General features: G+C 68.7%; 62 protein-coding genes, 1 pseudogene and 1 riboswitch (1 of these 64 only partly in view). Of the genes and pseudogenes, 26 read left to right on the top strand and 37 right to left on the bottom strand.

Features of this window, described 5'->3' with window-relative positions:
• On the top strand, positions 1–1,240 hold the 3' portion of the coding sequence (hemN, locus tag H6G99_RS15350) for an oxygen-independent coproporphyrinogen III oxidase (RefSeq protein ID WP_190612417.1). 131 nt of this gene lie to the left of the window's left edge; 1,240 of the gene's 1,371 nt are visible here — the last part of the coding sequence; the start codon falls outside the window, past its left edge; it ends in the stop codon at positions 1,238–1,240.
• Positions 1,241–1,246: 6 nt separating this feature from the next.
• Here the strand turns inward: hemN and H6G99_RS15345 are convergent, their stop codons facing one another.
• From H6G99_RS15345 to cpcB, 4 genes are all read right to left on the bottom strand, one after another.
• Positions 1,247–1,969, bottom strand: coding sequence for an SDR family NAD(P)-dependent oxidoreductase (locus H6G99_RS15345; protein WP_190612415.1), 723 nt, complete (start codon positions 1,967–1,969; stop codon positions 1,247–1,249).
• A 208-nt stretch (positions 1,970–2,177) separates the two neighbouring features.
• Positions 2,178–2,516: a P-II family nitrogen regulator gene (locus H6G99_RS15340; RefSeq protein ID WP_094584039.1), complete on the bottom strand. Its 339-nt coding sequence runs from the start codon at positions 2,514–2,516 to the stop codon at positions 2,178–2,180.
• Between the two features lie 14 nt (positions 2,517–2,530).
• The gene (locus tag H6G99_RS15335; protein ID WP_286191200.1) at positions 2,531–3,940 is read right to left on the bottom strand and encodes an ammonium transporter; all 1,410 of its coding nucleotides are present in this window, start codon (positions 3,938–3,940) and stop codon (positions 2,531–2,533) included.
• Between the two features lie 201 nt (positions 3,941–4,141).
• Complete coding sequence (gene cpcB / locus H6G99_RS15330) at positions 4,142–4,660, bottom strand: C-phycocyanin subunit beta (protein ID WP_094584041.1); 519 nt, start codon at positions 4,658–4,660, stop codon at positions 4,142–4,144.
• Between the two features lie 116 nt (positions 4,661–4,776).
• Between cpcB and H6G99_RS15325 the strand changes: the two genes are divergently transcribed.
• From H6G99_RS15325 to H6G99_RS15315, 3 genes are read left to right on the top strand one after another with little or no spacing between them, the layout of a single operon-like run.
• Complete coding sequence (locus H6G99_RS15325) at positions 4,777–6,057, top strand: glutathione S-transferase family protein (protein ID WP_190612411.1); 1,281 nt, start codon at positions 4,777–4,779, stop codon at positions 6,055–6,057.
• Between the two features lie 26 nt (positions 6,058–6,083).
• Positions 6,084–6,662, top strand: a complete 579-nt coding sequence (locus tag H6G99_RS15320; protein ID WP_233133750.1) for a DUF2808 domain-containing protein — start codon at positions 6,084–6,086, stop codon at positions 6,660–6,662.
• Positions 6,663–6,721: 59 nt separating this feature from the next.
• A complete protein-coding gene (locus H6G99_RS15315) occupies positions 6,722–7,000 on the top strand; it encodes a DUF427 domain-containing protein (protein ID WP_190612409.1) in 279 nt (92 codons plus the stop codon).
• A 22-nt stretch (positions 7,001–7,022) separates the two neighbouring features.
• On the opposite strand, the gene H6G99_RS15310 is transcribed toward H6G99_RS15315, so the two are convergent.
• The 10 genes from H6G99_RS15310 to H6G99_RS15265 all read right to left on the bottom strand — a co-directional run bounded on the left by H6G99_RS15310 (position 7,023) and on the right by H6G99_RS15265 (position 14,861).
• Entirely contained in the window at positions 7,023–7,295 is a 273-nt protein-coding gene (locus H6G99_RS15310; RefSeq protein ID WP_353615196.1) for a hypothetical protein, read from the bottom strand.
• A 60-nt stretch (positions 7,296–7,355) separates the two neighbouring features.
• On the bottom strand, positions 7,356–8,516 hold the full coding sequence (locus tag H6G99_RS15305) for an FAD-dependent oxidoreductase (protein WP_190612407.1): 1,161 nt from the start codon (positions 8,514–8,516) through the stop codon (positions 7,356–7,358).
• On the bottom strand, positions 8,513–8,932 hold the full coding sequence (locus H6G99_RS15300; RefSeq protein ID WP_233133751.1) for a tellurite resistance TerB family protein: 420 nt from the start codon (positions 8,930–8,932) through the stop codon (positions 8,513–8,515). Before H6G99_RS15300 ends, H6G99_RS15305 begins: the two co-directional genes overlap by 4 nt.
• Positions 8,933–9,042: 110 nt before the next feature.
• Complete coding sequence (locus H6G99_RS15295; RefSeq protein ID WP_190612406.1) at positions 9,043–9,279, bottom strand: DUF3136 domain-containing protein; 237 nt, start codon at positions 9,277–9,279, stop codon at positions 9,043–9,045.
• 136 nt (positions 9,280–9,415) lie between these two features.
• Positions 9,416–11,584, bottom strand: a complete 2,169-nt coding sequence (locus H6G99_RS15290) for a glutamine synthetase III family protein (protein WP_190612404.1) — start codon at positions 11,582–11,584, stop codon at positions 9,416–9,418.
• Positions 11,585–11,689: 105 nt separating this feature from the next.
• Entirely contained in the window at positions 11,690–12,118 is a 429-nt protein-coding gene (locus tag H6G99_RS15285; RefSeq protein WP_094584050.1) for a Hepatitis C virus core protein, read from the bottom strand.
• A gap of 13 nt (positions 12,119–12,131) precedes the next feature.
• On the bottom strand, positions 12,132–12,497 hold the full coding sequence (locus H6G99_RS15280) for a hypothetical protein (protein WP_094584051.1): 366 nt from the start codon (positions 12,495–12,497) through the stop codon (positions 12,132–12,134).
• A gap of 72 nt (positions 12,498–12,569) precedes the next feature.
• Positions 12,570–13,262, bottom strand: coding sequence for a pirin family protein (locus H6G99_RS15275; protein WP_190612402.1), 693 nt, complete (start codon positions 13,260–13,262; stop codon positions 12,570–12,572).
• A gap of 11 nt (positions 13,263–13,273) precedes the next feature.
• Complete coding sequence (locus H6G99_RS15270; RefSeq protein WP_094584053.1) at positions 13,274–13,792, bottom strand: NAD(P)H-dependent oxidoreductase; 519 nt, start codon at positions 13,790–13,792, stop codon at positions 13,274–13,276.
• A 1-nt stretch (position 13,793) separates the two neighbouring features.
• Positions 13,794–14,861, bottom strand: coding sequence for an alkene reductase (locus tag H6G99_RS15265; protein WP_190612400.1), 1,068 nt, complete (start codon positions 14,859–14,861; stop codon positions 13,794–13,796).
• 146 nt (positions 14,862–15,007) lie between these two features.
• Here H6G99_RS15265 and H6G99_RS15260 point away from each other — a divergent pair, with 146 nt between their 5' ends.
• Complete coding sequence (locus H6G99_RS15260) at positions 15,008–15,364, top strand: winged helix-turn-helix transcriptional regulator (protein ID WP_233133752.1); 357 nt, start codon at positions 15,008–15,010, stop codon at positions 15,362–15,364.
• Here H6G99_RS15260 and H6G99_RS15255 read toward each other — a convergent pair.
• From H6G99_RS15255 to H6G99_RS15240, 4 genes are all read right to left on the bottom strand, one after another.
• A complete protein-coding gene (locus tag H6G99_RS15255) occupies positions 15,273–17,273 on the bottom strand; it encodes a glycosyltransferase family 2 protein (protein WP_190612399.1) in 2,001 nt (666 codons plus the stop codon). The genes H6G99_RS15260 and H6G99_RS15255 overlap by 92 nt on opposite strands.
• Positions 17,274–17,953: 680 nt before the next feature.
• Positions 17,954–19,201 carry a type III glutamate--ammonia ligase gene (glnT, locus tag H6G99_RS15250; protein WP_094584056.1) on the bottom strand — a complete coding sequence of 416 codons (1,248 nt, stop codon included), beginning with the start codon at positions 19,199–19,201 and terminating at the stop codon, positions 17,954–17,956.
• A 114-nt stretch (positions 19,202–19,315) separates the two neighbouring features.
• Positions 19,316–20,401, bottom strand: a complete 1,086-nt coding sequence (locus H6G99_RS15245; RefSeq protein ID WP_190612397.1) for an alpha/beta fold hydrolase — start codon at positions 20,399–20,401, stop codon at positions 19,316–19,318.
• A gap of 11 nt (positions 20,402–20,412) precedes the next feature.
• The gene (locus H6G99_RS15240; protein WP_190612394.1) at positions 20,413–21,384 is read right to left on the bottom strand and encodes a fatty acid desaturase; all 972 of its coding nucleotides are present in this window, start codon (positions 21,382–21,384) and stop codon (positions 20,413–20,415) included.
• Between the two features lie 171 nt (positions 21,385–21,555).
• Here H6G99_RS15240 and H6G99_RS15235 point away from each other — a divergent pair, with 171 nt between their 5' ends.
• Together H6G99_RS15235 and H6G99_RS15230 are read left to right on the top strand one after the other, a co-directional pair.
• Complete coding sequence (locus H6G99_RS15235) at positions 21,556–22,416, top strand: sugar phosphate isomerase/epimerase family protein (protein WP_353617264.1); 861 nt, start codon at positions 21,556–21,558, stop codon at positions 22,414–22,416.
• A 16-nt stretch (positions 22,417–22,432) separates the two neighbouring features.
• The gene (locus tag H6G99_RS15230) at positions 22,433–22,648 is read left to right on the top strand and encodes a hypothetical protein (RefSeq protein ID WP_190612393.1); all 216 of its coding nucleotides are present in this window, start codon (positions 22,433–22,435) and stop codon (positions 22,646–22,648) included.
• Here the strand turns inward: H6G99_RS15230 and H6G99_RS15225 are convergent.
• The 9 genes from H6G99_RS15225 to H6G99_RS15185 form a co-directional block, all read right to left on the bottom strand.
• Positions 22,597–23,646 (bottom strand): aromatic ring-hydroxylating oxygenase subunit alpha, encoded by a 1,050-nt coding sequence (locus H6G99_RS15225; RefSeq protein ID WP_190612391.1) that lies wholly within the window; start codon positions 23,644–23,646, stop codon positions 22,597–22,599. The two genes, H6G99_RS15230 and H6G99_RS15225, sit on opposite strands and share 52 nt — an antisense overlap.
• Positions 23,647–23,680: 34 nt before the next feature.
• The gene (locus H6G99_RS15220; RefSeq protein WP_094584060.1) at positions 23,681–24,448 is read right to left on the bottom strand and encodes an ABC transporter ATP-binding protein; all 768 of its coding nucleotides are present in this window, start codon (positions 24,446–24,448) and stop codon (positions 23,681–23,683) included.
• 5 nt (positions 24,449–24,453) lie between these two features.
• A complete protein-coding gene (locus H6G99_RS15215; RefSeq protein ID WP_190612384.1) occupies positions 24,454–25,230 on the bottom strand; it encodes an ABC transporter permease in 777 nt (258 codons plus the stop codon).
• A gap of 5 nt (positions 25,231–25,235) precedes the next feature.
• Positions 25,236–26,246: an ABC transporter substrate-binding protein gene (locus H6G99_RS15210; RefSeq protein WP_094584061.1), complete on the bottom strand. Its 1,011-nt coding sequence runs from the start codon at positions 26,244–26,246 to the stop codon at positions 25,236–25,238.
• Positions 26,247–26,374: 128 nt separating this feature from the next.
• The gene (glnT, locus tag H6G99_RS15205) at positions 26,375–27,739 is read right to left on the bottom strand and encodes a type III glutamate--ammonia ligase (protein WP_094584062.1); all 1,365 of its coding nucleotides are present in this window, start codon (positions 27,737–27,739) and stop codon (positions 26,375–26,377) included.
• Positions 27,739–28,440 (bottom strand): hydrogenase nickel incorporation protein HypB, encoded by a 702-nt coding sequence (gene hypB / locus H6G99_RS15200; RefSeq protein WP_094584063.1) that lies wholly within the window; start codon positions 28,438–28,440, stop codon positions 27,739–27,741. The genes glnT (H6G99_RS15205) and hypB overlap by 1 nt, the downstream gene beginning before the upstream one ends.
• A 6-nt stretch (positions 28,441–28,446) precedes the next feature.
• Positions 28,447–28,842, bottom strand: a complete 396-nt coding sequence (locus H6G99_RS15195) for a hydrogenase maturation nickel metallochaperone HypA/HybF (RefSeq protein ID WP_094584064.1) — start codon at positions 28,840–28,842, stop codon at positions 28,447–28,449.
• Between the two features lie 3 nt (positions 28,843–28,845).
• A complete protein-coding gene (gene speB / locus H6G99_RS15190; protein ID WP_094584065.1) occupies positions 28,846–30,060 on the bottom strand; it encodes an agmatinase in 1,215 nt (404 codons plus the stop codon).
• A 31-nt stretch (positions 30,061–30,091) separates the two neighbouring features.
• Positions 30,092–30,251, bottom strand: a riboswitch (guanidine-I (ykkC/yxkD leader).
• A 68-nt stretch (positions 30,252–30,319) separates the two neighbouring features.
• Positions 30,320–30,598 carry a DUF3136 domain-containing protein gene (locus H6G99_RS15185; RefSeq protein WP_094584066.1) on the bottom strand — a complete coding sequence of 93 codons (279 nt, stop codon included), beginning with the start codon at positions 30,596–30,598 and terminating at the stop codon, positions 30,320–30,322.
• A 227-nt stretch (positions 30,599–30,825) separates the two neighbouring features.
• Here H6G99_RS15185 and H6G99_RS15180 point away from each other — a divergent pair, with 227 nt between their 5' ends.
• The 3 genes from H6G99_RS15180 to ppk2 all read left to right on the top strand — a co-directional run bounded on the left by H6G99_RS15180 (position 30,826) and on the right by ppk2 (position 32,339).
• Positions 30,826–30,963: a hypothetical protein gene (locus tag H6G99_RS15180; RefSeq protein ID WP_190612454.1), complete on the top strand. Its 138-nt coding sequence runs from the start codon at positions 30,826–30,828 to the stop codon at positions 30,961–30,963.
• 71 nt (positions 30,964–31,034) lie between these two features.
• A complete protein-coding gene (locus H6G99_RS15175; protein WP_094584067.1) occupies positions 31,035–31,241 on the top strand; it encodes a hypothetical protein in 207 nt (68 codons plus the stop codon).
• A 246-nt stretch (positions 31,242–31,487) separates the two neighbouring features.
• Positions 31,488–32,339, top strand: coding sequence for a polyphosphate kinase 2 (gene ppk2, locus H6G99_RS15170; RefSeq protein ID WP_353617263.1), 852 nt, complete (start codon positions 31,488–31,490; stop codon positions 32,337–32,339).
• Here ppk2 and H6G99_RS15165 read toward each other — a convergent pair.
• The 3 genes from H6G99_RS15165 to H6G99_RS15155 all read right to left on the bottom strand — a co-directional run bounded on the left by H6G99_RS15165 (position 32,330) and on the right by H6G99_RS15155 (position 36,280).
• Positions 32,330–34,648, bottom strand: a complete 2,319-nt coding sequence (locus H6G99_RS15165; protein ID WP_353617262.1) for a CPBP family glutamic-type intramembrane protease — start codon at positions 34,646–34,648, stop codon at positions 32,330–32,332. The two genes, ppk2 and H6G99_RS15165, sit on opposite strands and share 10 nt — an antisense overlap.
• Before the next feature lie 69 nt (positions 34,649–34,717).
• Positions 34,718–35,299 carry a rhomboid family intramembrane serine protease gene (locus H6G99_RS15160; RefSeq protein ID WP_094584070.1) on the bottom strand — a complete coding sequence of 194 codons (582 nt, stop codon included), beginning with the start codon at positions 35,297–35,299 and terminating at the stop codon, positions 34,718–34,720.
• Positions 35,300–35,335: 36 nt separating this feature from the next.
• Complete coding sequence (locus H6G99_RS15155; protein ID WP_190612378.1) at positions 35,336–36,280, bottom strand: AEC family transporter; 945 nt, start codon at positions 36,278–36,280, stop codon at positions 35,336–35,338.
• A 95-nt stretch (positions 36,281–36,375) separates the two neighbouring features.
• On the opposite strand from H6G99_RS15155, the gene H6G99_RS15150 reads away from it, so the two are divergent.
• Positions 36,376–37,182 (top strand): prohibitin family protein, encoded by an 807-nt coding sequence (locus H6G99_RS15150; protein WP_190612377.1) that lies wholly within the window; start codon positions 36,376–36,378, stop codon positions 37,180–37,182.
• Positions 37,183–37,194: 12 nt separating this feature from the next.
• Positions 37,195–38,151 (top strand): isopenicillin N synthase family dioxygenase, encoded by a 957-nt coding sequence (locus H6G99_RS15145; RefSeq protein WP_190612375.1) that lies wholly within the window; start codon positions 37,195–37,197, stop codon positions 38,149–38,151.
• On the opposite strand, the gene H6G99_RS15140 is transcribed toward H6G99_RS15145, so the two are convergent.
• Positions 38,132–38,431, bottom strand: coding sequence for a hypothetical protein (locus H6G99_RS15140; RefSeq protein WP_190612374.1), 300 nt, complete (start codon positions 38,429–38,431; stop codon positions 38,132–38,134). The two genes, H6G99_RS15145 and H6G99_RS15140, sit on opposite strands and share 20 nt — an antisense overlap.
• Positions 38,432–38,577: 146 nt before the next feature.
• Here H6G99_RS15140 and H6G99_RS15135 point away from each other — a divergent pair, with 146 nt between their 5' ends.
• From H6G99_RS15135 to H6G99_RS15105, 7 genes are all read left to right on the top strand, one after another.
• Positions 38,578–38,826, top strand: a complete 249-nt coding sequence (locus H6G99_RS15135; RefSeq protein WP_190612448.1) for a chlorophyll a/b-binding protein — start codon at positions 38,578–38,580, stop codon at positions 38,824–38,826.
• Between the two features lie 73 nt (positions 38,827–38,899).
• A complete protein-coding gene (locus H6G99_RS15130) occupies positions 38,900–41,038 on the top strand; it encodes an HAD family hydrolase (RefSeq protein WP_190612372.1) in 2,139 nt (712 codons plus the stop codon).
• Positions 41,022–41,900, top strand: coding sequence for an HAD-IIB family hydrolase (locus H6G99_RS15125; protein WP_286191202.1), 879 nt, complete (start codon positions 41,022–41,024; stop codon positions 41,898–41,900). Before H6G99_RS15130 ends, H6G99_RS15125 begins: the two co-directional genes overlap by 17 nt.
• Positions 41,901–42,827, top strand: coding sequence for a carbohydrate kinase family protein (locus H6G99_RS15120; protein WP_199297247.1), 927 nt, complete (start codon positions 41,901–41,903; stop codon positions 42,825–42,827). It begins immediately after the preceding gene.
• A 4-nt stretch (positions 42,828–42,831) separates the two neighbouring features.
• Positions 42,832–44,784, top strand: coding sequence for an alpha-amylase family glycosyl hydrolase (locus H6G99_RS15115; protein ID WP_190612368.1), 1,953 nt, complete (start codon positions 42,832–42,834; stop codon positions 44,782–44,784).
• Positions 44,785–44,822: 38 nt separating this feature from the next.
• Positions 44,823–45,791, top strand: a complete 969-nt coding sequence (locus H6G99_RS15110) for a lytic transglycosylase domain-containing protein (RefSeq protein ID WP_190612366.1) — start codon at positions 44,823–44,825, stop codon at positions 45,789–45,791.
• A 65-nt stretch (positions 45,792–45,856) separates the two neighbouring features.
• A complete protein-coding gene (locus H6G99_RS15105; protein ID WP_286191197.1) occupies positions 45,857–46,483 on the top strand; it encodes a methyltransferase family protein in 627 nt (208 codons plus the stop codon).
• 39 nt (positions 46,484–46,522) lie between these two features.
• Here H6G99_RS15105 and H6G99_RS15100 read toward each other — a convergent pair whose 3' ends face one another.
• Both H6G99_RS15100 and H6G99_RS15095 read right to left on the bottom strand, forming a co-directional pair.
• On the bottom strand, positions 46,523–46,927 hold the full coding sequence (locus H6G99_RS15100) for a hypothetical protein (RefSeq protein WP_094584080.1): 405 nt from the start codon (positions 46,925–46,927) through the stop codon (positions 46,523–46,525).
• Positions 46,928–46,988: 61 nt separating this feature from the next.
• Positions 46,989–47,225 (bottom strand): hypothetical protein, encoded by a 237-nt coding sequence (locus H6G99_RS15095; protein ID WP_190612363.1) that lies wholly within the window; start codon positions 47,223–47,225, stop codon positions 46,989–46,991.
• A 44-nt stretch (positions 47,226–47,269) separates the two neighbouring features.
• On the opposite strand from H6G99_RS15095, the gene H6G99_RS15090 reads away from it, so the two are divergent.
• The 3 genes from H6G99_RS15090 (at position 47,270) to H6G99_RS15080 (ending at position 49,274) form a co-directional block, all read left to right on the top strand.
• A complete protein-coding gene (locus H6G99_RS15090) occupies positions 47,270–47,764 on the top strand; it encodes an RDD family protein (protein ID WP_198960042.1) in 495 nt (164 codons plus the stop codon).
• An 18-nt stretch (positions 47,765–47,782) separates the two neighbouring features.
• A complete protein-coding gene (locus tag H6G99_RS15085) occupies positions 47,783–48,490 on the top strand; it encodes a hypothetical protein (protein ID WP_190612362.1) in 708 nt (235 codons plus the stop codon).
• Positions 48,491–48,590: 100 nt separating this feature from the next.
• Positions 48,591–49,274: a M23 family metallopeptidase gene (locus H6G99_RS15080; protein ID WP_190612360.1), complete on the top strand. Its 684-nt coding sequence runs from the start codon at positions 48,591–48,593 to the stop codon at positions 49,272–49,274.
• A gap of 26 nt (positions 49,275–49,300) precedes the next feature.
• Here H6G99_RS15080 and H6G99_RS15075 read toward each other — a convergent pair whose 3' ends face one another.
• Complete coding sequence (locus H6G99_RS15075) at positions 49,301–49,741, bottom strand: DCC1-like thiol-disulfide oxidoreductase family protein (protein WP_190612444.1); 441 nt, start codon at positions 49,739–49,741, stop codon at positions 49,301–49,303.
• A gap of 206 nt (positions 49,742–49,947) precedes the next feature.
• On the opposite strand from H6G99_RS15075, the gene H6G99_RS15070 reads away from it, so the two are divergent.
• The 3 genes from H6G99_RS15070 to H6G99_RS15060 all read left to right on the top strand — a co-directional run bounded on the left by H6G99_RS15070 (position 49,948) and on the right by H6G99_RS15060 (position 51,647).
• Positions 49,948–50,250, top strand: a complete 303-nt coding sequence (locus tag H6G99_RS15070) for a DUF8638 family protein (protein ID WP_094584086.1) — start codon at positions 49,948–49,950, stop codon at positions 50,248–50,250.
• 117 nt (positions 50,251–50,367) lie between these two features.
• Entirely contained in the window at positions 50,368–50,685 is a 318-nt protein-coding gene (locus H6G99_RS15065; protein WP_190612359.1) for a DUF1830 domain-containing protein, read from the top strand.
• Positions 50,610–51,647, top strand: a complete 1,038-nt coding sequence (locus H6G99_RS15060) for a histone deacetylase family protein (RefSeq protein ID WP_286191196.1) — start codon at positions 50,610–50,612, stop codon at positions 51,645–51,647. The genes H6G99_RS15065 and H6G99_RS15060 overlap by 76 nt, the downstream gene beginning before the upstream one ends.
• Here the strand turns inward: H6G99_RS15060 and H6G99_RS15055 are convergent.
• Positions 51,572–52,075, bottom strand: coding sequence for a hypothetical protein (locus tag H6G99_RS15055; protein ID WP_094584087.1), 504 nt, complete (start codon positions 52,073–52,075; stop codon positions 51,572–51,574). The two genes, H6G99_RS15060 and H6G99_RS15055, sit on opposite strands and share 76 nt — an antisense overlap.
• Before the next feature lie 143 nt (positions 52,076–52,218).
• Between H6G99_RS15055 and H6G99_RS15050 the strand changes: the two genes are divergently transcribed.
• On the top strand, positions 52,219–52,800 hold the full coding sequence (locus H6G99_RS15050) for a ferritin (RefSeq protein ID WP_190612358.1): 582 nt from the start codon (positions 52,219–52,221) through the stop codon (positions 52,798–52,800).
• Positions 52,801–52,833: 33 nt separating this feature from the next.
• Here the strand turns inward: H6G99_RS15050 and H6G99_RS15045 are convergent, their stop codons facing one another.
• Together H6G99_RS15045 and H6G99_RS16470 are read right to left on the bottom strand one after the other, a co-directional pair.
• Complete coding sequence (locus H6G99_RS15045) at positions 52,834–53,106, bottom strand: hypothetical protein (protein WP_094584089.1); 273 nt, start codon at positions 53,104–53,106, stop codon at positions 52,834–52,836.
• A 6-nt stretch (positions 53,107–53,112) separates the two neighbouring features.
• Positions 53,113–53,256: pseudogene (locus H6G99_RS16470) on the bottom strand (Crp/Fnr family transcriptional regulator); the annotation flags it as partial.

Below are 53,256 nucleotides of genomic sequence, written 5' to 3'. Positions count from 1 at the left end.
CGATCTGGAGGTCCAGCTGGCCCGCCCCACCGACGCGCCGCTGTCGCTCTACGTGCACGTGCCCTTCTGCCGCAACGCCTGCTGGTTCTGCGGCTGCAACCGCATCACCACCGGCGCCGGCTCCAAGGTGGTGGATCCCTACCTGGAGGCCCTGGCCGCGGAACTGGAGCTGATCAGCCGCCACTCCGGCCAGCGCCGTCGCCTCGCCCAGCTGCACTGGGGCGGGGGTACCCCCAACTATCTGACGATCCCCGAGCGCCGGCGGCTCTGGGAGCTGATCGAGCGCCACTTCGACCTGGAGAGCGATCTGGAGGCCTCCATCGAGGTGAATCCGGAGGCCCTCAGCCGCCAGGACGTGATGGAGCTGCGCCGTCTGGGCTTCACGCGGATCAGCTTCGGCATCCAGGATGCCGACCCCCTGGTGCAGAAGGCGGTGAACCGGGTGGTGCCGGTGGACCAGCTGCGCCGGGCCATGGGCTGGATGCGGGAGGCGGGTTTCGCCAGCGTCAACGTGGATCTGATCTGCGGTCTGCCGCTGCAGACGCCGGAGCGGTTCGACGCCACCCTGGCCCTGGTGCAGGACCTGCGCCCCGACCGGGTGTCCCTGTTCTCCTTCGCCTACCTGCCCGAGCAGCTGCCCCTGCAGCGGAAAATCGCCGCCGAGTATCTGCCCAGCCAGCGCCAGCGACTGCAGATGCTGGACAGTGCCGCCGCGCGCCTGGGCGGCTGCGGCTACGACGCCATCGGCATGGACCACTACGCCCTCTCCGGCGACAGCCTGGCCGTGGCGGCCAGAGAGGGGCGCCTGCACCGCAATTTTCAGGGGTACACCACCGGCGGGGAGCTGGAGCTGCTGGGGGTGGGTCCCACGGCGATCAGCCAGTTCCCCGGGCTCTTCAGCCAGAACCAGCGGGATCTCAAGGCCTATGCCGCCAGCATCGCCGCCGGCCAGCTGCCGGTGGAGCGGGGGCTGGTGGTGAGTGATCCGGAGGTGCTGGAGCGGCGGGAGCTGATCCGCCAGGTGATGTGCCATTTCCGGGTGGCGATCGACCCGGAGCGCTACGCCGCCGAGTGGACCGCCCTCGAGGACCTGGCCGACGACGGCCTGGTGCGGCTCAGCCAGGCCGATGGCCGGGGCCTGGTGGAGGTGACCGCCGCGGGTCGCTGGCTGATCCGCACCGTGGCGGCCGTGTTCGATCCCTCCCAGCGCCAGGCGGCCTCCGGCTCGCGGCTGATCTGAGCCGCCTCAGCAGGGTTCCAGCACGCAGTTGATCTTCAGCTCGAAGGGCACGGCGCTGGCGGGCAGTCGCAGCAGCTGGGCGGTGAGGGCAGCCAGGTCCTCGGGCTGGGTCATGGCGTCGGCGGGCAGGGCCGTCACCTGGGAGGCCATGGCGGTGTTGACCCAGCCCGGGCAGATCGCCGTCACCCGGATCCCGGCGTCCCAGCCCTCGTTGCGCATCGACTGGCAGAGGGCCATCAGGGCGAACTTGCTGCAGGGATAGGCCGCCAGGGAACCCTTCACCCGCTGGCCGCTCATCGATACCAGGGTGATCACCCGGCCGTCGCCGCTGGCCACCAGCGCCGGCCAGGCGGCCCGGGTGAGCCACCAGGGACCCATCAGATTGACGCGCCACAGGTCCTCGATCTCCCCTTCGCCGCCCGGCGCGAACAGCAGGCCCAGCCGGGAGAAAAGACCGGCGCAGTGGATCACCCCGTCGATCGCGCCGAAGTGGGCCAGCGTCGCCGCCACCCAGGCCGTTGCCTGGCCGGGGTCGCGGGCGTCGTAGGGATGCACCATCACCCGGTGGCCCCCCTGGCGGGCGGCCTCCCGCAGCGGGCCCCCCGCCAGGGCGGCGGGATCGCGCAGGCCGAGGCTGAGCCGATGCCCCTCGGCCAGGGCCCGTTCTGCGATCGCCCGGCCGATACCCCGGCTGGCGCCGCTGATCAGCAGGGTGCGGGGCTGCTCCATGGCCGGCGACGGCGGCGGCGGGTCCGGAAATCCTGGCGGATGGCCGGGGCGGGGGCCTGCGGGACGGCTGCGGGAGAGGGACTGGAGCCCCACAGAGGTCCGCCGGAATCCCATCAGGAGTCCGTCAGGTGCCCACAAAAAAGGAGCTGACCGTGATGGCCAGCTCCGGGTGGTGAACGGTGGACGCGCCGGTGTCGGCGGCCGCTGCTCAGAGGGTGGATTCGCCGGATTCGCCGGTGCGGATCCGGATCACCGATTCGACCGGGGTGACGAAGAGCTTGCCGTCGCCGATCTCACCGGTGTGGGCGGCTTGGGTGATGGCGGCGATCGCCGCGTCCAGCTTGGCGGTGGGAACGACGATCTCGATCCTTGCCTTGGGCAGGAACTCGACGGTGAACTCCGTTCCCCTGTAGCGCTCGACTTGGCCTTTCTGGCGACCGAATCCACGGGAGTCGGTGACCGTCATGCCGATGATGTCAAGGGCGACGAGGGCAGTCTTGATGGCATCCACCTTGGAGGGGCGGACCATGGCCGTGATCATTTTCATGGAAGGTTTGGTCGTCAGTTGGTCATTGGATCGTACGCCTCTTCCCCGTGAGCCACGAAGTCGAGACCGCGCTCTTCCTCTTCAGGGCTGACGCGGAGTGGCATCAGGGCCCCGAGAATCCAGAGAATAATAGCCGTGCCGAGAGCGACAAATCCATAGGTGAGGATAACGGCTTTGAACTGGGCGATGAACAGGCCGAAATTTCCTGATTCCTCAAGGATCTTGGCCGACAAGGGGAAGTAATCCGCAGGCACAAGCGCCTTGGAGGCAAGAATTCCGGTCAGCAGAGCGCCCACGGTCCCGCCCACTCCGTGGACCATGAAGGTGTCAAGGGAATCGTCGAACTGGATGGCGGCCTTCACCCTGACGGCAATGAAGCAGACCACCGCCGTGACGATGCCGATCAGGAGCGATTGCTCCATGTACACAAACCCTGCCGCCGGGGTGATGCCCACCAGGCCGGCAACGGCACCGGTGGCTGCTCCAACGGCCGTGGGTTTGCCGTCCTTGAACCATTCGATCAGGCACCAGGTGAGCAGGGCGGCCGAGGCGGAGGTGGTGGTGGTGAGGAAGGGATACCCTGCCGTCTTGGAGGCGAACATGCTGGCTCCGTTGAAACCGAACCAGCCGAACCACAGCAGGCCTGCCCCCAGCAGGATGAAGGGCACGTTGTGGGGCGGGCGTTTGCTGTTGGGCCAGGTGGTGCGGGGGCCGATGATGGCCGCGGCCACGAGAGCCGCCACGCCGGAAGCGATGTGGACCACGGTGCCACCGGCGAAATCGATGGCGCCGATCGATCCGAACGGACCGATGAAACCGCCGCCCCAGACCATCTTGGCCATGGGGGAATAGATCAGCAGGCTCCAGATCAGGCAGAACCAGAACCACGCCTTGAAGCTGACCCTCTCCACCAGGGCGCCTGAGATCAGGGCCGGCGTGATGATCGCGAACATGCCCTGGAACAGGGCGAAGGAGGTGGCACTGATCGGGAAGCCTGCCGCCAGGGGCTGGTCGCCGAGTTCACCGCCGACGCCATGCAGGAACATCGATCCCAGGCCACCGATGAAGGGGCTGCCGAAGCCGACGTCGAAGGCCAGGCTGTAGCCGATCACCACCCAGAGGACGCCGATGAGCCCCATCAGGAAGAAGCTCATCATCATGCAGTTCAGCACGTTCTTGGGACGCGTGAAGCCGCCGTAGAAGAAGGCCAGGCCAGGGGTCATCAGCAGGACCAGGGCCGAACCCACCAGCATCAGCAGTGTGTCGGCCCCATCGGTGGGAGCCATGGCCAGGGCCGCCTTGGCCGAGCCGGCGAGCAGTGGACCGATGCCGGCCCCCACCGCCAGCAGAAAGAAGGCGATTTTCCTTAGCCGTTGATCCTGAAGCCCAGCCAGAAAGCGGACGCGAAGGCGATCGAAGGTCATCAATGCGGATGACGTCGATGCACCAGTCGGTGATCCATGCATCGGGAAAGGGGGGTGAACCTTGGGAAAGGTAAATTTCACCCTCAGCGCTGGGGAAGGATGGTTGTGTAGCCAAACGAACAAACAGGCCCTCCGGCCAGTGAACGGTCACAAAAAAGCCGGGGCAGTGCCCCGGCGGGATGGTCGCGGCGGACGCTCAGATCAGGCGACGGCGGCGGCGGCGCGATCGAAGTAGGTGCCCACTTCCGACATCAGGGCGGAGCAGTCGCCGGGGGTGATGCCGTTGCGATCATTGGCGATCGCGATGGCGGCGTCCTTCATCTTGCGGATGCCTTCGGCCACGGAGGCACCGGGCACGCCGAGGGCCAGGTAGGTCTCGCGCAGGCCGTTGAGGCAGCGATCCTCAAGCACGGAGGCATCGCCGGTGAAGATCGCGTAGGTGACATAGCGCAGAACGATCTCCATGTCGCGCAGGCAGGCGGCCATGCGGCGGTGCGTGTAGGCGTTGCCGCCGGGGGCGATCAGGGCGGGTTGCTGGTCGAAGAGGTCGCGGGCGGCGTTGGTGACGATCTTGGAGGCGTTCGAGGTGATGCGGTTGACCGTGTCCATCCGCTTGTTGCTCTCGGCCACCATGGCGCCCAGGGCATCGATCTGGCCGGGGCTGAGGAATTCGCCGCGGGCGTCGGCCTGGGCGACGAGCTTGGTGAAGGCGTCGAACATGGGGGCTGCTTGGAAGCGTGGATGTGAACTTTAGATTCGCCGGCCGGGGTTGTGCGAGTTCCCGAAGCCAGCTCCCCTGGCAGCTTGACTAGGGTGATTGGCCCCAAAGCCTCTGCATGGCCGGCCCCGCAAGCATGCCTCCCGAGCCGATGGACTGGGGTGCGCTGGCCCTGGCCGCCGGGCCGGCGCCGAGCGATCCGACCGCAGGTCCCACCAGCCCCCAGGCCCGGTTGCGGCTGTTCGGTCGCCCGGAGTCGGAGGTCCGGGTCACGCTGTACCGCGACCACCACGCCTGGTGCCCCTACTGCCAGAAGGTCTGGCTGTGGCTGGAGGAGAAACAGGTTCCCCATCGCACCAGCAAGGTGACGATGTTTTGCTACGGGCGGAAGGAGCCCTGGTACACCGAGCGGGTCCCCAGCGGCATGCTGCCGGCCCTCGAGCTCGATGGTCGTCTGATCACCGAGAGCGACCGCATCCTCGAGGCCCTCGAGGAGAGCTTCGGCCCCCTGGGGCCGGCGATGCACTCGTCCGTGGCCCTGCCGCTGCGCCAGCTTGAGCGTCAGCTGTTCCGGGCCTGGTGCCAATGGCTCTGCGTCCCGGCCCGGGGGCCCGCCGACGAGGCCCGGGGCCGGGAGGGCTTCGATCGCTGGGCCGAACGGTTCGCGAGCGCCCTCGAGGCCGAGCCAGGACCGTTTCTGCTCGGGGAGCTGGGCACGGTGGACCTGATCTTCGTGCCCTACGTCGAGCGCATGAACGCCAGCCTGGCTTACTACAAGGGCTACCTGCTGCGGGAGCGCCATCCCGCCATCGATCGCTGGTTCCGGGCTCTCGAGGAGCGCTCCACCTACCTCGGTACCCAGAGCGACTTCCACACCCACGCCCATGACCTGCCCCCCCAGATGGGAGGGTGTTACGCCAGCGGCAGCGGCGAGCAGCGGAATCTCGCCGACCGCATCGACGCCGGCCCCTGGCCGATCGTGGCCCCACCCGGGTCCGATCCCGAGACCAGCCAGGACGAGCCGGCCGACGCGGCCTCCGTGGCCCTGGCCCGGGTGCTCCGGCACCGTGGGCCCCTGCTGGCGCGCAATCCGCTCGGATCCGATGGCTTCGACCGACCGTTGCGCTGTGCCCTCACCCGGCTGATCACCGGCCAGGATTGCCCGCCTCCCCCCGGGTCGGCCCGTGGCCTGCGCTACCTGAGGGATCGCATCAGCGTGCCCAGGGACATGCCGCTGCACGCGGCCCGCCTGCTGCGCCGCTCCCTGGAGGCCACGGCCCGTCTCGATCCGGCCGCTCCCTCGGCGGCGGGGGAGCCGATCCCGGTGCAGCATCGCCGCGACCAGGATCCGTCCCCCTTTCTTGCCGCCGCGAGCCGGCCCCTCGGCACCGCCCCCTAGCGTTGGCCTCGATGGTGTTGGAGGCCATGGCAGGCATTTCGGGTCGTGCTTCCCTGGCGGGCCTCAGCCGGGTGGTTCCGCCGCTGGCGGTGCTGAGCCTGGCCCTTGCGGCCGGCGCTCCCGCCGTCCAGGCCCTGGAACTGGGCGGTCGCACCCAGTTCGTGCGGGCCCCCTGGAAGGTCACCCTCACCAGCTACACCACCAACGTGGGCCAGTCGCCCGCGGAGTACTTCTTCACCCTCAGCCTCGATGAGGGGGCGGGGGCCTCCCTCGGCGGCATGACCATCCAGCAGACCCGTGGTGCCGACTGGCAGTTCCCGTTTGCCGTCGAGCGGACCCACGCCTTTCTCGGGGTGCCCCGCCGTGAGGGGCGCCGGATCCCGGTGCAGGCCGCGTTCGATCCTGCTGCCCGGCGCTTCGACCTCAGCTTCCCCGAGCCCGTCCCCCCCGGCGCGACGGTGACGGTGTCGCTGCGGCCCTGGTTCAACCCCGTCCAGGCCGACACCTATCTCTTCCAGGTGACGGCGATCCCTGCCGGCCCGGGGCCGGTGCCCAGTCCGGTGGGGGTGGGGACTTTGAGGATCTACCAGCCCAATGATTGGTGAGTGAATCGGCCGGCGTGGCTGGGCACGCGCCAGGATGGGGACCCCTGATGACGCCCACGATGCAGGCCAGCTGGAACGGAAAGGTGATCGCCAGCAGTGACGACATCGTGACGGTGGAAGGCAACGCCTACTTCCCGGCCGATGCGCTCGATGCAGCCTGCATCCGCCCCTCCAGCCACCGCTCCTTCTGCGGCTGGAAGGGAGAAGCGCACTATTACGACCTGATCGTCGACGGCAAGGAGAATGCCAATGCCGTCTGGTACTACCCGGAGCCCAAGGAAGCGGCCAGCAACATCCGGGGGCGGGTGGCGTTCTGGAAGGGCGTGACGGTGGCCTGAGGCCTTCTCAGCTTTCCGGGGATCAGCTGCCTGGATAACGGAGGGTGCGCCACTCGCCGCTCAGGGTGCTCACCTCCACGCCGATGCCGACGGGACCCTGCACGGGGCCGAATTCCTCCTGCCACCAATGCAGCGCCTCGCTCCAGGCGGCATCCAGGGAGTCGTAAAGGTCGTCGAGGATGGGATGGGGATCACCCTGTTGATCCACCAGCCGGTAGGTGCGGCACGTCTGGACGTTGCTACGCGTCTGGGCGCTGCTGCGCGAGCGGGAGGACTGAGGTAAGGAGATCGCCACGTCTTGCCTCGTATACAGGATTGGCATTCTGGCCCCTGTGCCAGATCCGAACTGTCACCTTCACAACATCTTTCGGTGTTGCTCCGCAACCGGCGTCGCTGCGGTATCTCGGGTCGGCGGGCGCTTCCGTCCCGTGCGATGGCTCACCTGGCGGCTGCGCTCCTGGTAGCGGTGGACCACCGGAAGGCGCTCCTCCTGGTAAGCCTGCAGCGCCAGCTGCGGTGTGGCGGCGGCGCCGGGCGCCAGCTGGGCCGCCAGGGCCACCGCATCCTCCAGCCCCGCCGTCATCCCCCGGGCCTGGGAGGAGCTCATGGCGTGGGCGGCATCGCCGATCAGGGCCACCCGCCCGTCGACGAGAGCGGGCAGGGGGTCGATGTCGAACGACCAGTTGGCCACCACCCCCTCCGGAGCCGTGGCGGCGATCACCGCGGCTGCATCGGCGGGAAGCTTGGCGAGGGCGGCGGCGGGCACCCCCTCTTCCAGCAGCCTCTGCCGGGCCTCCCGGTCATCGGGGAGCTCCTCCTCCTGGAAGAAGCCCCAGTGGGTGCGCCCCCGCCCCTCCCCGTCGGGGCCCAGATCGAAGAAGTTGGCGTAGATGCCCCGGCCCCGGGCATAGACGAAGAAATCCCCGTCGGTGCAGAAGGTCGCGTCCGTCACCACCCCCCGCCAGACCCGATCCCCCAGGTACTGCAGACGCCGGTCGGGGCAGAGCAGGGCCGCCACCCGGGAGAAGATCCCATCGGCCCCCACCAGCAGATCGCCCGTCCATTGGCGGCCATCGGCAAAGCGGGCCTCGACGCCGTCCTCGCTCTGGCTCCAGCCGACGAGTGCATGGTCGCCGTGGAAGGCGGCGGGATCGAGATGGCGCCAGAGGGCGTCGAGGATGGCGCGGCGGTGGATCAGCAGGGAGGGCAGCTCCCCCGCCTGCCGTTCCGCCGGGCTGGCCTCGATCAGATCGCCCCTGAGGTTGCGGAACACGAACCGCTGCACGGGATGGCCGCCCGCCAGCAGGTCGTCGAGCAGGCCCGGGACGGCGGCGGCCGCCACCGCCTCCACACCGCTCTTCACCAGCAGGATGCCGCAGCCCTCGGTGCGCAGCCGCCCGGAGCGCTCGAACAGGGAGACGCGGTGGCCCTGGCGCTGCAGCATCAGGGCGAGCAGCAGGCCGGAACTGCCGGCCCCCACCACGGCGATGCGGAGGCCGGCGGGGGCGGAACTCATGCGCTCACGGCGGGCTCCAGGATGCTGGCATGGAGAACGTCCATCACCTCGAGGACCTTGGTGGTCTCCTCCGGGTCGAGGCGCAGGGTGCCGGCCAGGTCGGCGAGGATCGCCTGCTCCTGGTCCTCCAGGGGGCCGTCGGAGCGCATGATCTCCGCCGCCACCGCATAGGCCGTGTGCCGCTGCCGGTCGTCCAGCACCGCGGCCGCCTCCTCCATCAGGCCGATCGCCCCCTTGGCACGCAGGCCCTGGAGCAGCGTGTCCATCAGGCTGATCATCTCCTTGTCGCTCCTCCCCTTGAAGGGGGCGCGGTAGTCGAGGGCGTGGCGAAGGGCCCGTGTGCCCGCCATGGTGAGGGCCCCGTCCCAGGAGACGGCGGCGAGAGCGACCGCGGCGAAGGCCGTAGGTGCGTCCATGGACAACGTCGAAAGCATGGGAACACCCGTCATCGTTCGCTCCAGGGGTGCCTGTCAGTGGCCGATGTGACCGAATCCGGGAAAAGCTCCCCCTCGTCGCCGTCCGGTCCTCAGCGCTTCGGGGCCGCTCCACCGGCGGCACCACCTTCGCGGCAGAGCTTCAGATAGAGGGCATCCGGCTCCTGATACCGGGCCGGGCGGCAGTCGTGCAGACGGGCCAGCTGCTGCCAGCAGACGGTCCGCTGCACGTTCTTGAGACTCTTGCCTTCCCGCACCAGCATCCGCATGGCCCGGCAGTAGGAGCCGTAGTGCTCGTCCAGGTCCGGGAGGTCGGCGGGAACGCTCATGCAACGACTCCAGCACCTCCCCTCGGCCAGCGACTGTGCCGATGGGAACCAAGCGTGCAGATCTTGAGATCTCCCCCCGTGGGGCCAAAAAAAGGAGGGCCCCGAAAGGCCCTCCCCGCAGCGGAACGTGCGCCGTTCAGCGGATGAACAGCATCTCCTGGTAGGAGGGCAGGGGCCACAGGTTGTCGTCCACCAGGGCCTCGAGACCATCGACCGCCTCCCGCAGCTGGTGCATCAGCGGCATCAGGGTGTCGGCCGAGTAGCGCATGTGGGCGATGGTGCCGTGGGGGGCGTTGCTGATGGCGCTCTCGAGGGCACCGCTCAGTTCCATCAGTTTGGCGCTGAGGGACGCGACCTTGTGCTGGGTTTCCGGGGACACCTGGAGGCCCATGGAGGTCTGCAGTTGCAGGGAGCTGGCCAGCTCACCCAGGTAGCGCATGGCGGCCGGGTAGATCTGGGTCTGGGCGATCTGCACCGCCAGCTTGGCCTCGACGTCGATGGCGAGCACGTACTGCTCGGCGTAGACCTCGAAGCGGCTCTCCAGTTCCAGGGGGGTGAGCACACCCTGCTGGGCGAACAGGTCGCGCACTTCAGGCCGCTGCAGCACGGGCAGGGAATCGGCAGTGGTGGGCAGGTTTTCCAGGCCCCGCTCCTCCACGGCGATGCGGTGCCACTCGCTGGAGTAGCCGTCGCCGCCGAAGACCACGTTGCCGTGGTCGGTCATGATCTGCTTGAGCACGGAGAAGACGGCGCCCGGCAGGCTTTCGCCGGCGGCCATCTTCTGCTCCAGCTGGTCGCTGACGTAGGCGAGCGAATCGGCCAGGATCGTGTTCATGGCCACCAGGGGGCCCGCCACCGACTGGTTGGAGCCGACGGCCCGGAACTCGAAGCGGTTGCCGGTGAAGGCGAAGGGGGAGGTGCGGTTGCGGTCGCCGGGATCCTTGGGGAACTCGGGCAGGGTGTCGACACCCAGCTGCATCACGCCGGCATGGGTGGAGCCCGTCACGTCGCCTTCCTTGATCTGGCGGAAGACGTCTTCGAGCTGGCTGCCCAGGTAGACGGAGATGATCGCCGGGGGAGCTTCGTTGGCGCCGAGTCGGTGATCGTTGCCGGCGGTGGCCACCACGGCCCGCATCAGGGGACCGAACTTGTGCACCCCGCGGATGACGGCGCCGCAGAACAGCAGGAACTGCATGTTCTCGTGGGGGGTGCTGCCGGGATCCAGCAGGTTGCCCTGGGTGGGGTTGCCCACCGACCAGTTGACGTGCTTGCCGGAGCCGTTGATGCCTTCGAAGGGCTTCTCATGGAGCAGGCAGTTCATGCCGTGGCGGCGTGCCGTGCTCTTGAGAATGGTCATGATCAGCTGCTGGTGATCCGTGGCCACGTTGGCCGCCTCGAAGAACGGGGCGATCTCGAACTGGCCCGGTGCCACCTCGTTGTGGCGGGTCTTGGCGGGGATCCCCAGCTTGTAGAGCTGGCGCTCCACGTCCTGCATGTACACCTGCACCCGCAGGGGGATGGCGCCGAAGTAGTGGTCGTCGAATTGCTGGCCCTTGGCGGAGGGCTTGCCGAACAGGGTGCGGCCGGCCAGCAGCAGGTCGGGACGCAGGGGCACGTAGGCGCTGTCGACCAGGAAGTATTCCTGTTCGGCGCCGCAGCTGGAGTTGACCGGGGCCACCTCGGTTTCGCCGAGCAGCCGCAGCAGGCGCTGGGCCTGCTTGTTCATGGCGGCGTTGGAGCGCAGCAGGGGGGTCTTCTTGTCGAGGGCCTCACCGGTCCAGGAGATGAAGACGGTGGGGATGCAGAGGGTGAGACCGTTGGGGGTCTCCATCAGGAAGGCCGGGCTGGTGATGTCCCAGGCGGTGTAACCGCGGGCCTCGAAGGTGGTGCGGATGCCGCCGCTGGGGAAGGAGGAGCCGTCGGGTTCGCCCTGCACCAGCACCTTGCCGGTGAACTCGGTGATCACGGAGCCGTCACCCTGCACCGAGATGAAGCCGTCGTGCTTCTCGGCGGTGGCGTTGGTGAGCGGGTAGAAGACGTGGGCGTAGTAGAGGGCGCCGCGGCCGGTGGCCCATTCCTTCATCGCCTGGGCGACCACGTTGGCGACCGAGACGTCGAGCTTGCCGTTCTCCTTGATGGTGCGCTGAACGGACTTGAAGATCTCCTTGGGCAGGGCCGCCTTCATCTTGGCCAGGCTGAACACGTCGCTGGCCCAGAGCTCATCCAGCGACTCGATGGGGGGGGTCACCACCGGAGGGCGCTGGTGAATCTCCTGAATGGCGGCGAAGCGTTGGGGGCTGGGCATGGAAACAGCTTGGGTCGGCTGGAGGGTATCCAATCCTTGTGTCCTGCCCCATGGGTGGAGCCGTTGATACAGAACGGCAGGTTGCCCGCCGGCCCCCGGCGGCCCTCAGCGCAGGTAGGAGCGGATCGCGGGACGGCACCAGAACACCAGGGCCGCCAGGGTCAGGCCCCAGGCCAGGGGGGCGCCCACCGCCAGCAGGAGCCGTTCCTCACCCACCAGCGCCAGCCGCACGATGCCGTAGGCCATCTCGATCGCCAGATCCAGCGACAGGGCCACGATCGCCAGCACCTGACCCCAGAGGCGCCACTTCAGCAGGGCGACGCAGGCCACCACCCCCAGGGCCACCGCCGGCAGCACGGCACTGGTGTAGACGACCACATTGGCCGTGCGCCAGAGGCTGGTGAGCAGGATTGCCGCCAGGCCCAGCGGCAGGGCCAGCAGGTTGGCCACCAGACCGAGCCAGGCGAGCACGCGATAGCCGCGGGGCGGCTGCAGCTCCGCGAGGGCGGCAGGGGTCGGCGAGAGCGTCTGCATTCGGTCGATTCTCTCAGTTGCGGTCAGGCAAAGCGCCGTCCCTGTCGGATCGAAACACCAGGTCAAGGTCGGGCATCACCTCGGCGGCGATCGCCACCAGGGTCTCGAACAGCTGCTTGGTGTGGGGCGCCCCCGCCCCCATGGCCTCCCGGCTCATCAGCACCAGTTCCAGCACGGGCCCATCCGCCTTGGCCTGCACGTCGGCGATCAGTTGCAGTCGCAGCGTCTCGTGCTCACCCCGGACCATGGCGCTGAGATGGGCGGGGGAGCGGTGCTCCACGTCGGCGTGGAACCGCAGCAACAGGGGATCCAGCCGACCGATGAGCTCCGTCGGCGGCAGGGGAGCCCGGGGCCTGAAGAGCAGCAGGAAGCGGGCCATGACGTCAGGCTGTTCCCCCCATCCTGGGGCCGTGCCGGGGGGCGGCGCCCGCCGCGGCCCCCCGGGGTCCGCTCAGCGCAGTTCGAACAGGAGCACGTCCGCTCCGTCGGGGCCGGCCTGGAGGCTGTCCGGAGCGGCCGCCGGGAAGCCGAGACCGTCGCCCCGCTGCAGCGGCTGGCCGAAGGCCGTGCCCTCCCCATCAATCACCTGAAGCCAGCCGGCAGCGTCGGAGGCGATGGCCAGCTCCAGCCGCTCGCCCGCGCCGGCCCGGGCTCGCCAGAGCCGCACCGGCCGGTTGATGGCCAGGGCCCCCTGGCGTCCATCCGGATCCAGCAGCGGCGTCCAGCCCGGCTGGAGCCGGAACGGCTCCTGGCGGTAGGCGGGGGGGTGGCCCGCCCGATCCGGATCGATCCAGATCTGCAGCAGCCGGCAGGGGCTCTCGCCCTGATTCACCTCGCTGTGGACCACGCCGGTGCCGGCGCTCATCGCCTGCACCTCTCCGGCCCGCAGCACCTCGCTGTGGCCCATGGAGTCGTGGTGATTGAGCTGGCCGTCCACCATCACCGTGACGATCTCCATGTCCCGGTGCGGATGCATGCCGAAGCCGCGGCCGGCCGCGATGGTGTCGTCGTTGATCACCCGCAGCGGTCCGAACCCCATCCAGGCCGGATCGTGGTGGTGGGAAAAGGAGAAGCTGTGCCAGCTGTCCAGCCAGTCGAGACGGCTGTGGAAGCGCTCGGCGGCGGGTCGGAAGACAAGGGTCATGGGGCGGGGTCTCAGGGTTGGATCAGTTCCATGCGCTGCAGCCGCTGCACGATGTCGTCGATGCTGCTGTCCTTGGCGGGATTGCTGCGGCTGCTGGAGAGCTGGCGACCCACCACGTGGGCCCCGAGGTGGGCCAGCTGGATGCGCAGCACGGCCAGCACTTCGACGCCGGGACCGCCGGAATGGGTGGCGATCGCGATCGGTCGACCGTTGAACAGGGTGCGGAAGCCGTCCCCCTGCACCGAGAGCCAGGCGATGGCGCTGGTCAGCACCGGCGGCAGGGAGCCGTTGTACTCGGGGGCGCAGATCACCCAGCGGGGGGCGGCCTCAAGCCGGCGGCTCAGCCCCTCCACTTCGGCGGGCAGGCCGGACTCCGCGTGGGTGCGGGGGTTGTAGAGCGGCAGGGACAGGGTGGTGAGGTCGAGCACCTCCGCGGCCATGGCGCGGGCGCGGCCGGCGGCGGCGAAACGCTCGGCAAGTTTCAGGTTCTCGCCGTTGCTGGCACTGAGCACCAGAAGATCGGGGGACATGTCAGGCGGATTCCAGGAAGGGGTAGTCGGTGTAGCCGGCCGGACCGGGGGAGTAATAGGTGGCCGGGTCGGGGGACTGCAGGGGGGCGCCCAGGCGCAGGCGCTCGGGCAGGTCCGGGTTGGCCAGGAACGGCGTGCCGAAGGCCACCGCGTCCAGCTGGCCGGCGGCGATGGCGGCATTGGCCTCCTCGGCCGTGTAGCCCATGTTCCCCACCAGCACCCCGCTGAAGCCGGAACGGATCGGGGTGAGCACATCGCCGTGCTGCTGGCCGAGGAAGTCCCCCCGCATCACGTGCAGGTAATCCAGGCCGGTGCTCTCCAGCCGCTGGGCCAGCCAGGCGGACAGTCCGATGGGGTCGCTGTCGACCATGGCGTTGTAGCCGTTCAGCGGCGAGATCCGCAGGCCCACCAGGGGCGATTCGGCCCGGGCGGCCTCCAGCACCTCCAGCAGCAGCCGGGCCCGGTTGGCCACCGGCCCGCCGTAGGGACCCTGGCGCCGATTGCTGCCGTCCCGCAGGAAGGCGTCGAGCAGGTAGCCGTTGGCGCCATGCACCTCGACCCCGTCGAAGCCGGCGTCGATGGCGTTGCGGGTGGCCTGGCGGAACCCCGCCACGATCGCGGGCAGTTCGTCGTCGGCCAGCTCCCGGGGGACGACATAGGGCTGTTTCCCTTCGGGGGTGTGCACCTCGTCGCCGGTGATCGCGATCGGGCTCGGCCCCACGGGCTGGCGGCCATCGTTGAGCAGGGGGTGGCAGGCCCGCCCGCCATGCCAGATCTGCAGCACGATCCGCCCACCGGCGGCATGGACCGCGTCGGTGGTGAGTCGCCAGCCCGCCACCTGGGCCGCCGAATGGATGCCGGGTTCGTGCCAGAAGGCCGAGTTGCCCTCCAGCACCATCGTGGCCTCGGCGATCAGCAGGCCGGCGCTGGCCCGCTGCTGGTAGTAGGTGGCCATCAGCGGGCCTGGAACGTGCTCCGGCTCGGCCCGGCATCGGGTGAGGGGGGCCATCAGCACCCGATTGGGCAGCTGCAGCGGGCCCACGGTCAGGGGGGTGAACAGGTCGCTCATGGGGCGGTGACCGACCGGCTGGAGCGGGGATGCCCCGGGCCGTAAGGGATTGTTAAGGTCATGGGGGGACTCTGGCGGACCCCCACCCTGACTGACAAGAACGCACCCGCTTGTGCCTGGGGCACCTGCCGGTAACCCCGATCCCTGTGACGGCCTCTCTCCCCGATTCCCTGGACTCCGATGGTTCCCAGCTCTGCCCGGCGGAGCTGGCCCTGCGGGTGATGCGCGGCCGATGGAAGCTGCTGATCCTCTGCCGGCTCCGGGAGGGTCCCCAGCGCTTCTCGGCCCTGCAGCGGTCCCTGGTGGGGGTGAGCCACAAGGTGCTCACGGCCCAGCTGCGGGAGCTGGAGGCCGATGCCGTCGTCTGCCGCCGCGTCTTCGGTGAGGTGCCGCCGCGGGTGGAGTACGACCTCAGCGAGCGGGGTCGGGCGCTCCTGCCCGTGCTGGAAGGTCTGCATGCCTGGGGAGCGGCAACCCCGACAGCGGTGGAAGCTGGGGAATGAGGCTGCGGCGGAACCAGCTTTCCGGCTCCACCCGCTGCAGCGTGCGCAGCAGCACCAGGGGCAGGGTGCGGAGCTCGAAGGGGGCCCGCAGGGTCGGCCACAGCCCCTCGCGGCGGTAGAGCAGGGACTCCAGCTGATCCCGCTGCGGCGGGGTGAGCGGTCCCCAGACCCCGCCGATGGCACCGGCCTCCCGGGCCATCGCCAGGAACGGCAGCGCCAGACCCGGCACCAGCCCCTCCAGCCTGAGGCTGTCGGCCGCCTGCAGCACCAAAGCGTCCTCCGGGCTCTCCAGGCCGAGCTCGGCGCCCGTGGCACTTACCGCCCTCAGGCGCCCGTGCACGGTTCCGCCGCTGTGCTGCAGCCGCACCGGCACCGAGAGGGCAAACCAGGGAACCCCATCCCGGTGGGGCCGGTCCCAGCAGCTGCGGATCGCCAGCAGCAGCAGCAGGCCGTTGAGCAGGCTCCAGCCCAGCACCACCCCGACCGTGGCGGCCGAGGCCGGCAGCAGCCCCTCCTGGCCGGCCAGCAGCGGCAGCCGACCCTGCGCCAGATTCCAGAGCGCCACCAGCTGCAGGGCCAGCAGGGCCAGCAGCGGCAGCAGCAGGCCCGCATCCGGGCCGGTGTCCCGGCCGACCACCGCCTTTGGCGTGACCCGGAACCGCCGCGGCCGGCCCAGGGCCGTGGCGACCACGGCGGCACAGATCGGCACCAGGAAGATCCAGCGGTACAGCTCCGGCAGGATCGCGGCGCGGGCGTGGCCGCTCAGCCAGCGGGTGAGCAGCAGCTGGCTGAACACGAACGGCATGGCAACCGTGAGCAGGGCATCGCCGCTGAAGAGGATCGGGGCGATGCCCAGCAGGCCCAGGCTGAGCGGCGTGCAGAGCAGCACCAGCTGGGCGGGGAAGGTGAACCAGTGCAGGATGCCTTCGCTGTAGGCCAGTCGCTGCAGGGGGCTGAGCCCGGGGATCCGCAGCGGATCGGCTCCCGTGCGCAGGGTCTGGAGAGAACCGCTGCCCCAGCGGCAGCGCTGCCGCGCCATGGTCGCGGCCGTGAAGGGGGCCAGGCCGGCGCTCAGCTTCTCCGAGAGGTAGTGGTTGCGGTAGCCGGCGGCGGTGATCCGGATGCCGGTGGCCAGGTCCTCCGATGGGGTGGCCGTCTCGAAGCCGCCCACCCGCTCCAGCGCCTCGCGCCGCATCAGGAAGGAGGTGCCGGCGCAGACCACGGCATTGAGGTTCTGGCGGGTGGGCTGGATCCAGCGGTAGAAGCTTTCCTCGTCCGGCAGCAGCCAGCGCTCCAGGCGCAGATTGCGCATCACCGGATCGGCATTCATGTAGCTCTGGGGGGTCTGCACGAAGCCCACCGACGGGTCGGCGAACAGGCCGACCGTGCGGCGCAGGAAGGGTCGCAGCGGCACGACGTCGGCGTCGAAGACCGCCACCAGCTCCCCTTGGCAGTGGCGCAGCCCGTGGTTGAGGTTGCCGGCCTTGGCATGGGCGTGCTCCCGGCGGGCGACATAGCGGCAGCCGAGGCGGTCGCAGAGTTCCGCCAGTTCCGGCCGGTCGCTGTCGTCGAGCAGCCAGACCGTGTGGCTGGGGTAGTCCATCGCCAGGCAGCCCCGCAGGCAGCGCTCCACCAGCTCGACCGGTTCGCCGCAGCTGGGCACGAGCACGTCGATCGACGGGACGGGCGTGGGGATCGGACCTGCGGGGGGCGCCGGCCGTTCGGGCAGGAGCGTGAACCAGAGTTGCAGGAAGAACCCGGCCAGCATGACCAGCTCCGCCGCCAGGGTCAGGAGGCTGAGGCTGGCGGACAACGGCGTGGCCAGGTTGAGGCTGGCGCTGAAGCGCCAGTTCAGATAACGGGCCCCCAGCAGTGTCAGCAGCAGAACGGCCCAGGGCAGGCGTGCCATCGACCCGGACCAATTGTTAAGCAAATCTAGGCGGTTCTCCCGGCGCACCGGGATCGGGCCGGCCCATGGCCGCGGCCTCAGCTGCCACTGGCCCATGAAAAAGCCCGGCGTCCAGGATCGCCGGGCTTGGGGTGGAACGGTGACGTTCCTGACGTGGTTCGGGTTGTCTGATGTCGGTGGTGACTCCGGTTGAACGGTCGGTTAGACGGTTGACATTCGGAAGCGTTGACGATCAGAAGGGCTGACGATCGGGTCCTTGGGGACCGTGGATGGGTGATGGGGAGGGAGACGAGGATGCTCCTCCGCCATGGACGCGCCATCAAAGAGAGGTCAGCTGGGCTGGGGATCCATAGGGAGTCCCCTGGGGTGGGTTTCGGAGTCGGAGCTGCGGAGGGGAGGCACCTGGGGCCGAGGCATCCAGGAGCCGGTTTCCATGGACCCGTGGGCACCTGAACGATGCATCGGGTAATCGGCGAACGATCGGGAAACCGTTGTAGGGAACAAGACTGTTGGAGCAGGGGCCTGCCGTCAGCACACTCCTGACATCTGACCGGGCGGGGTGTCTTCCATCGCTGGAGCCTCCTGGTTTCTGAATTCACTCTCATCCCTCCCGGCCGCCCTGGCCATAGGCAATCGTGCTGGTCTTCGCCCGCGCAGGGCTGGGTCGCCTTCCTGGGCCCTCACTCGTCGTTGCGCTGGGCCACCAGGGCTTCGTAGGCGGTGCAGAACGGTTCCCCCAGGGAGTCCCGCAGCGGTGCGTCGTGGCGGAAGGCCTCAAGGGCATCGGCGTGACAGGTGGGCAGGGAGGCCGCCCCCGTCGGTGCCTCCACATACGTGTTCAGATCGCTGCGGGGGCCGGGCTCGAGCCGCCGTTCGATGCCGTCCAGACCCGCCGCCAGCACCGCCGCCTGGAGCAGGTAGGGGTTGGCGGCGCCGTCGCCGAGACGCAGCTCGATCCGCTGGTCGTCGGGGATGCGCACCATGTGGGTGCGGTTGTTGCCGCCGTAGCTGATCCAGGAGGGGGACCAGGTGGCGCCGGAACTGGTGACGGACCGGGCCAGGCGCCGGTAGCTGCCGGCCACCGGATTGGTGAGGGCGCACAGGGCCGGGGCGTGGGCCAGCAGGCCGGCGAGAAACCGGTAGGCCACCTCCGACAGGCCCTTCTCCCCGGCCGGGTCGTGGAACACATTGCGCCCCCCTTCGTCCCAGAGCGAGGCGTGCAGGTGGGCGCCGTTGCCGGTGAGGGCCGGGATCGGCTTGGGCTGGAAGCTCACCCGCACCCCATGGCGTTCCGCCAGGGCGGCCGCCATCACGCGGAAGAAGGCGTGACGGTCGGCGGTCAGAAGCGATTCGGCGTAGGTCCAGTTCAGTTCGAACTGGCCATTGGCGTCCTCGTGATCGGCCTGGTACGGCCCCCAGCCGAGGCTCTCCATGCCGTCCAGCAGTTCGCTGATCAGCGGGTAGTGGCGCATCAGGGCCAGCTGGTCGTAACAGGGCTTCGACTGCCGGTCGAGGCCATCGGCGATGGCGTCCCGTTCCGGGTCCATCAGGAAGAACTCCGCCTCGACGCCGCTGCGGAACTGCAGGCCCATGGCCGCCGCCCGGGCGATCTGACGCTGGAGCACCCGGCGCGGCGACTGCTCCAGCACCTGGCCCTCCACCTGCAGATCGGTGGCCACCCAGGCCACGTCCGGCTGCCAGGGGAGCACCATCAGGCTGGTGACATCGGGGATCGCCAGCACGTCCGGATCGGCCGGGGTCATGTCGAGCCAGGCGGCGAAACCGGCGAAGCCGGCCCCGGATCGGGCCAGTTCGGCCGCCGCGGCCGCCGGCACCAGCTTGGCCCGCTGCACCCCGAACAGGTCGCAGAAGGAGAAGAGGAAGTGGCGGATGCCATGGGTGGCGGCGAAGCGGGCCAGATCGGTCATCGGGGGTGGTGAGGGGTGAGGCGGGTGTGGGGGCGGCGAGTGGGGGCTGGCCGGAGGCGATCCGTCAGCGCAGAGCCGTCAGTCGGTGCAGAGCCGTCAGTCGGCGCAGAGGCGTCAGTCAGTGCAGAGCCGATCCACGGCGGCCCGCAGCTGGCGCTGCTCGGCCGGCGCGTCGCGGGGATTGCCGGCCCGGTGGCCCAGGTCGGACTCCAGAACCTCGAAGTGGGCACCGCGGATCAGGGCGGCCTCGGCCTGGCAGTCGTCGGGGGTGAAATAGAGGTCGTGGCGGCCGGCGATCACGGCGGTGCGGGCCCGGATCCGGCCCAGGGCCGCGGCCAGGTCGGCATCGGGATCGCCTTGGCTCGTGGCTTCTGGATCGCCATCGGCAGCACCATCGCCAGGGGCATCGGCGGCGCTGATCCCGGCGGCGGCCGCCACGTCGTTCGCCAGCCAGACATCGAGCATGGCCAGCAGGTCATGGGGGTCGTGGCGGCGGTAAGCCGGCAGCCAGGCCTGCTCCACGTAGGCCTCGACGCTGGCGTAGCCCAGCTGGCGATGGGCGCCGCGGCGATAGAAGGGCTGGCTGGCGGCCCAGCTGGCGTAGATCAGCGCGAAGGTGCGCAACCCCTGCTCAGGTACGCCCCGGAAGCAGCGCCCATCCCAGTGGGGATCGGCGGTGAGGGCCTGGCGCAGGCTGAGCAGGAACACCCGGTTGTGGGCCGTGGTGCGCGCCGTGCCGCAGACGCAGCAGATCCGCCGGGTCCGCTCCGGCTCCAGCACGGCCCAGTGGTAGGCCTGCTGGGCCCCCATCGACCAGCCGTAGATCAGGGCCGGCGCGAAAACCTGGAAGACCTCCTCCAGCAGCCTGCGCTGGGCGGCCACGTTGTCGCGGTGGTCGACGGGCCAGCGGCCGGCCATCAGGCCGGCTCCTGAGTTGCTGGGACTGGTGGAGCGGCCATTGCCGAACTGGCTGACCAGCACCACGCACCAGCGCTCCGGATCGAGGATCGGCCCCACCACCCAGTCGATGTCCTCGGGCCAGGCTCCGTAGGAGCTCGGGTAGAGCACCAGGTTGGAGCGGTCGGCGGCCAGCGTTCCATACACCCGATAGTCGAGCCAGCCGGCGGGAAGCATCCCGCCGGCGGCGAGGGGAAAGTCCCCGAGCGCGAAGCGGCGCGGGGGGGCGGAGCTGGGGGGCAAGGGAGCGGGGTTCAGGGGAGGGCGAGTCGGGCGGGATCGCGCAGGAAGTCGCGGTGCACCGCCAGGTAGCCCTGGCCCGTGTGCACAAGCTTCGGGGCCAGATGGCCATGGGCCTCGGCGAGGGCGTGGAAGGGCACCGAGGGGTAGAGGTGGTGCTCGACGTGGAAGGGCATGTCCCACATCAGCCAGCGCAGGGGCGGCAGCGTCAGGGTGGTGCGGGTGTTGCTGAGGCCGTCCGTGTCGGTGCTGCAACCCCCGTGCTCGGCCATCAGCACGAAGCGCAGCAGCGGCTGGCCGACGGCCAGGGGCAGCAGCCAGAACCAGAACAGGGCACCGTTGCCCTGCCAGAGGGAGGCGACCAGCAGGACGGCGTAGACGGCGACCTGGATCCGGATCGAACGGGTGACGGCCGCGGCCGCCTCGGCGGGGAGGTAGGGCCTGCCGCCGAAGTCACCGCGCAGGCCGGCGGCATGGCCGCGCAGCTTGCCGATCCACCAGGGAAGCCCGCTGAGCTCGAGTAGATAACCGGCCAGGCTGCTGGGGGGGGCGTCCTCCAGCTCCGGATCGAGGCCCGGCTGGTGGGTGTAGCGATGGTGCCACTGGTGGTAGCGGCGGTAGTAATCGGCGTTGTAGAAGCTCAGCAGACCGGCCCACCAGGCCACGGCGTCGTTGAGGCCCTTACCGGCGAAGGCGGTGCGGTGGCCGCATTCGTGCATGGCGCAGAAGCCGAAGGCCAGGCCCCAGCCCAGCAGCAGCAGGCCCACCAGCCGCAGGCCAAAGAACGCTGCGGTGGGTAGGGCGGGAGGCATCGGCCATCCCCAGAGCAAGGCCCCCAGCCCCAGCACGGTGAGGTGAAAGGCCAGCCGGCGCCAGCCGGGCCCGTCCCGTCGCTCGTTGAGGCGCTGCAGCAGCGGAGCGGACAGCAGCGGCGCAGCGGCGCCCGGGCCGGCCGCCGGTGGCGCGGAGGGTGGGGAGGCGGTCACGAAGGTCGCCGTTGGTCGGCGGAGGGAGACGTCGTCGACCCACTGTCCCGCTCGGGGTCCGCCGGACACCGTTCGTCACGAACACTCCCACCGGGTGTGGCGCCCTGTGGGGATGGTTACGCGCTGATGCCCCGCGGCAGGGAAGAGTGGGACCTGCGTCGTGCAGGCCCGGTGCCTTCCCTGCTGTTCTTCTCGCTCTGGGGCTTCGAGGGCCCCCTCTCCACGGCCCTGGAGACGGCGGAAGGGGGGGGCTTCGACGGGCTGGAGCTGAACATCCACCATCCCTCCCTTGTCGGCGACCCGGACGGACCCGCCCGCCTGCTGTCGTCCGGCAGGCCCCTGGTGCTGGAGGTGGTCACCGGTGGGGATTACGTGCCGCAGCTGGCCGTCACGCCGGCGCAGCACCTGGCGGAACTGGAGGACCAGCTCAACCGCTGCGCCCACCTCCGCCCCCACCGGGTGACCGTGCTCACCGGCAGCGATGCCTGGCCCCTGGAGCGGCAACTGACCTTCCTGGCCGAGGCCCAGGCCCTGGCGGCAGCCAGCGGCCTGCCGGTGAGCTTCGAAACCCACCGGTCCCGCTGCCTGGGGATGCCCTGGACGATCGCGCCGCTGCTGGAGGCCGTGCCCGGGCTGCGGCTCACGGCCGACCTGAGCCATTGGTGCGTGGTGGCCGAACGGCTGATGACCCCGGATCTGGAGCCGGTGCGGTTGATGGCCGAGCGGGTCGACCACATCCATGCCCGGGTGGGCCATGCCCAGGGTCCCCAGGTGTCCCACCCCTTCGCCCCTGAGCACGCGGAGGCGCTGGCGGCCCATCGGGCCTGCTGGCGCCTGTTCACCGAGAGGGCGCTCCAGCGCGGGGCGCCGCCGCCCAGCTTCACGCCCGAATTCGGGCCTGACGGGTACATGCCCACCCTGCCCTTCACGGACCGCCCGGTGGCTGATCTGCTGACGATCAACACGGCGATGGCGCAGTGGTTACGGAGTCAGCCAATAGCCGACAACAGCGATAAGATGTGTTCATCCTGAACAGAGTTACGTCGTGATGAACGTGATCGACGCCCCGACCGCCACACCGTCGGCCAGCCATTCCAGCGAAGGGTCCGATCCCCGCCAGGCCACCCTGGTCGCTTCGCTGCGCGCCCGCTACGCCATCGCCGAGCAGCGCCAGGACGCCGATGCCAAGCGCGCCCTGTTCAAGGAGGCCGTTTATCTGGGCATCCGCCCCGACGCGTACCAGGGCTCCAGCAGCGCCGCATAGATCGCCTGCTGGTGCAGGATCCGGGCCTCCAGCCTGTGCGGGGGGCCGGTGCGGAACCCGTCTCCGTAACCCCGCTGGGCCGACTCCACCAGGGCTCTGTCTTCGGCGAGAAAGTGGACCATCTCCGCCATCAGCGCCTCCCCTTCGGCCTGGCGTGAGGCGGGGCCCAGCAGCCACACCTGCATGCGGCAGGTGTCCAGCGTGTCGGGCAGGAACTGGATCATCGCCATCCGTCCGTCGGGCCACAGCAGCAGGTGGTTCCATGGCGGCAGGCCGAAGGTGAGGAACTCACCCTCCGCCTCGGGCCAGGGGGTGGCCAGCACGTTGGCCCAGGTGCCGAAGCGATGGCGGTAGTTGCGCACCGGGCCCTGCAGCCGATGCAGGGTGGTGGGATGGGCGATGGCGACGTGGTAGTCGTCGAGGGTGTTGTCGTGGGCGATCTTCCAGTTGCAGGCGAGCCCCCGTTCGTGGAAGGCCAGGGGCACCAGGGTTCGGGCCAGGGCTTCGGGGGCTTCCTGCAGCGGCAGATCGAGCTGGTCGTCGAGGGGGATCGGATCGGCCCCCAGGGCCACCCAGATCAGGGAGGCGCGCACCTGGCAGCCCAGGGCCTCGAGTGGCCAGGCACTGCGATCGAAGGGGTCGACGAACTCCCCTTCCCGGGCGGCCGCCAGCAGCGTGCCGCCCAGGTCGTAGGTCCAGCCGTGGTAGGGGCACACCAGCCTCCGGCAGGCCACGCTGCCCTCAGCCGGCTCGCGAAAGGCCACGGCTCGGTGGGGGCAGCGGTTGCGGAAGGCCCGCACGACGCCATCACTGCCGTGGCAGAGCAGCACGGGCAGGCCCAGCAGCTCCAGCGCCCGCACATGCCCCTGCGGAAGATCGGCGGCGGCGGCGACGGGGTGCCAGAAGCGGCTGGCGTAGTGCTCGCGCTCCAGGGCGGCCACGGACACCGAGCCGTACAGCTCCGTTGGCAGAAAGGCGGCCCGGGTGGCGGTGTCCATGGAACGAACGGTCAGGGCAGGGCGGAGGGAACGCTCAGAGCAGGGAGCCATCCAGGCTGCGCAGGCGGCTGGCGAGTTCCTCGCGCAGTTCCAGGAAGGGCTGGGACACGCGCAGGTGGCGCAGGTCGGAGCGGTCCAGCTGGACGTCGACGGTGTGGACGATCCTGCCGGGCCGCGGCGCCATGATGTGGACGGTGCCGGCGAGCAGCAGCGCCTCCTCGATGTCGTGGGTGATCAGCAGGGCGGTGAGCCCGGTGCGCTTCCAGAGGTCGTGGAGGAACTCCTGCATCGATTCGCGGATCTGCAGATCCAGCGCCCCGAACGGTTCGTCCAGCAGCAGCACCTTCGGCTCGGTGGCCAGGGCCCGGGCGATGGCCACCCGCTGCTGCATGCCCCCCGAGAGTTCCCGCGGCAGCAGCCGGGCCGCGTCGGCCAGCCCGACCACGTCGAGGAAGTAGGCGGTCCGCTCGCGGATCTCCGCCTTGCCCCGTCCCTGGAGGGACAGGCCGAAGGCGACGTTCTGGGCCGCCGTGAGCCAGGGGTAGAGGCTGTATTTCTGGAACACCATGCCGCGGTCGGAGCCGGGGCGCCGGACCGGCACGCCATCGAGGTGGATGGTGCCCTCGCTGGGCCGCTCGAGGCCGGCGATCAGCCGCATCACGGTGGACTTGCCGGATCCCGAACTGCCGACCAGAGCCATGAACTGACCCGAAAACAGCTCGAAAGAGATGGTTTCGAGAACGAGCTTGCGATCCCGCCCCTCGCCGAAGCTCTTGGAAACCTGGGAAACCTGGAGATGCATGAGATTCAGTTGGCCCAGGAACAGGCCCGTCGCATCAGAAACCGGAAACCCAGATCGATCATCAGACCGATGAGTCCGATAACGATCAGCCCGACAAAGATCTCATCGGTGCGCAGGAATCGCTGGGCCAGGCTGATGCGTTTGCCCAGGCCCTCGTTGGCGGCCACCAGTTCGGCGACGATCACGAGGTTCCAGGCCGAGGCCATGTTGATGCGGTAGGTGTCGAGCACCTGGGGGGCGATGTAGGGAGCCACCACCCAGGTGAGGATGGGAAGGCCCCGGCCCCCCAGGGTGAGGGCCGTTTCCACCAGTTCGGAGGGAACGAACTTCACCGCATCCATGATCATCAGGGTGTTGAAGAAGAAGGTGCCGATGAAGATGAGCATCACCTTCGGCAGCTCCTCGAGGCCGAAATAAATGATCAGCAGGGGGATGAAGGCCGGCGCCGGCATGTACCGGATCAGCGCCATCAGGGGTTCCAGAAAGTGGCAGATGGTGCGGTTCGTGCCCATGGCGATGCCGATCGGCAGGGCCAGCCCTGCCGAGATCGCGAAGCCGATGAAGACCCGCTTGATGCTGGCCACCGCATCCGCCACCAGGATTCCGCGCTGGAACTGGTCGGTTCCCGCCAACCACACCGCTCCAGGGCCCGGCAGGAAGAGCTTGTCGACCATGCCGCTGGCGGTGACCAGCCACCACACCAGGAAGACGGTGAGGATGCCGAGCACCCCCAAGACCCAGGGGTGGCTGAGGAAGCGACGCAGGGCGGGGGACCGGGCCATGGTGCTCAACGGGCGTTGTCGACAAACTGGGAGTTCAGCAGGTTGGTGAGGTCAGGCTTGGTTTTGGCCAGGCCCGTCTCCACCAGGAAGACGCTGATCTGTTCGGCGGCATAGGGCAGCGACAGCATCGTGGTGCCCGGCTTGAAGTTGCTGCGGTTTTCCTCCAGGGTCTGGATGGTGGTGCCGGCGTTGTACTCCTTGAACTCGGCTTCGCTGACGCCGGAGCGTTCCACCAGGATCGGCAGGGTGCCGGCGGGGTCGTCCTTGATCGTCTTGAGGGTGGCGAACCAGGCGTTGACGATCTTCTGGACCTTCTCGGGATTCTTGGCGACGAATTCCGTGCGGCAGACGAGCAGATCGCTGATCGCCCCGGGGTGATCCTTGGAGGTGGCCAGGGCCCGGCTGCCCGGTCGCTTCAGGGCCTGGGTGGTGAAGGGGGCATAGACGCCGGCGGCGTCCACCTTGCCTGCGGCGAAGGCCGCGGCGGCGGCGCCGGTTTCGAGGGGAACGAAGGTGATGTCCTTGGCGGAGAGACCCGCATCCTTGAGCACCTTGAGCAGCAGGAAGTGGTCGACGGTGCCTTCCTCGGCGGCGACCTTCTTGCCCTTCAGCTCGGGGATCGACTTGATCTCCGCCGCGGCGATGATCTGGTCATTGCCCGTGGAGAAATCGTTCTGGAGCACCACCTGGAGATCGGCCCCACCCGCCACGGAACTGATGGTGTCGTTGAGGGTCTGGCTGTTGCAATCCAGCTGACCGGCGTTGAGGGCGTTGATCGAATCGAGATAGCCGTCGAACCACTGCATCGAGGCCGCCACCCCCTGCTCCTTGAACAGCTCCTTGACCTCGGTGACCTTCCAGGGGAACCAGCCCGGCCAGGCGCTGTAGCCGATCTTGACGGGCGCCTCCTGGCTCGCAGGCTGCTGGCAACCGGCCAGCAATCCTCCCCCGAGAGCGGCCATCAGGGTGAGGGCGACGGCCCGGCGTTGACGACGGAACAAGGTGGCTTTCAACATCAGGGAAATCGGGGAAAGGGTGGTGCCTGCGCAGATGGAGAGGGTCGCGTCTTTGACGCGATCCCAGATGGATGCTGGGTTCGGTTCCGTGGGGTTGTTGGGTGAAGGGAGCCCCCCGTTGGAGAGGGTCAGAAGAACTCCAGATAACGCTGCTGTTCCCATTCGGAGACAGCAGAGTGGTAGGACTCCCACTCTTCACGTTTGTAGGAGATAAACGCCTTGAACATGGCATCACCGAATACGCTTTCGGCAAGTGGATCCGCCGCGAAGGCCTCCACCGCCTCGCCGAGGGTTCGGGGCAGCATGTTCAGGCCCCGCTCGGCCCGTTCCGCCGCGCTGAGTGTGTAGGCATTCACCAGGTTGGGAGCGCCGGGATCGAGTTGTTCGCGAATCCCCTCCAGGCCGGCGGCCAGCATCAGGGCCCCACCCAGGTACGGGTTGCAGGAGATGTCGGCCGCCCGGCATTCCACCCGGCCGCCGGGAGAGGGAATGCGCAGCATGTTGGTGCGGTTGTTGTTGCCGTAGCAGACGAACACCGGTGCCCAGGTGAACCCCGACATGCTCCCTTGGGCGACGAGGCGCTTGTAGCTGTTGACCGTCGGGGCGATCACGGCGCAGATGGCGGGGGCGTGCCGGAGCACACCGGCAATGAAGTGCTCCGCCAGCCGGGTGACCTCCCCGGGGGTCGCCTCGGGCGTGGCGAACAGGTTCACCCCGGTCTGAAGGTCCGCCAGGGACATGTTGAAGTGGGCGCCGCTGCCGGTGCGGTCGCCGAAGGGCTTGGGCATGAAGGTGGCCAGCAGCCCGTGCCGATGGGCGATCTCCTTGGCCATCAGCTTGAAGAAGGTCAGCCGGTCGGCCATGGTGAGCACGTCGGCGTAGTCGAAGTCGGTCTCGAACTGGCCGGGGCCGTCCTCGTGGTCGAAGGAATAGACCCCCCACCCCAGGCCGTTCATCGCCTGCACCAGCTCGTCCAGCCAGGGCAGGTTGTCGAGCAGGCCGCGCACGTCGTAGGCGGGTTTGTCGAGGGTGTCGCGGTCGCTGAAGGGGACCCAGCCCCCCGCCGCCCCCTTCTTCAGCACAAAGAACTCGGTCTCGATGCCGAGGTTGAAGCGGAAGCCCATGGCGGCGGCCTCCTGGCGCACCCGGCCCAGGATGTGGCGGCTGCAGGCGTCGAAGGGGCGGCCGTGCAGGTGCAGATCGCTGGCGAACCAGGCCACCTCCGGCTGCCAGGGGAGCACGGTGACGCTGGCGGGATCGGGGACCGCGGCCACCTCGTCGTCGCTCACCTCCTGGGGCACGCCGTCGAGGGCCGCGCCGGTGAACAGTTCGGAGCCGGCCATCATCTGGCCGAGGTGTTCGAGGGGCACGGCCTTGGCCTTGCTCACCCCGTGCAGGTCCACGAAGCTGGCCAGGGCGTAGCGGACGCCCTTCGCGCGCAGGTCGGCCTGCAGGGCCGAGGTGGAATCGGAGGCGGGATGCTGGTGACTCATCAGGCGTGCAGCAGGGCGGGGGAGATCTGAACGGCCTGGCGCTGGGCGTCGAGCCAGTCGTGCCAGGCCTCAAAGCCCTCTCCGGTGGTGGCGGAGAGGCGGAACACGGCGGTGCGGGGGTTCACCTGGCGGATGTGGGCCTCGATCCGCTCCACATCCACCGGCAGGTGGGGCAGCAGATCCACCTTGGTGATCAGCACGCAGTCGGCTTCCCGGAACATCACCGGGTACTTGAGCGGCTTGTCGTCCCCCTCGGTGACGCTGAGGAGCGCCACCTTGCGGTGCTCACCGATGGCGAACTCGGCGGGGCAGACCAGGTTGCCCACGTTTTCCACCCAGAGGATGTCCAGGGCGGCGGGATCGAGCCGCTGGCGGAGCAGCTTCAGGCCGCCGCTGACCATGGCGGCATCCAGGTGGCAGGCACGGCCGGTGGTGATCGGCACCACCGGAATCCCCACGGCCTCCAGCCGCTCAGCGTCGAGCAGGGTGGTCATGTCGCCTTCCAGGACGGCCATGGCCCAGCGGCCGGCGAGGGCGGCGAGGCTGCGCTCCAGCAGGGAGGTCTTGCCGGCGCCGGGGCTGCTCATGACGTTGAGGCAGAGCAGGTTCCAGGCGTCGAAGTGCTCGCGGTTGTGGTCGGCCCGGTGCTGGTTGGCCGCCAGCAGATTCAGACCGAGGCTGTCTTCGAGGGGCATGTGCATGGCGGATCAGCAGGCGGCTGTGGGACGGGAAGCAGTGGATGGGGCGGTATCGAAGCCGTAGGCGACCGAACGGATCCGCAGTTCGCGGCCGCTGACGATCTCCTCCATCGGGTGGTGGCAGCAGGGGGAGCGGAAGCCGTCGGCTTGAACGGGGCTGTAGGTGGCCTGGCAGCGGACGCAGCGCCCCACCAGGGGCACCGACTCGATCACCAGCTCGGCGCCGTCGAGCCAGCTGCCCTTGACGGCATCGGCCCAGGTGACCACCAGCTGGTCGGGTTCGACGCAGGTGAAGGTGCCCACTTCGAGATGGACCCGATCCACCGCCGGCACCCGGGGAGCGTGCTGCTGCTTCCACTCGTTCATGGACAGCAGCAGGCAGCGCGTCATGTCGACTTCATGCATGCCCTATCTCCAGGCGCGGTCGACCTGCATGTTGCAGTCCTTGGAGAGCCAGGCGGGGGCTGACTTGCGGGGCAGCTGGCCGCTCACCACCAGGTGGGCCATGGTGTCGCAGATGACCCGGGTGGCCATCAGGGAGGTCATGTCGCTGACGTCGTAGGGGGGGGAGACCTCCACCACCTCGAGGCCGCAGACGGGCACGTTGCGCACGATCAGCTCCAGCAGCTTGAGGGCCTCGCGCGGCAGCAGGCCGCCGGGCTCGGGCCAGCCGGTGCCCGGCACGAAGCCGGCATCGATGCAGTCGATGTCGAAGGAGATGTAGACGCAGTCGGTGCCGTCGGTGGCGCGCTCGATGGCGTATTTGGCCGCCGCCTCCAGGCCCATGTCGCAGATGTCGGTGACGGTGAGCACGTTGGTGCCCCGCTCGCGGCAGACCTTCACCCCTTCCCGCGGCACCTGCCAGCCGCCGATGCCCAGTTGCACCAGGTTCTCGGCCGGGGCGTTGGCCATGTTGGTCGCGTGGAACCACGGGGTGGTGTGCATGCGCTCGTCCAGGTCGGTCTCCTGGGTGTCGACGTGGCGATCGAAGTGGATGATGCCCACCTTCTTGTCGCCGAGATGGCGGCAGACGCCCCGGACGGTGGGGAAGCCGATCGAGTGGTCGCCGCCCAGGATGATCGGGAAGGCGCCGCTGGCGAAGACGTGGGCGATGCCCTTGGAGATCTGATCGAAGCTCTTCTCGTTATTCGCGGGGATGGTGAAGATGTCACCCACGTCGCAGAGGGTGATCTGCTCGCGCAGGTCGACCCCCATCTCGTAGTTGTAGGGGGTGTACAGCGCTGAAATGCGCCGGATGCCCTGGGGACCGAAGCGGGTGCCGGGCCGGTAGGTGGTGCCGCTGTCGTGGGGAACCCCCACCACCGCCACGTCGAACTCCCCAACCCGGTTCACGTCCTCCAGGTAGGGGGCCTTCATGAAGGTGTTGATGCCGGCGTAGTGGGGCAGCTCACCGCGGGAGAAGGTGGAGATGCGCCGGTCGACGATGCTCTCGGCGGCCTCCAGGCCATGGCGAAGGCCCTGGTCGACCTCCTGCTGCCAGCCGGTCAGGGGAAGGGCGGCTTCCTTCTCGAGGGCCCTGGCCCCTTCACTGCCGGCGGGGTGGCGCCCCCGGTCGAAGGCCTCGGCCGCATCGGCCTGGCTCCCGCTGGACGGATCGTTCATTCGGACCTCTGGGCACGGTGGGAATGGGGCGGTCTCCCGGGCTTTTGTCCCTCCGTGCCACACACCGGTGAGAACTGGGTTCTCGGATTCGGTGGGTGCGCTTCTCTCGGACCAGGCATCCCTCCGCCTGCTGGCAGTGCCAGGAATGGCAGTGCCAGCAATGGGGGACCGGAACCCTAGAAGCAATTTCCGCCTTGGGATCCTGAAGGCCCCCGGGCGGGACGGTTGTGACGGTTGCTACGGGATCGGTGCGGTCGCCTCAGGAAGGACAGGGGAGACCGGCCGCCTTGCGGTTGGTCTCGCGGCGCAGCAGCAGAAAGAGGTAGTCCGGGTCCTTGTACTGGCTCGGCAGGCACTGGTGCAGCTGCTCGAGCCGGTGCCAGCAGACCGTGCGCTGGATCTTCTTGAGGGTTCGACCTTCCCGGACCAGCAGCCGCAGGGCCTTGCAGTACATCGAATAGTTGGCCTCCAGTTCACCGATGGTGACTTTCGGGATCGTGACCTTCGGTAGGGACGCTGGAAGCGATCGGGCGGTCATCGGCCATCCTTCGGGGCAGGCCCCGCAGAGATCCATCCACTGTCGTCCATGGGCGGCCGGGGCGCGCCCCCCATCCGGGGACATTCCCGCCCCGGGCGTCCCCCGGCCTGAGGGGGACGCCATGGGGGTTCGCTGACCCGGACGGCACAGGGGGGTGGCGGCCCTTCCGATTCAGTTAAGGTTTGGTCAGCAGAGGAATGCCCGGCATGTACAAGGACCATCCCGTCATGAACGCGCTGCTGGAGCAGCTCCGCTCCCTCAACGAGCAGTACAGCGACCTGCCCAACGAGCTCAACCGCTACCGCGTCGTCCGCCAGGAGCAGCTGATCGCCCAGTGGGCCCCTGGCGTCAGCGTCGCCGTCTGAGTCTCGCCCTGGCCAGGGCGGCCCGATGGCCCCCCGTCCCCACCCCCTGTTGAAGCCTCACCCGTGAGGTGATGAACAAGAACCACCCCGTCTACCACTCCCTGGTCGCCAGGCTGGAGAGCCTCCGGGATCAGTACCGGCACCATCCCTGCGAGCGGAACCGCTACCGGCTGGTGCGTCAGGAGCAGCTCATCGCCCAGTGGGTGGCCGCCTCCGACCTGCCCTCCCCGAGCCTCTCCCCCATGGGCGGCGGCGCGTCGGCACCGGCGCCAACATGAAGAAAATCTCTCGCTTTGCCGTCGGGTGTTCCTTGTTGCTCTCGGGAGCCCATCCATCGGCTATTCCGTAGACAGCACACCCCTGTCGGCTGTACGGGCAAAGGTATGGGCAAAGGTTCGGGTAAAGGTCCTGGCAAAGGCCATGACAAAGGACATGACAAAAAGGAAAAAGGAAGTCTCAAGATCAAGACCCTGACGATCAAGCCGCCGAAGGCGAAAGAATCCCGAAGCCTCGGCTCTTCCGCCGTGAGCGAGTCGGATCTCTACAGGCCCTCTCCGATCTTCGACGACCTCGCCAACCATTCCGAGGGGCGTCCCCCGAAACTGGATCGCAAGTTCTACGAGAAGGAACTGGCCCGGCTCCAGGTGGAGCTGGTGAAGATGCAGTACTGGGCGAAGCATGTGGGGTACCGCATGATCCTGCTGTTCGAGGGCCGGGATGCGGCCGGCAAGGGCGGCACCATCAAGCGCATCACCGAGCCGCTCAACCCACGGGGCTGCAACGTGGTGGCCCTCGGCACCCCCTCCGACCAGCAGAAGACCCAGTGGTACTTCCAGCGCTATGTCGAGAATTTCCCCTCCGCCGGGGAGATCGTCCTGTTCGACCGCAGTTGGTATAACCGGGCCGGCGTCGAGAAGGTGATGGGCTTCTGCACGCCGGAGCAGGTGAATGAATTCATGCTCTCCTGCCCGGAGTTCGAGCGCATGCTGGTGCGCAGCGGCATCACCCTGATCAAGTACTGGTTCTCCGTCAGCGACGACGAGCAGGAGGCCCGTTTCCGCTCCCGGCTGGAGGATCCGGCCCGCCGCTGGAAGCTCAGCCCGATGGACCTGGAATCACGGGACCGCTGGGTGGAGTTCTCCCGGGCCAAGGATGAGATGTTCGCCCACACCAACATCCCGGAGGCCCCCTGGTTCACCGTTGAGGCCAATGACAAGCGCCGGGCCAGGCTCAACTGCATCCGTCACCTGCTCAGCAAGGTCCCCTACGAGGACATGACACCCAAGGCGATCGAACTGCCCCCCCGAAAGAGCGGTGCCGACTACCAGCGTCCCCCGATGAACGAGCAGTTCTTCGTGCCCAACGCCTATCCCTGAGCCCCCTCCACCAGCCAGCGGCGGCCCCCGAGCAGCTCCAGCCAGATCAGCACCACCAGCCAGTGGATCAGCACCGGAGCCGCGATGGACCCGGTGAGCTGGTAGGCAGCCACGCACGTCACCCCCAGCAGGGCGGCCAGGAGCAGGAAGCGACCGTCGTCGAAGAGCTTGCGGCCCCGGCGGTACCAGAGCCGGCCGGCCAGCGGATGCCAGGCGACGAAGAGCCCCAGGCTCAGGGCCCCCCAGGCGAAGGTGTCCGCCATGCCGAGACCTTCCAAGGGGTGGGGCAGCAGGGCGGCCCGGAACAGGGTCTCCTCGACCAGGGCCGGGGTCAGCAGCAGGGCCGGGGCCTGGCGCAGCAGCAGCCAGGGCCGCACCGCTGAAGCCGTCGCCGGCAGGAAGCCGCTGCGGCGCCCCAGCGGCAGGGCGATGGCGGCGTAGGCCCCCAGCAGCAGGGCCGTCAGGGCCAGGCCGGCTCCACCGAGGGGCGTGAAAAAGGCATCCATCAGCCGGGGCAGGGCCAGCCCCACCACGGGCAGCTGACCGAGGAGCTGGGTCGGCGCCAGGGGGGCCAGGCGCCGGTCGGCGCCGGGGAGCTGGTTGGTGCGCAGCACATGGAGCGGGTCCCCGTGGCGCAGGAACACCCGGGCCATCTCGTCGTGGGCGCGGCGGGGCAGCATCGATCGCCAGCTGAGCAGTCCATCCCAGAGGCTGGGGCTGGCCCGGAAGCGGTCCGGTGCATCGCCGGGGCGGTCCATCAGCGAGGCGTTGTGGCGCCAGTCGGCGCGGACCATGCCGAAGGGGGTCAGCAGGGCATCGAGGGAGCGGGCCAGGGAGGCGAGCCGGGGCAGCTCGGTGCCGTCAAGCTCACGGCGGCGGCGGCGCAGCTGGTCGATGGCGATCCAGAGGGCCTGGCTGGAATCCTGCACGCAGGAGATGGCCGGCGACACCAGCGAGACGCCGCCGCCGTCGCCGCTGCGGTAGCGGGCCATCAGCACCTCCGCCTGGATCGCCAGTTCCTCCAGCAGCAGGGGGTCGGTGCGCACCAGCACGTCCGAGATCGGCCGCGTCCCGAGCCAGCCCCGCTGCAGGTTGCCGGTGTAGGCGCTCCAGTCCTGGCTGCCCGAGACGATGCCGTTGGGATTGTTGGCGTAGATCTGGTGGTAGCGCAGGTCGAAACGGGGCTCCCCGGTGAAGGGATCGATCACGATCCGGGCGGCACCGAAGGCGAAGTGTCCCGTCACCGTGAAGCCGCTGATCGGCTCGCCATCGGGCCCGCCGATGCCGCCGAAGTTGTGGATCAACAGGGAACGGTCGGCGGTTTGCCAGGGGGCGTGCTCCCCATCGGGATCCAGGCCCACCCGGCTGAAGCGGCCGCGCCGGGTCTCGCTGTCGCTCCAGTTGATCCGGCTGATGGCGTTGAGGCCGGCGGCGGTGCCCCGCAGAACCCGGTCGCTCTCCAGGCGGGTGAGGTGGCGGGGTTCCAGGGCCTGGGCGGTGAAGGTGCCGTCGCTGTCCGGGGCGCCGTAGAGGTACCAGCCGTCGCTGCCCGCGGGGGACTCCAGCAGTCCCTGCGGGTCGAAGAAGCGCCGGCCATGGCGGTCGGGGGGCTGGCGGGGCAGTCGCACCGTCTCGATCGGGCCGACGAAGTCCCCCTGGCCCCGGTCGTAGTGCTGGACCTGGAAGCGCTCCGGGTCGGCAGGGTCGCGGGAGAGCAGTCGCACCAGAGCCACCCAGCGGCCCGTGCTCTGCAGGGGCGGGCGAGCGATCCGCAACACGGTGTTGCCGTCCCGCCGCTCGACGTCCACGTCCTCGAGCGCCACGGTGATGTCGTCGTGGGGATGGGCCCCCGCCAGGGTCTGCAGCGGGCCGACGTCGTTGCGGCCGTCGAGGCGGGTGGGCACCACATTCCCCTGCTGCGCCGCCAGCCGGGCCTGGGCCCCGAGCCGCACCGGCGTGCTCACCTTGCCCACCAGGGCCCGCAGCATCGGCTCGTCCCGCCAGCCCAGCCGCAGGCGCTGGCCGACCAGGGCGTCGTGGCCCGCCGGGGCCTGCTCCAGCTCCAGCCACACCCAGTCGCCGCCGCCCGGGGCCATTTCGGCCGCTGCGGGAAGGATCAGGCGACCGAACCAGTCGCCATGGGGGCGGTAGAGGGCCGGATCCGGCCGACGCTCCAGCGGATAGTGCTCCGGACGGTTGAAGGGGGCCTGCCAGGCCAGGTCGTAGCTGGTGGGCGGTGGGGGGGGCGGCGCGCCCAGGGCACCCCTGGCCAGGGGCAGGACCAGCAGCACCATGGCCACAACGGACACCAGAAGCGTCAGCCGGCGGCGGCGGTCAGGGCGAGGCCGCCCGGGCATGGCAGGTGGCGGCATGGGGTCCTAACCGCCGCTTTCCCGGTGGATCGCCAGGGCCGCCAGGACGCCGCCGGCGAAACCGGAGGCGTGGCCGATCCAGCTCACCCCCGGGGGACTCAGGAACGGCAGCAGGCTGGGCAGCGCCCCCCCGTAGGCGAACAGCGCGGTGAGCGACAGCAGGATCGAGAGGGGGCGGCGCTCCAGCCAGCCGATCAGCAGCAGGTAGCCCAGCAGTCCGTAGATGACCCCGGAGAGGCCGTGGCTGGCCTGGTGCCAGAACAGCCAGACGGGGATGGCCGTGGCGTAGACCCCCAGCCACACGGCCAGGTAGTCGCCCCGGCTCTTGGCCAGCACCAGCCAGGACAGGGGCAGGAACCAGAGGCTGTTGCTGATCAGGTGGCCGAAGCCTCCATGGCTGAAGGGGGCGGTGAGCACCCCGAGGAAGGGCCCCCCCGGCACCATCGGCAGGTTCCAGCGGCCTCCGAAGAAGACCTGGTCGATGATCTCCTGGACCCAGGGCACCGCCAGGATCAGCACCGGCAGCACGGCCATGCCCTTCAGACGGGACAGGCTGCGGTCGAGCCGCTGGGCAAGGGATCCGGCCATGGCCGCAGGCGAACCGGCAGTGCGTGTCGGCCTGTCCTAGCTCCCCAGCGGACCGCTCAGCAGCCACCACCACAGCGGAACCGAGACCAGGGCCAGGGCGGTGCTCCAGAGAACCAGCGACGCCACCCCATCGGCCGCCTGCCGCCGCCCGGCTCCGGCGGTCTCCTGCCGCCCGGCAGCGGCCGCTTCCGTGAGCAGCAGCACCGAGATGGCGGTGGGGGCCGCCGCCTGCAGCACCACCGCGTCCCGCAACGGGGAGGGCAGCCCCAGCAGGCCGGCCAGGAGCAGCATGGCCGCCGGGAGCACCACCAGCTTGCCCACCAGGGGCGCCAGCAGGGCCGAACCGCCGGCGGGGCCGGCCGTGCCCGCCGGGCGGCGCCGGAGCATCAGGCCCAACCGCATCCCCACCAGGGCCAGGGCCACCAGAACCACCAGCCGGGCCGGCCACCACAGCCATTGGGCCAGTACCGCGCTCCAGGGGGTCTGGTGCAGCAGCACGGCCAGCGCCAGTCCCCGCATGGCCGGGCTGGTGGCCAGCGCCCGCAGCTGGCGGCGCACGCCGGTGGCGCGCCGGTCCACCAGCAGCGGACCGAGGCTCCAGGTGATCAGCGTGGCCATCAGATCGAAGGCGATCGTGAAGCCGATGGCCTCGGGGGGAAGCAGGGCCAGGGCCACGGGCAGCCCCCAGTAGGCGGTGTTGCCCACGACGCAGCCCAGTTGCAGGCTGCCCTCAGGGATGCACCGGCCCAGGGCCGGCAGGCGCAGCAGCAGCAGGCTCAGGCCCGAGGCGGCCGCCGCCATCAGGGCCGCCGTGAGCAGCTCGGCCTGGAAGCCCGACCGCAGCAGCAGGGCCACCAGGCTGATGGGAATGCCCCAGGTGATCAGCGGCGGGGCCAGCCGTCCGGGCAGCCCGGGGAACCGCATCCCCAGCAGCAGTCCGAGGCCCAGGCAGGGGATCAGTTCGAGCAGGAACCGCAGCACCAGCCCTCCACCGCACCCCTGGCGTACCCACCATGGCGGTCCCCGGCCTGCGGCGCTGCCTAGGGTCGTCGCTTCCCCAGATGCCCAGGTCTTCGATGCAATCCCCCATGCGCTCCGGTGCCGACAACGGCTTCGGCGGGCTCTGGCAGCTGGTCTTCGCCGCCGTGCTCGCCGGCCTGGTGCTGCTGACCCAGACGGTGTTCATCGTGCCGGCGGGCAGCGTGGCCGTGGTCACCACCCTCGGCAAGGTCACCGGTGAGCCGCGGCAGCCCGGGGCCAACTTCAAGATCCCCCTGGCCCAGAACACCTCGCTCTTCGATGTGCGCACCCAGGTGCGGCCGGAGCAGTTCTCCACCCTCACCAAGGACCTGCAGGTGATCCAGGCCACAGCCACGGTGAAGTACGCCATGAAGCCCGCCGAAGCGGGTCGCATCTACGAGACGATCGCCACCGACGACCAGCAGATCTATCCGCGGGTGATCCAGCCCTCCCTGCTGAAGGCCCTCAAGTCGGTGTTCTCCCAGTACGAACTGGTGACGATCGCCACCGAGTGGAACTCCATCTCCGAACTGGTGCAGGAGAAGGTGGCCGAGGAACTGCGCAAGTTCGACTACGTGACCGTCCAGGGCCTGGACCTCACCGGCCTGCAGATCGCCGAGGAGTACCGCGCCGCGATCGAGCAGAAGCAGATCGCCGAGCAACAGTTGCTGCGGGCCCAGACGGAGGTGCTGATCGCCGAGCAGGAGGCCAAGCGGTATCAGACCCTCAATTCCAGCCTCGACGACCAGGTGCTCTACAAGCTGTTTCTGGATAAATGGGATGGGCAGACCTCGGTGGTGCCGGCCCTGCCTGGGGCGGCCGGGGGCGGCGGCAGCCCGGTGATCGTCAACGGCCGCCGCTGAGCGGGACGCCCGATGGACGAGGGAATTCTCGATGTCGATCTGCTGGCCTTCGAACGGGGCGACGCGAGGGCCCGCGACGCCGTCGTCGATGGGGTGAGGCGCAGCCTGGCCAACGGCTTCGTCTACACCAGCAGCGATCTGCCCGTTGACCTGCTGGACTCCGCCTACGGGCTCCTGCAGCGGTTCTTCGCCCTCGAGGCCGACACCAAGCGGCGCTTCCGGGCGCCCGGCGCCAGCGGTCAGACCGGTTACACGGAGGTGCTGTTGGAGACGGCCGCCGGCAGCGATCACCCGGACTGGAAGGAGATGCTGAACTGGTCGGCCCCCCTGGCGGCCGGCCATCCCCTGCGGCTCCGGTTCCCGGCGTTCTATCCCGAGCAGGTCCTGCCGGAGGCGGCCGTTCCCGGCATCACCGCCGTGCTGGGGGAGTTCCACCGGGCGATCGCCGATCTCCAGCGGCGCTTTCTGCGGGTGATCGCCGTGGGCATGGGCTGCGGTGATGGCTTCTTCGAGGAGATGGTGCGGGAGGCCCCCACCCTCACCCGGGCCCTGCGCTACCCCCCCATGGCCCAGGCACCGGGGGAGGGGCATGTCTGGGCGGCGGCCCATGGGGACATCAATCTGATCACAGCCCTGCCGAGGGCCACCGGGCCGGGGCTGCAGGTGCGCGTGGCCGGGGAATGGGTGGAGGCGGCTCCGCCGGAGGGCCGGGTGATCATCAACACGGGGCTGATGTTGGAGCGTCTCTCCAACGGCCGCATCCCCACCGGCTGGCATCGGGTGGTGGCGCCGCCGGGGGCCACCGATGAGCGCTTCAGCGTCGTGCAGTTCTGCCATGCCAGACCATGGACGGTCCTGGCGCCGGTGCCCTCCTGCTGCGGCCCGGATCAGCCGCAGCGTTACAGCGCCATATCCGCTGCAGATGCCCTCGAAGAGGTGCTTTACCGCATCAATCTGCTCGAGAACTGAGCATCCGCTGGCGAGGATAGCGGTCGTTCAGAAGGCCGCCGTCACCCATGAGTTCGACGATCCAGGGTGCCGGGATTCTCTCGATGTCGCCGGTGTCGATGTTGAGAACCCTGGCGAAATCGGCCGGGGTCGGGCCGCTGAGCTCGCAGATCCGGCCGATGAACCACGGCCTGCCGGCCATGGCCACCACGGCCAGGTGCCCGGCTCGCGCCTCCCGGAAGCGCTGGGGGTTGGCCCGCCTCAGGGGGGCCACCGCTGGATCGATCTGGCCGGGTACCATGGCAGGCCTCTGGTACACCTGTACTGTAACCGGATCGCTTCGGCGCGCCACCGGTCTGCGGGAGCCCCATAGGCTGGGCCCACCCAGAGGCGGAATCCGTGAACGAAGGCAGCAGAGGCGAAGGCAGCAGAGGCGAAGGCAGCACACTGGAGACCGGCGCGAACGAGCGCAACACGGCCGCGGGCGGCCAGGCCTTTCAATACGAGCCCCTCGAGCGCTTCGGGGAAGGCCTCACCACCGCCCGCCCCTGGAACCGGGCCGCGCTGGCGGGGGTCGAGCGTCTCAACGGGCGTGTGGCGATGATCGGATTCCTGGCGGCCCTGATCGGCGAGGAGTTCACCGGCAGGGGCATCCTTGGTCAGCTGGCCCTGATGCTGCGCTGGTTGCTGGGCTGAGGCCCCTGTACCAGGGCGATCGTCCCTGGCCGAAGCCATCCTCACCAGCCGGCCATCCCCGACGGGAATCGTGATGGCCGCAGCCGCTGGCAGCCCCCTCTACATCCTGATGATCAGCCTCCATGGCCTGATCCGTGGAGAGAATCTGGAGCTCGGCCGTGACGCCGATACCGGCGGGCAGACGAAATACGTGGTGGAACTGACCAGGGCCCTGGCCCGTCAGCCTGCGGTTGCCCAGGTGGATCTGGTCACGCGCTGCATCAAGGATGCTGACGTCTCGAAGGACTACGGCAAGCCGATCGAGGTTCTGGATGCCAACGCACGCATCCTTCGGCTTCCTGCAGGACCGGATCTCTACATCCCCAAGGAAGAGCTCTGGGGCCATCTCGATGCCTTCACCGATGAGCTCTTCAGCTGGCTCCATCATCAGCCGCGACGGCCGGACATTCTTCACAGCCATTACGCCGATGCCGGTTATGTCGGTGTTCGCCTGTCCCATCTCACGGGTCTGCCGCTGATTCACACCGGCCACTCCCTCGGCAGGGACAAGCTGCGCCGGCTTCTGGCCCTCGGTCTGTCCGTGGAGGAGATTCAGAAGCGTTATCGGATGGCCGAGCGAATCAGTGCCGAAGAAGATGTGCTGAACAGTGCCAGCCTTGTGATCACCAGCACCCACAATGAGATTGAAGACCAATACGAACTCTACGACTGCTACACCCCTGAGAAGATGTCGGTCATCCCCCCGGGCACCGACCTCAATCAGTTCCATCCACCGACACCCGAGGATGGCCCGGTCGCCTTTGCCGGCACCCTTGCCAAGTATCTCCGGGAGCCTGAGAAGCCGATGATTCTGGCCCTCTCAAGGCCGGATGAGCGCAAGAACATCGTCACCCTCCTGGAGGCCTACGGCAAGTCAAAGCGCCTGCAGAAGCTGGCTAATCTTGTGATTGTTGCCGGGAATCGAAATGACATCCGTGAGCTGAACGAGGGCGCCCAGCAGGTTCTCACCGAGCTGCTTCTTGTCATCGACTGCCATGAGCTCAATGGCCTGGTGGCCCTCCCCAAGCACCATGCCCCCAGTGATGTGGCTGAGATCTATCGACTGGCCGCCTCCTCACGAGGGGTTTTCGTGAACCCGGCCCTCACTGAACCCTTCGGGCTCACCCTGCTCGAGGCGGCGGCCAGTGGACTGCCGCTCGTGGCGACGGAAGTCGGTGGACCCGTCGACATCATCGGCAATTGCAGGAATGGTCTGCTGATTGATCCTCTTGATGAAGCATCGATTGCCGGCGCCCTGCTGATGATTCTCGAAGATGATGCTGTGTGGTCAACCTTTTCCAGCAACGGCCTGACGACGATTGCCAGGTTCTATTCCTGGGAAGCCCATGCCAGCCGGTATCTGAAACTGGTGGAGGATCTGATCGTTCAGAAGCGAGTCGTGGCCCGTCCGGCCCCGCTGGCGAAGCCGCCCGCCGTTCAGACAAGAACCCGCGCCATCTTCACCGCCATCGACAACACCCTTCTGGGTGATCCGGAGGCCCTCTCCCGCTTCGTGAAGCTGATGAGGGAGCAGCACCGCAGGGTTCTGTTCGGGATTGCCACCGGACGACGGCTCAACTCGGTGCTCAAGCTCCTGAAGATTCATGCCATCCCTATGCCCGATGTGCTGATCACAAGCCTGGGAACCGAGATCTATACCCCACCCCAGTTGACGACGGACATCTCCTGGATCCACCACATTGATCATCTCTGGACACCCCAGGCTCTCAAACGCCTGATGGATCCACTGCCCGGTCTGACCCTGCAGGCGAAGGAACATCAGAGCCGATTCAAGCTCTCCTATTTCTATGATCCCCAGCAGGCGCCTGCCATGGAGGAGATTCTCACCCTGCTGCGGCAGCATGAGCTCTCTGCCCATACCAGCCTCTCGTTCGGCCAGTTTCTTGACTTCGTTCCGGCCCGCGCCTCCAAGGGCCAGGCCCTGCGCTACGTCGCCAACCAGTGGAAGATTCCCCTGCAGCATGTTCTGGTGAACGGTGGATCCCGTGATGATGAAGACATGCTCCGTGGCCAGACCCTTGGCGTGGTGGTCGACAGCCCCCATCGTCAGGAACTGGCCCAGCTCAGTGACGCCGAACGGGTCTATTTCTCTGCCAGATCCCATGCCGCTGGAATCCTCGAGGCCATCGACCACTATGACTTCTTCGGGTGATGAGCAGTCCCCGCACCTCCCGCCGATGCGACGCCTGCTGCTCTGCACGGACCTGGATCGCACCCTGCTTCCCAACGGTGAGCTGCCCGAATCGGAGGGGGCCCGAGCCATGCTGGCCAGGGTGCTCCGCCAGTCGGGGTTCTCGCTGGCCTATGTCAGCGGCCGGCATCTGGCCTTGATCGAGCAATCGATTCGGGACTATGACCTGCCCCAGCCGGACTGGATCATCGGCGACGTCGGCAGTTCCATCCACGTCAGGGACGGCGATGGCTGGTCCCTTCTGGACGCCTGGTCGCGGTACATCGCCGCAGATTGGCAGGGCTGTTCCGCGGGCCAGCTGGGCGCCCTTCTGGGGGGATGTCCCGGCCTGGTGCTGCAGCCCGAGGACAGGCAGAACGCCCACAAGCTCAGTTTCTTCCTGTCACCGCTGGCCGATCTCCCCGCCCTCACCAGGGCCATCCACGCCTGCCTCGAGCCCCTGGCGATCGCGACCACGCTCATCTTCAGCAACGATGAGTCGGCGCGTGTCGGTCTGTTGGATGTCCTGCCGCAGCGGGCCGGAAAGCTCCATGCGGTCGAGTTTCTGATGCGGGAGCAGGGCTTTTCAGCTGAACAGACGCTCTATGCCGGTGACAGCGGCAATGATCTCTGCGTGCTCACCAGCGGGCTGCCGGCCGTGCTGGTTGCCAATGCCCATCCGGATGTGGCCGAGCAGGCTGTGCGGGAGTCGGCCCGAAAAGGTACGTCTGAGTTTTTGTATCTTGCCAGAGGTGGCTTTCTGGGCATGAACGGCAACTACAGTGCCGGCATCCTGGAAGGGATCGGCCATTTTCATGCCGAAGCCATTCCGGAGCTGGATTGAATGATGCCGACGCGATGTCCGATCACCGTCTTTGGAGAAGTTCTGTTTGATTGTTTTCCGGATGGCACCGAAGTTCTTGGTGGTGCGCCCTTCAATGTGGCCTGGCACCTCAGGGGTTTTGGTCTCTCTTCCCGACTTGTCAGCCGGGTCGGCGGGGATGCCAGGGGCGAGCGGATCCGCTCCGCCATGGGGCGCTGGGGACTGGATGCTTCCGCTCTGCAGACCGACCCGATCCATGCCACCGGCCGGGTGAGCGTCACCCTCGTCGATGGCGAGCCCTGCTACGCGATCGTGTCGGGCAGCGCCTACGACTTCATCGATCCGCCCGAACCATCCTTAGTTTCGGGCACGGGCCTCCTGTATCACGGCACCCTGGCCCTTCGCCATCCCCCCTCGGCGGCTGCCCTGGCGTCCCTGAAGTCACTGCACCAAGGTCCGATCGTCCTGGATGTGAACCTGCGCCGTCCCTGGTGGTCGATCGAGACGGTTCTGCCCCTGGTGGACGATGCCGATCACGTCAAGCTCAATGCGGCGGAGCTGGCCCTGCTGTGCAACGACGCGCCGCCCGAGGACGACGCGCCGCCGGAGGAGGATCGGGATGCCCTGGCCGCCTCCATGCACCGTTTTGCCGAGCGCCACCGGCTGGAGACCCTGGTGGTCACCCGCGGTGCCCTCGGTGCCCTGCTCTGGCGTTCAGGCGCGATCGTTGCCGTCGCTCCCACCGCCGCTGGCCCGGTCGTCGACACCGTGGGCGCGGGAGATGGGTTCGCCGCCGTCCTCCTGCTGGGGCTCAGCCGCCAGTGGCCATGGGCCGAGAGCCTGGCCCGCGCCGGGGAGTTTGCCGCGGCCCTGGTGTCACAGCGGGGTGCCACCATCGATGACCCGTTGGTCTATGCGCAGTTTCTGGCGTCATGGGGGGTTGGCTGATCCGATGTACGAACAGATTTCCCACTCCCTGCTGAATTCCATCCTGGATGATCTGCGTCCAGAGATCCGACGCCAGGACTTGCGTCACTTCTACACAAGGCTGGGCGCCAACTTCTACGCCATCCATTCGTTGTTCGTCACCCTCTATGGCCATCGTGACGACTTCAAGTTCCAGCTTCTGCGCCTGGTCGAAACCATGGCCCGTGGCTACATCGACCGTTCGCCAGATCTTGAAGCGCTCGATATTCTGAGAGAGGATGACTACAACTGGTTCCTCTCCCAGAAGTGGGTCGGAATGGCTGTTTACTCCAATGGCTTCGCCGAGAATCTTCCTGATCTGGCCAGCAAGATCGGCTACTTCCAGGAGCTGGGGATCAACATGGTGCACATCCTTCCGATCCTGATGTGCCCAGCCGGAAAGAGCGACGGTGGCTATGCGATCAGTGACTTCCGCCGCATCGATGCCAGGGTCGGCACGCTTGATGACCTGCGCAGGATTGCCGACGAGTTCAGAAATCGTGAGATTCTGCTGGTGCTGGATATCGTGCTGAACCACACATCGGATGAGCACGAATGGGCCCAGCGTGCCATGGACGGTGAACAACATTATCAGGATTATTACCACGTCTTTGACAACCGGGATATTCCTGATGTCTTCGAGCAGAGCATGCCCGAGGTGTTCCCTGAAAGCGATCCGGGCAACTTCACCTGGAATGGGGAGATGCAGAAGTGGGTGATGACGGTCTTCCACGAATACCAGTGGGACCTCAACTACTCCAACCCGGCGGTGTTCATCGAAATGCTCGATGTGCTGCTGTTCTGGGCCAACCAGGGTGTGGATGTTCTGCGGCTCGATGCCGTTGCCTTTCTCTGGAAGAAGCTTGGCACCAGCTGCCAGAACGAACGCAAGGCCCACCTCATCCTGCAGTTGATGAAGGACTGCTGCCAGGTGACCGCGCCGGGTGTCCTGTTCATCGCCGAGGCCATCGTGGCCCCCACCGAAATCACCAAATACTTCGGTGAAGACGCCATCGTGGCCAAGGAATGTGAGATTGCCTACAACGCCACCCTGATGGCCTTGCTCTGGGACGGTGTGGCCACCCGCAACACCCGGCTCCTCTGCCAGGGCCTCAAGAGCCTGCCCAGCAAGCTGGAGCGGGCCACCTGGCTGAACTACGTCCGCTGCCATGACGACATCGGTTTCGGTTTCGATGACAGTGACATCGAACAGGTGGGCTACGACCCCCGCGCCCACCGGCGCTTTCTGATCGAGTATTTCAAGGGGGATTTCGATGCGATTCCCCGCGGGCTTATCTTCATGCCCAATGACACCACGGGTGATGCGCGAATCTGCGGTTCCCTGGCCTCCCTCGTCGGTCTGGAGTCGGCCCTGGAATCGAAGGATCAGCAGCTGATCGCCACCGCCATCAGCCGCATCCTGCTGATGCATGGGGTCATTCTGTCGTTCGGGGGTATCCCGCTCATCTACAACGGCGATGCCCTTGGTGTGCTGAACGATTACAGCTTCTACGCCGACCCCAGCAAGTGCAATGACACCCGCTGGGTGCATCGCCCAAAGATCGACTGGACCAGGGCCGAGCTCCGATGGAAGCAGGGGACCGTGGAGCATGCGATCTTCTCGGCGATGAAGAAGATGATCGCGATCCGGAAGGAGATCTCAGCCTTTGCCGATTTCAACAACCGCCAGATCCTGCCCCTGGAGAACGACCATCTGCTGGCGTTCGTGCGCACCAACCACCTGCGGCCATCGGAGCTGGTGCTGGTGGTGGCCAACTTCAACGACCAGCCCCGGTTCTTCGATCTCGAAAGCCTGGTGCCGCCGGTCTTCAACAGCCACGATGGACTGGTCGATCTTCACTCGGGCCGGCGGCCGTCCCAGTCCGGCAGTCGCATCGTGCTGCAGGCTTACCAGTTCTACTGGCTGACCAAGACCTGAGCGCCCGATTCTCCCCCCGCCCGACGCTTCCCCTGCCCATGCGCGTCGTCACCCCCGTTCTGCTGGCCCTGCTGCTGGCCTCGGCGGCGGTGGCCGTCACCGTGTCGGTGCAGCCGCCCCCCAGCGGCAGCACCCCTGCAGCGTCCACTCCAGCCGCGACAACACCCGCGACGCCGGAGCCATCGCCGCCGCAGCCGGCCCCGCGCGCCTATCCCCGGCTGCCGGCGGACCCAGCCGCCATCGCCTCCCAGCTGGCCGTCGCCGAGATGGCCCTCCGCTCCACCGACACCCCGGCCGAACTCTTGGGCGAGCTGGGGCACCGCCAGCAGGTCATCTATCGCAGGCTCGCCACCGATCCGGCCCTGGCCACCCGGGTGCGGGCCTTCCTGCCGGTCCGCTGGCAGGGGGTGATGGACCGCCACCTGGCGGCCCGCCGGGAGTTTCTGGCCATGCATCGGGGGGGGCGGCGCCCGGCCGTGGTTCCCGCCTGGCGGATCATCCCGCCCGAGCCCGCCGCCGACCTGCTGCGCTACTACCGGGAGGCGTCCGCCGCCACCGGCATCCCCTGGGAGGTCCTGGCCGCCATCAACCTGGTCGAAACGGGCATGGGCCGCATCGATGGCGTCTCCGTCGCCGACGCCCGGGGCCCGATGCAGTTCCTTCCCACCACCTGGGCCCAGCCGGGCGTCGGCAAGGGCGACATCCGCGATCCTGAAGACGCGATCCACGCCGCCGCCAGGTATCTGGTGCGGCGCGGTGGCCTGCGGGACATCCGCCGGGGGCTCTGGGGCTACAACAACAGCCGGCATTACGTCCGGGCCGTGCTGCTCTACGCCGAGCTGCTGCGCATGGATCCCCAGGCCTTCACGGGCCTGTACCACTGGGAGATCCATTACGCCTCCTCCGCCGGCGACCTCTGGCTGCCGGTGGGCTACAACCAGCCCCGCCCCCTTCCGGTCGCCACCTACCTGGAGCGCTTCCCCGCCTCGGCCCCTCCAGCACCCTGAGGGGCCTGCCAGCATGGGATCCCGCTGGGTTCCGATGACCCGGCTTCCCCATGACCCAGCGGCCCATGACCCAGCTGCAAGCGATCAACATCGCCAAGGTGACCACCATCGTGGCGCTGCTGGTGCCGGCCCTGGTGCTGGGGCTGGACTCCGGGCGGGTCGCGATCTACCTGGCCCTTCACATCAGCTACTGCCTCTGGTGGCTGCTCGAGGAGGTGCTGTTCCCCTGGCGCACCACCCAGCTCTTCACCGAGGTGGTTCAGCCGCCGCAGGCCGTCGCGGTGGTGCTCTACGTCGGGGTGTTCTACGCCGTGCCCGGCTGGCTGGCCATGGCCAATCCGGTGCCCATCGGCCCGCTGACGATCGCCCTGGGGCTCAGCCTCTACATCTTCGGATCGCTGCTGAACACGGCGGCCGATGTGCAGAAAGGTACCGCCAAGGCCCTGGGGGCCACCCTGGTGGCGGATGGGGCCTGGCGCCGCGTCCGCCATGTCAACTACCTGGGCGACCTGCTCCGCTACAGCAGCTTCGCGGTGATCGCCGGTTCGCCGTGGGCCTGGCTGCTGCCCGCCTCGGTGCTGGCGCTGTACCTCCCTCGCATGATCCGCAAGGAAGCCTCCATGGCCGAGCGCTATCCCGCGTTCGAGGCCTATCGCCAGAGCAGCTGGTGGCTGCTGCCCGGGCTCGTCTAGCGCTGCAGGGCAAGCGGAGCAGGGCTCGGAAGCCTGGCCTCAGCCGAGACCCCTGCCGAGCAGCACATCCCGGGCGCCATTGACCGCCTGCATCGTGGCGTGGCGGCCGCCGCGGTCGGGGTGATGCTCGGCGGCGGCCCTCTTCCAGGCCACGGTCACATCGGCTTCCCGCAGCCGGCCCGCCAGCGCCAGCCCGAGACGGGCCCTGGCCTCGATGGCCTCCAGGCTGGGGCTTCGGCCCAGGGGGCCGTGGTCGGCGGCGGAGAGGCCCGTGCCCTTCTTGCGGCGCCCCTTGGTGCCGGAGGCCTTGCCCTGGCCGCGGGGGCGTGAGGCTGCAAAGCCCTTGCCGAGCGGCTCCTCGGATCGGTCCGAGGGAGCGCTGTCGGGCTGCTCCGGCCGCAGGGAGACCAGGGTCAGACGGGGGTCAAGCAGGGTGCGAGCCATGGGTTCAGATGCCAGCCCGACCGTTGCGTTGATGAGGTTGGGTTGAGAGGGTGGTCGCGACTCAGGCCGCGACGTCGAGGCCGGGGGCCGGATCGATGCTCAGTTCGGCGAGCAGGTCGCTGGAGAGCAGATCGGCGGCGAGGAGATCAGAGGCCAGAAGATCCGTGGCCGCCGCATCGGCCATCTCGGGAGCCACCATCGCTGCGGGGGCCTGGTCGTGGCCGCCGGCCATCGCCGGAGCGAGAAACGCCATGGCCAGACCCACCATCAGGGCGAAGAGGAAGGTAAGGGCTCTCATTGGCCAAGGACAGAATCTCCACAGTCCTAACACCGCTCCGCCCCATGTCGCTCTCGGGAGGAGAAGATGGCCCGATGGAGCGCAGCGAAACCTCCCCCGCCCCGGCCATCGCCTACGCGGGATTCCGGGTCCGTACGGCGGCCTCGCTGATCGATTCGGTGCTGATGCTGATCATCACCGCCCCCCTGCCGCTCCTGGTTTTCATCGTGCCGGACGAGACGGCGGTGCTGGTTCTCAGCACGGTGGTGTCGGCCCTGGTGGTGATCCTGTTCTGGCGCTGGAAGCAGGGCACGCCCGGCAAGTTGATGCTGCGCCTGAGAATCGTCGATGCCGGAACCGGCGGCGAGCCCGGCCTGCGTCAGTGGTGCCTGCGCTATGGGGGCTACATCCTCTCGACCCTGCCCCTGCTTCTCGGCTTCCTCTGGATCGCCTGGGATCCCCGTCGCCAGGGCTGGCACGACAAGCTCGCCGGCACGGTGGTGATCCGTGTGCCCCGTCGCGCGACCGGGGCCGGGAACGCTGGTGCTGGACCTCCCTGACATCCGTCCCCTGCGGCCATGACAGCTCCCTCCCCCGATCCCCTCGATGAGGCCATCGCCGCCCGCCGCGCCCAGGACCCCCTGGTGGGGGCCCGGATCGGTGCCGAAGAGATCAGCCGCCGGCTCCTGAAGGCCATGGCGTCCGACCGGGGCGTGCACGTCGAATCGCTGCTGGCGGTCTGCGGTGCCCTGGCGGGTCAGGCCTGTCAGGCCGGTGTGCGGGCCCGGTCCAGGGCGGCCGGCCTGGCGGAGCTTTCGGGACTGCACGTTGTCGGCACCGGGGACGGGGGCTCCTGCCTGGTGGGCGAGGGGCTGGTCCAGGCCCTGTTCAACGATCCCTATTCCACCTGGGGCCTGGCCGCCGGTGCCGCCCAGCAGGCGGGCTGCACGGCCCTGCCGGACCCGACGGCGCTGTGGCGCCACGGGATGGAGCACCTCGGCCAGGGGGACTTCGGCGTGCCGCAGGTGCCCGACGCCCACCAGCCGTCACCCGAATCCCTGCAGTCGCTGCCGAGCCTCTGGCCGGCCCTGCTGCCGCTGGCCCGGCGGTTCTGCCCCGAGGTGGTGGAGTGGCCGATCCTGTACGGCCTGGTGGCCCAGAAGGCGATCACCATGGGCCGGGAGGTGATCGATCCCTGCCTGGCGCTGCGGATCGTGATGGACACCGCCATCGCCAGCGCCATGGTGGTGCTGCCCCAGAGCCCGGAGCCCGCCAGCGCTCCCTGACCGTGCCGGGCTCGACGGGCATCCGCGTCCCGACATCCCCGTCTTGGCAGGGGCGGCCAGGGGCGTTACCAAGGCCTTCACGGTCCCTTGCAGCAGGCGGATGGACTCCCGCTTCCGACGGTTTCTGACGGCGCTGGCCCTTCCCTGGCTCCTGCCCCTGTCCCTGGCGCCCCTGCCCCTGCTGGCGATGGGGGAGCCGCCGCCCCGGCCCTTGGAGATTCCCCTGGAGGTGCCGGTGGGGGACCTGGGGCAGAACGACCGTCTGCCGGATCCACTGCGGTCCCGCTACAAGCCGGCACCGGTGGGGGCGTTCCCGGTGCCCCAGGCCGGGGCCCTGGGCTATCCCCTCGGCCTGCAGCCCAGCGAGCAGGCCCCGTTCGGCTGGCGGCTGGCCGACGCGCGCAACGCCTGGCGCATGCACACCGGCCTCGATCTGATCGCCCCGGAGGGCACGCCGGTGTTCGCCGTGCTGCCCGGCACCGTGCGGCTGGTGGATGAGGTGGGTGGCTACGGCCTGCTCGTGGTGATCGACCACGGCCTCGGCTGGCAGAGCCTTTACGCCCACCTGCTGGATGTGGCGGTTCTGCCCGGGGAGAGCCTGGTGGCGGGGCAGCCCATCGGCCGGGTGGGCAGCAGTGGCTCGGCCACCACGGCCCATCTGCACTTCGAGTGGCGCCAGATGCGCCAGGGACGGCTGGTGGCTGTGGACCCCTCGCCGCTGCTACAGACGATCGGCACCGGCCCCTCCGTGGCGGGCCGGGCGCCCTTGCCGCCGCTGCCCTGAGCCAGGGTGTCGGCGGGCCTCGCCATTCAGGCGTGGTCGGGATCCAGCGGCAGGCGCTTCAGGGCCAGGGCCAGGCGCCGCGCTGCCAGCAGCAGGGGATACAGGCGGCGGCTGCGGGACGGTCCGTCGAACAGCGGCACCAGCAGTTGCAGCAGGGGATCACTGGGCCGCATCAGGGCGCAGAGCTGCCGCACGGCCTCCGCCCCGTGCCAGGCCCTCTCCCCCTGGAGCAGGACCGCCCCCTGGGCCAGCGGCAGGCCCCGCTCCCGCAGGTCATGGCGCAGGGCCGCGTCGGCCCGCCCATCGACGATCTGCAGATGGGGGATCCCGCCGCGCAGTTCGCTGCTGAGGGCGAAGTGACGGCAGAACGGACAGCCCCCGTCGTAGACGAGGCGCAGGGTCTGCGGGGCGACGAGCCCCAGGGTCTGCGGGGCCGGATCGGGCGGTGGGGATGGGGGGGCGCCCATCGCGGCAGAGGGGATCAAGGGTGGGCGGCCGAGACTTCGGCAGCGTGATCGGAAGATTCGATTCTGGCGCCGGCGGCAGAAGAGCGGCGCAGGGGCGTCGAAGGATCGATTTCACCAAGTCCTGACAGGTGGCTGGATTCTGTGATCCTCGGCACCGTTCGATTCCTCAGAACGGTTAGATCCTCTGCCAATGGATGACTGGAATGATGCTCACACCAACCACCCGTCTGAGGCTCCAGGAGATCATCGGCAGGATTGCCGATTCCCGCCCGGTCAGCCTCCATGAGCGCATCTATGTTCAGAAGTTCGCTGATCGCGATGCCAGTGTCTGGAGCTGGTTGCGGCGGGCCCAGCGCACCCAGCAACGGGGTGAGCCCGAATCGGAACTCGATCGCTTCACGGGCTCGCTGGATCTGGGCGACCCTTGTGACAGCGGCGGATTCGATCCCGGCCGGGACGATCTGGGCGACTGGTTCAGCGGAGCTCCGAATTGGCTCAGGCGCAGTTGAGTCGCCCTTAAGCGGTAGAAACACTCATTGCCGATTCTTCGTCGCATCGGCAACCGACATGCCGTAGGGACCGTGTGTTGATGCCATGGTCAGGTCTCAGCCAGGTCGGAGGGCACCATGGACGCCTTACTTTGTAGCTATCGCAACTGTTCGGAACGGATGCGGATCATCCGCTGCTGTGGGCCCGAGGATTTCTTCCTCGAACGGGTTGTCTTTCCCTTCGAAGTGCTCACTTTCCATTGCCCGCCCGCCACGGATGTGGAGATCTGGGCGCGGGATTCGGTGGGTGTCGTCCTCAGCGAACAGCTCCCCGCCGACGCCCTGGCCATGCAGCAGAGTGAGGTGTCGCCCCGTCCGGAATGGCTGCCCCAGGTTCCCAACCGAGCGGTGGGGGTGAGGGGCAACGCCAGCTCGGTCTGCCTTCTGCCCCACTGACGCCGGCCCCGGACGTCGGCATCGTCTGCAGCGCCAGCTACCGCGACCACATCACCGGCCCCTGGCATCCGGAGTGCCCCGCCCGGGTCGATGCCGTGATCCAGGGCCTGGAGCGGGCTGGTCTGCTGGCCCGCTGCCGGATCCTTCCACCGCGCCCGGCCACGGACGCGGAGCTGCTGCGCTGCCACGCCCCGGGGTATCTGCAGCGGGTCAAGGAGGACATCCAGGCGGGCCGTGACCAGCTCTCCACCGGTGACACCGCCATCAGCCCCCACTCGGAGCGCACGGCGCGGCTGGCGGCGGGGGGGGTGCTGGCGGCGGTGGAGGCCGTCATGGAGCAGCGGGTGCGCCGGGCCTATGCGGTTGTCAGGCCCCCTGGGCACCATGCCAGTGCGGCGCGGGGCATGGGCTTCTGCATCTACAACAACGTGGCCGTCGCCGCCCGCCACCTGCAGGCGGTCCATGGTCTCGAGAAGATCCTGGTCGTCGACTGGGACGTGCACCACGGCAACGGCACCCAGGACATTTTCTGGAGCGACCCCTCGGTGCTGTTCTTCAGCAGCCATCAGGCGCCGCTCTATCCGGGGTCGGGCACCCGCCAGGAGCGGGGGGAGGGGGCCGGGGCCGGCACCACCCGCAACTGCCCACTGCCGGCCGGAACGTCTGGGCCCGAGCTGGTGGCCGCCTGGCGGGAGGAGCTCCTGCCGCTGGCGGAGGCCTTCGCCCCGGACTTCGTGCTGATCTCGGCCGGTTTCGATTCCAGGGCCGGCGATCCCCTGGGGGATTTCTTGCTGCAGGACGGGGATTTCACGGCCCTGACCCAGCTGCTGCTCACCATTGCCGCCGACCATGCCCAGGGCCGTCTGGTGTCCGCCCTGGAGGGCGGCTACGACCTGAAGGGCCTGGCGTCGGCCAGTGTCGCCCACGTGGCCTGCCTGCTGGGGGACAGCGGGCCGCGCTGACCACGCCACCAGAACCAGGCCTCGCGGTTGATCAGCAGGCCGATCAGCACCATCGCCAGCATCAGCACGATCTGGTCGGCCCGGGCGTCCGGCACCAGGATGTCGGCGGCCAGGTGGGGCAGGTTGGTGAGGGTATAGACAACGCTCAGCCAGAAATGGGCAGAGCGCCAGTGGCGCCAGCGGCGCGGCTGGCCCGGATCACTGGCGGCGTAGGCGATCAGCACGACCGCAGCCAGGGGCACCAGGAAGTACGCCAGCATGGCGCCGAACAGCAGCGGCAGCCGGGAGGCCGCCACATGGCCATGGATCTCCGGGGAGATCCCGTGGAACAGGGGCATCAGGCCCAGCTCCACATGGAACAGCATCGCCAGCAGCCAGGCGATCCAGAGGCTGCGCAGACGCAGGGCGTGGTCGACAACGGTGGCCATGGGGACGTTCCAGGGCCCCCTGAGTCTGGGCAGCCCCGCCGGCGACGCGTGCGGAATGGCTCGGTTCTTGATGGGCCGGTTCGTTGCCAGGCTCCTTACATTGGGCGGACGGTCCATGGGTCCTTCCCCCCAGGCTGCTTGTGATGACCTCCACGACCTCCTCCCTGCCCAGCACCGCGGTGGCCACCGGGCCCGCCGGGAGGCCCATGGCCCAGCCCATGGATGCCGCGCTGCTGGAGGGTCTGCAGGACCACCTGGGTCTGGAGCGCAAGGCCAGCGCCGCCTACTGGGCCATGGCCCTCTGGTTCGCCGAGCGGGAACTGCGTGGCTTCGCCGCCCACCTCATGGCCGAGTCCCGTGGCGAACAGCAGCATGCCGGCCTGCTGGCCGATTACCTGATCGCCCGCGGTCAGACGGTGGACCTCGGGGAGCTGCCCGCCCCCTGTCAGCGCTGGACCGACTTCGAGTCTGTGCTCGCGGATGCCTTCCGCCTCGAGGCCGATGTCACCACGTCCCTGCAGCTCCTCTATTCCATGGCCGAGCGCGCCGGCGACGTGCGCACCACCGTCTTCCTCGACCCGATGATCCAGGGCCAGATCGCCGCCGAGAACGGCGCGGCCCACCTGCTCGGTCGGGTGCGCTTCGGGCGCCAGGAGGCTGCCTCCATGCTGCTGATCGATGGGGAACTGGCTGCGGCCCAGGCTCCGGTCGCTGCTCAGGTCTGAACCCTCGGGCACCGGCCCCCTTCCCCCGGCGGATCAGGCGGCCAGGGGACGGCTGGTGATCTCCAGCAGAAAGGCGGCGCCGAGGGGATCGCGCAGGGGCAGACGCGTCAGTGCATGGGCCTGGCGCTGCAGTTCCAGGCGGCGTTGCTCGAGTCGGCGGGTTTCACGGCCAAGCCTCAGGCGGAGCCGTTCGTCGCGGCAGGCGGCCCCTTGCCCCTTCAGCCGCTGCCAGCTCTGGCGCACGGCGGCCATGTCGCGGCAGAGGCTGCCGATGAGACTGTCGCCGGTGTGGATCGGGGCGGCCATCGCGGTTCATGCCGCCAGGGGAGCGCCATCCACCAGGGCTGGTGCCAGCCGCAGGCTGGTCTCGCCGCTGGGGACCTGCATCAGGTCGGCGGCCCGGATGCGGGAGATCAGCCGGGTGGTGGTGACGCGGGTGGTGCCGATCAGCTCCCC

Origin of the sequence: Synechococcus sp. FACHB-909 (genome assembly GCF_014698945.1) — a bacterium.
Lineage (GTDB): Bacteria > Cyanobacteriota > Cyanobacteriia > PCC-6307 > Cyanobiaceae > Cyanobium.
The sequence above is the reverse complement of the archived record's forward strand: the minus strand, read 5'-3'. Positions and strand labels throughout refer to the sequence as shown.

Coding starts and splice junctions, on each gene's coding strand:
- H6G99_RS15345 (WP_190612415.1), bottom strand. CDS start 1,969: ATGGAGCAGCCCCGCACCCTGCTGATCAGCGGCGCCAGCCGGGGTATC.
- H6G99_RS15340 (WP_094584039.1), bottom strand. CDS start 2,516: ATGAAAATGATCACGGCCATGGTCCGCCCCTCCAAGGTGGATGCCATC.
- H6G99_RS15335 (WP_286191200.1), bottom strand. CDS start 3,940: ATGACCTTCGATCGCCTTCGCGTCCGCTTTCTGGCTGGGCTTCAGGAT.
- cpcB (WP_094584041.1), bottom strand. CDS start 4,660: ATGTTCGACGCCTTCACCAAGCTCGTCGCCCAGGCCGACGCCCGCGGC.
- H6G99_RS15325 (WP_190612411.1), top strand. CDS start 4,777: ATGGCCGGCCCCGCAAGCATGCCTCCCGAGCCGATGGACTGGGGTGCG.
- H6G99_RS15320 (WP_233133750.1), top strand. CDS start 6,084: ATGGCAGGCATTTCGGGTCGTGCTTCCCTGGCGGGCCTCAGCCGGGTG.
- H6G99_RS15315 (WP_190612409.1), top strand. CDS start 6,722: ATGCAGGCCAGCTGGAACGGAAAGGTGATCGCCAGCAGTGACGACATC.
- H6G99_RS15305 (WP_190612407.1), bottom strand. CDS start 8,516: ATGAGTTCCGCCCCCGCCGGCCTCCGCATCGCCGTGGTGGGGGCCGGC.
- H6G99_RS15300 (WP_233133751.1), bottom strand. CDS start 8,932: ATGGACGCACCTACGGCCTTCGCCGCGGTCGCTCTCGCCGCCGTCTCC.
- H6G99_RS15295 (WP_190612406.1), bottom strand. CDS start 9,279: ATGAGCGTTCCCGCCGACCTCCCGGACCTGGACGAGCACTACGGCTCC.
- H6G99_RS15290 (WP_190612404.1), bottom strand. CDS start 11,584: ATGCCCAGCCCCCAACGCTTCGCCGCCATTCAGGAGATTCACCAGCGC.
- H6G99_RS15285 (WP_094584050.1), bottom strand. CDS start 12,118: ATGCAGACGCTCTCGCCGACCCCTGCCGCCCTCGCGGAGCTGCAGCCG.
- H6G99_RS15280 (WP_094584051.1), bottom strand. CDS start 12,497: ATGGCCCGCTTCCTGCTGCTCTTCAGGCCCCGGGCTCCCCTGCCGCCG.
- H6G99_RS15275 (WP_190612402.1), bottom strand. CDS start 13,262: ATGACCCTTGTCTTCCGACCCGCCGCCGAGCGCTTCCACAGCCGTCTC.
- H6G99_RS15270 (WP_094584053.1), bottom strand. CDS start 13,792: ATGTCCCCCGATCTTCTGGTGCTCAGTGCCAGCAACGGCGAGAACCTG.
- H6G99_RS15265 (WP_190612400.1), bottom strand. CDS start 14,861: ATGAGCGACCTGTTCACCCCCCTGACCGTGGGCCCGCTGCAGCTGCCC.
- H6G99_RS15255 (WP_190612399.1), bottom strand. CDS start 17,273: ATGGCACGCCTGCCCTGGGCCGTTCTGCTGCTGACACTGCTGGGGGCC.
- glnT (WP_094584056.1), bottom strand. CDS start 19,201: ATGACCGATCTGGCCCGCTTCGCCGCCACCCATGGCATCCGCCACTTC.
- H6G99_RS15230 (WP_190612393.1), top strand. CDS start 22,433: ATGAACGTGATCGACGCCCCGACCGCCACACCGTCGGCCAGCCATTCC.
- H6G99_RS15225 (WP_190612391.1), bottom strand. CDS start 23,646: ATGGACACCGCCACCCGGGCCGCCTTTCTGCCAACGGAGCTGTACGGC.
- H6G99_RS15220 (WP_094584060.1), bottom strand. CDS start 24,448: ATGCATCTCCAGGTTTCCCAGGTTTCCAAGAGCTTCGGCGAGGGGCGG.
- H6G99_RS15215 (WP_190612384.1), bottom strand. CDS start 25,230: ATGGCCCGGTCCCCCGCCCTGCGTCGCTTCCTCAGCCACCCCTGGGTC.
- H6G99_RS15210 (WP_094584061.1), bottom strand. CDS start 26,246: ATGTTGAAAGCCACCTTGTTCCGTCGTCAACGCCGGGCCGTCGCCCTC.
- glnT (WP_094584062.1), bottom strand. CDS start 27,739: ATGAGTCACCAGCATCCCGCCTCCGATTCCACCTCGGCCCTGCAGGCC.
- hypB (WP_094584063.1), bottom strand. CDS start 28,440: ATGCACATGCCCCTCGAAGACAGCCTCGGTCTGAATCTGCTGGCGGCC.
- H6G99_RS15195 (WP_094584064.1), bottom strand. CDS start 28,842: ATGCATGAAGTCGACATGACGCGCTGCCTGCTGCTGTCCATGAACGAG.
- speB (WP_094584065.1), bottom strand. CDS start 30,060: ATGAACGATCCGTCCAGCGGGAGCCAGGCCGATGCGGCCGAGGCCTTC.
- H6G99_RS15185 (WP_094584066.1), bottom strand. CDS start 30,598: ATGACCGCCCGATCGCTTCCAGCGTCCCTACCGAAGGTCACGATCCCG.
- H6G99_RS15180 (WP_190612454.1), top strand. CDS start 30,826: ATGAACGCGCTGCTGGAGCAGCTCCGCTCCCTCAACGAGCAGTACAGC.
- H6G99_RS15175 (WP_094584067.1), top strand. CDS start 31,035: ATGAACAAGAACCACCCCGTCTACCACTCCCTGGTCGCCAGGCTGGAG.
- H6G99_RS15160 (WP_094584070.1), bottom strand. CDS start 35,299: ATGGCCGGATCCCTTGCCCAGCGGCTCGACCGCAGCCTGTCCCGTCTG.
- H6G99_RS15150 (WP_190612377.1), top strand. CDS start 36,376: ATGCAATCCCCCATGCGCTCCGGTGCCGACAACGGCTTCGGCGGGCTC.
- H6G99_RS15145 (WP_190612375.1), top strand. CDS start 37,195: ATGGACGAGGGAATTCTCGATGTCGATCTGCTGGCCTTCGAACGGGGC.
- H6G99_RS15140 (WP_190612374.1), bottom strand. CDS start 38,431: ATGGTACCCGGCCAGATCGATCCAGCGGTGGCCCCCCTGAGGCGGGCC.
- H6G99_RS15130 (WP_190612372.1), top strand. CDS start 38,900: ATGGCCGCAGCCGCTGGCAGCCCCCTCTACATCCTGATGATCAGCCTC.
- H6G99_RS15125 (WP_286191202.1), top strand. CDS start 41,022: ATGACTTCTTCGGGTGATGAGCAGTCCCCGCACCTCCCGCCGATGCGA.
- H6G99_RS15120 (WP_199297247.1), top strand. CDS start 41,901: ATGATGCCGACGCGATGTCCGATCACCGTCTTTGGAGAAGTTCTGTTT.
- H6G99_RS15115 (WP_190612368.1), top strand. CDS start 42,832: ATGTACGAACAGATTTCCCACTCCCTGCTGAATTCCATCCTGGATGAT.
- H6G99_RS15110 (WP_190612366.1), top strand. CDS start 44,823: ATGCGCGTCGTCACCCCCGTTCTGCTGGCCCTGCTGCTGGCCTCGGCG.
- H6G99_RS15105 (WP_286191197.1), top strand. CDS start 45,857: ATGACCCAGCTGCAAGCGATCAACATCGCCAAGGTGACCACCATCGTG.
- H6G99_RS15100 (WP_094584080.1), bottom strand. CDS start 46,927: ATGGCTCGCACCCTGCTTGACCCCCGTCTGACCCTGGTCTCCCTGCGG.
- H6G99_RS15095 (WP_190612363.1), bottom strand. CDS start 47,225: ATGAGAGCCCTTACCTTCCTCTTCGCCCTGATGGTGGGTCTGGCCATG.
- H6G99_RS15090 (WP_198960042.1), top strand. CDS start 47,270: ATGTCGCTCTCGGGAGGAGAAGATGGCCCGATGGAGCGCAGCGAAACC.
- H6G99_RS15085 (WP_190612362.1), top strand. CDS start 47,783: ATGACAGCTCCCTCCCCCGATCCCCTCGATGAGGCCATCGCCGCCCGC.
- H6G99_RS15080 (WP_190612360.1), top strand. CDS start 48,591: ATGGACTCCCGCTTCCGACGGTTTCTGACGGCGCTGGCCCTTCCCTGG.
- H6G99_RS15075 (WP_190612444.1), bottom strand. CDS start 49,741: ATGGGCGCCCCCCCATCCCCACCGCCCGATCCGGCCCCGCAGACCCTG.
- H6G99_RS15070 (WP_094584086.1), top strand. CDS start 49,948: ATGCTCACACCAACCACCCGTCTGAGGCTCCAGGAGATCATCGGCAGG.
- H6G99_RS15065 (WP_190612359.1), top strand. CDS start 50,368: ATGGACGCCTTACTTTGTAGCTATCGCAACTGTTCGGAACGGATGCGG.
- H6G99_RS15060 (WP_286191196.1), top strand. CDS start 50,610: ATGGCTGCCCCAGGTTCCCAACCGAGCGGTGGGGGTGAGGGGCAACGC.
- H6G99_RS15055 (WP_094584087.1), bottom strand. CDS start 52,075: ATGGCCACCGTTGTCGACCACGCCCTGCGTCTGCGCAGCCTCTGGATC.
- H6G99_RS15050 (WP_190612358.1), top strand. CDS start 52,219: ATGACCTCCACGACCTCCTCCCTGCCCAGCACCGCGGTGGCCACCGGG.
- H6G99_RS15045 (WP_094584089.1), bottom strand. CDS start 53,106: ATGGCCGCCCCGATCCACACCGGCGACAGTCTCATCGGCAGCCTCTGC.